The sequence below is a fragment of the Streptomyces fulvoviolaceus genome (assembly GCF_000718165.1).
Classification (GTDB): Bacteria; Actinomycetota; Actinomycetes; order Streptomycetales; family Streptomycetaceae; genus Streptomyces; species Streptomyces fulvoviolaceus.
Genome location: NZ_JOEY01000012.1, coordinates 1 through 56,335, shown reverse-complemented (window position 1 = coordinate 56,335; position 56,335 = coordinate 1). Strand labels below are relative to the sequence as shown.

At 71.0% G+C, this 56,335-nt stretch carries 52 protein-coding genes and 1 pseudogene (1 of these 53 cut by a window edge); 27 read left to right on the top strand and 26 right to left on the bottom strand.

All coding sequences use genetic code 11. From position 1 onward, the window contains the following. Positions 1–483: the final stretch of a citrate synthase gene (locus IG08_RS0114410; RefSeq protein WP_030600973.1), read on the top strand. 807 nt of this gene lie to the left of the window's left edge; only the last 483 of its 1,290 coding nucleotides appear in the window; the start codon falls outside the window, past its left edge; the stop codon is at positions 481–483. Positions 484–1,100: 617 nt separating this feature from the next. Here the strand turns inward: IG08_RS0114410 and IG08_RS0114405 are convergent. Both IG08_RS0114405 and IG08_RS0114400 read right to left on the bottom strand, forming a co-directional pair. Continuing rightward, positions 1,101–3,317, bottom strand: a complete 2,217-nt coding sequence (locus tag IG08_RS0114405; RefSeq protein ID WP_030600971.1) for a heavy metal translocating P-type ATPase — start codon at positions 3,315–3,317, stop codon at positions 1,101–1,103. A 138-nt stretch (positions 3,318–3,455) separates the two neighbouring features. Further along, positions 3,456–3,695 (bottom strand): heavy-metal-associated domain-containing protein, encoded by a 240-nt coding sequence (locus tag IG08_RS0114400; protein WP_030600969.1) that lies wholly within the window; start codon positions 3,693–3,695, stop codon positions 3,456–3,458. Between the two features lie 613 nt (positions 3,696–4,308). Between IG08_RS0114400 and IG08_RS57085 the strand changes: the two are divergent. Then, a pseudogene (locus IG08_RS57085) lies at positions 4,309–4,851 on the top strand (cation:proton antiporter domain-containing protein); the annotation flags it as partial. 105 nt (positions 4,852–4,956) lie between these two features. Here the strand turns inward: IG08_RS57085 and IG08_RS0114390 are convergent. Then, entirely contained in the window at positions 4,957–5,619 is a 663-nt protein-coding gene (locus IG08_RS0114390; protein WP_030600965.1) for a TetR/AcrR family transcriptional regulator, read from the bottom strand. 144 nt (positions 5,620–5,763) lie between these two features. Between IG08_RS0114390 and IG08_RS0114385 the strand changes: the two genes are divergently transcribed. Then, positions 5,764–8,043 carry an MMPL family transporter gene (locus IG08_RS0114385; protein ID WP_030600963.1) on the top strand — a complete coding sequence of 760 codons (2,280 nt, stop codon included), beginning with the start codon at positions 5,764–5,766 and terminating at the stop codon, positions 8,041–8,043. Beyond that, positions 8,012–9,055 (top strand): zinc-dependent alcohol dehydrogenase family protein, encoded by a 1,044-nt coding sequence (locus IG08_RS0114380; protein ID WP_030600961.1) that lies wholly within the window; start codon positions 8,012–8,014, stop codon positions 9,053–9,055. Before IG08_RS0114385 ends, IG08_RS0114380 begins: the two co-directional genes overlap by 32 nt. Here the strand turns inward: IG08_RS0114380 and IG08_RS0114375 are convergent. The 3 genes from IG08_RS0114375 to IG08_RS0114365 form a co-directional block, all read right to left on the bottom strand. Next, positions 9,036–9,602, bottom strand: coding sequence for a GNAT family N-acetyltransferase (locus IG08_RS0114375; protein WP_030600958.1), 567 nt, complete (start codon positions 9,600–9,602; stop codon positions 9,036–9,038). The genes IG08_RS0114380 and IG08_RS0114375 overlap by 20 nt on opposite strands. Positions 9,603–9,876: 274 nt before the next feature. Then, on the bottom strand, positions 9,877–10,077 hold the full coding sequence (locus IG08_RS0114370; protein WP_030600956.1) for a helix-turn-helix transcriptional regulator: 201 nt from the start codon (positions 10,075–10,077) through the stop codon (positions 9,877–9,879). Positions 10,078–10,493: 416 nt separating this feature from the next. Next, positions 10,494–11,411 carry a sugar phosphate isomerase/epimerase family protein gene (locus IG08_RS0114365; RefSeq protein WP_030600954.1) on the bottom strand — a complete coding sequence of 306 codons (918 nt, stop codon included), beginning with the start codon at positions 11,409–11,411 and terminating at the stop codon, positions 10,494–10,496. A 125-nt stretch (positions 11,412–11,536) separates the two neighbouring features. Between IG08_RS0114365 and iolC the strand changes: the two genes are divergently transcribed. Genes iolC through mmsA form a run of 5 tightly spaced genes read left to right on the top strand, consistent with a single transcriptional unit; the run spans position 11,537 to position 17,612 of the window. Beyond that, a complete protein-coding gene (iolC, locus tag IG08_RS0114360) occupies positions 11,537–12,487 on the top strand; it encodes a 5-dehydro-2-deoxygluconokinase (protein ID WP_030600948.1) in 951 nt (316 codons plus the stop codon). After that, positions 12,484–13,365 (top strand): Cgl0159 family (beta/alpha)8-fold protein, encoded by an 882-nt coding sequence (locus tag IG08_RS0114355; protein ID WP_030600945.1) that lies wholly within the window; start codon positions 12,484–12,486, stop codon positions 13,363–13,365. The genes iolC and IG08_RS0114355 overlap by 4 nt, the downstream gene beginning before the upstream one ends. Before the next feature lie 10 nt (positions 13,366–13,375). Then, positions 13,376–14,215: a 5-deoxy-glucuronate isomerase gene (iolB, locus tag IG08_RS0114350; protein WP_030600942.1), complete on the top strand. Its 840-nt coding sequence runs from the start codon at positions 13,376–13,378 to the stop codon at positions 14,213–14,215. After that, complete coding sequence (gene iolD, locus IG08_RS0114345; protein WP_030600941.1) at positions 14,212–16,095, top strand: 3D-(3,5/4)-trihydroxycyclohexane-1,2-dione acylhydrolase (decyclizing); 1,884 nt, start codon at positions 14,212–14,214, stop codon at positions 16,093–16,095. Before iolB ends, iolD begins: the two co-directional genes overlap by 4 nt. A gap of 14 nt (positions 16,096–16,109) precedes the next feature. After that, positions 16,110–17,612, top strand: a complete 1,503-nt coding sequence (gene mmsA, locus IG08_RS0114340) for a CoA-acylating methylmalonate-semialdehyde dehydrogenase (protein ID WP_030600938.1) — start codon at positions 16,110–16,112, stop codon at positions 17,610–17,612. 63 nt (positions 17,613–17,675) lie between these two features. Here the strand turns inward: mmsA and IG08_RS0114335 are convergent, their stop codons facing one another. Continuing rightward, positions 17,676–18,512: an SCO4651 family lipoprotein gene (locus IG08_RS0114335; RefSeq protein WP_030600936.1), complete on the bottom strand. Its 837-nt coding sequence runs from the start codon at positions 18,510–18,512 to the stop codon at positions 17,676–17,678. A 274-nt stretch (positions 18,513–18,786) separates the two neighbouring features. On the opposite strand from IG08_RS0114335, the gene IG08_RS0114330 reads away from it, so the two are divergent. The 5 genes from IG08_RS0114330 to IG08_RS0114310 all read left to right on the top strand — a co-directional run bounded on the left by IG08_RS0114330 (position 18,787) and on the right by IG08_RS0114310 (position 27,674). Beyond that, on the top strand, positions 18,787–20,178 hold the full coding sequence (locus IG08_RS0114330; protein WP_030600933.1) for an APC family permease: 1,392 nt from the start codon (positions 18,787–18,789) through the stop codon (positions 20,176–20,178). Positions 20,179–20,409: 231 nt separating this feature from the next. After that, positions 20,410–23,067, top strand: coding sequence for a CocE/NonD family hydrolase (locus IG08_RS0114325; RefSeq protein ID WP_030600930.1), 2,658 nt, complete (start codon positions 20,410–20,412; stop codon positions 23,065–23,067). Beyond that, positions 23,064–23,927 carry an ABC transporter permease gene (locus IG08_RS0114320; protein WP_030600927.1) on the top strand — a complete coding sequence of 288 codons (864 nt, stop codon included), beginning with the start codon at positions 23,064–23,066 and terminating at the stop codon, positions 23,925–23,927. Before IG08_RS0114325 ends, IG08_RS0114320 begins: the two co-directional genes overlap by 4 nt. A 147-nt stretch (positions 23,928–24,074) precedes the next feature. Beyond that, positions 24,075–25,601 carry a vWA domain-containing protein gene (locus IG08_RS0114315; protein ID WP_030600925.1) on the top strand — a complete coding sequence of 509 codons (1,527 nt, stop codon included), beginning with the start codon at positions 24,075–24,077 and terminating at the stop codon, positions 25,599–25,601. A gap of 150 nt (positions 25,602–25,751) precedes the next feature. Next, positions 25,752–27,674 carry an AMP-dependent synthetase/ligase gene (locus tag IG08_RS0114310; protein ID WP_030600922.1) on the top strand — a complete coding sequence of 641 codons (1,923 nt, stop codon included), beginning with the start codon at positions 25,752–25,754 and terminating at the stop codon, positions 27,672–27,674. Between the two features lie 58 nt (positions 27,675–27,732). On the opposite strand, the gene IG08_RS0114305 is transcribed toward IG08_RS0114310, so the two are convergent. The 3 genes from IG08_RS0114305 to IG08_RS0114295 form a co-directional block, all read right to left on the bottom strand. Further along, a complete protein-coding gene (locus tag IG08_RS0114305; RefSeq protein ID WP_030600919.1) occupies positions 27,733–28,143 on the bottom strand; it encodes a rodlin in 411 nt (136 codons plus the stop codon). 125 nt (positions 28,144–28,268) lie between these two features. Next, the gene (locus tag IG08_RS0114300; protein ID WP_234342874.1) at positions 28,269–29,252 is read right to left on the bottom strand and encodes an LCP family protein; all 984 of its coding nucleotides are present in this window, start codon (positions 29,250–29,252) and stop codon (positions 28,269–28,271) included. Positions 29,253–29,387: 135 nt separating this feature from the next. Beyond that, positions 29,388–29,789 carry a rodlin gene (locus IG08_RS0114295; protein ID WP_030600915.1) on the bottom strand — a complete coding sequence of 134 codons (402 nt, stop codon included), beginning with the start codon at positions 29,787–29,789 and terminating at the stop codon, positions 29,388–29,390. Positions 29,790–30,032: 243 nt separating this feature from the next. Here IG08_RS0114295 and IG08_RS0114290 point away from each other — a divergent pair, with 243 nt between their 5' ends. From IG08_RS0114290 to IG08_RS62730, 3 genes are all read left to right on the top strand, one after another. Further along, the gene (locus IG08_RS0114290; protein WP_030600912.1) at positions 30,033–30,437 is read left to right on the top strand and encodes a rodlin; all 405 of its coding nucleotides are present in this window, start codon (positions 30,033–30,035) and stop codon (positions 30,435–30,437) included. Positions 30,438–30,747: 310 nt separating this feature from the next. Further along, positions 30,748–30,975, top strand: a complete 228-nt coding sequence (gene chpD, locus IG08_RS0114285; RefSeq protein ID WP_030600908.1) for a chaplin ChpD — start codon at positions 30,748–30,750, stop codon at positions 30,973–30,975. Positions 30,976–31,080: 105 nt separating this feature from the next. Then, entirely contained in the window at positions 31,081–32,031 is a 951-nt protein-coding gene (locus tag IG08_RS62730) for a chaplin (RefSeq protein ID WP_106980936.1), read from the top strand. 43 nt (positions 32,032–32,074) lie between these two features. On the opposite strand, the gene IG08_RS0114275 is transcribed toward IG08_RS62730, so the two are convergent. Both IG08_RS0114275 and IG08_RS0114270 read right to left on the bottom strand, forming a co-directional pair. Further along, complete coding sequence (locus IG08_RS0114275; protein ID WP_030600902.1) at positions 32,075–33,340, bottom strand: FAD-dependent oxidoreductase; 1,266 nt, start codon at positions 33,338–33,340, stop codon at positions 32,075–32,077. Continuing rightward, positions 33,340–34,626: a carboxylate--amine ligase gene (locus IG08_RS0114270; RefSeq protein WP_030600899.1), complete on the bottom strand. Its 1,287-nt coding sequence runs from the start codon at positions 34,624–34,626 to the stop codon at positions 33,340–33,342. Before IG08_RS0114270 ends, IG08_RS0114275 begins: the two co-directional genes overlap by 1 nt. A 154-nt stretch (positions 34,627–34,780) precedes the next feature. Here IG08_RS0114270 and IG08_RS0114265 point away from each other — a divergent pair, with 154 nt between their 5' ends. Further along, on the top strand, positions 34,781–36,043 hold the full coding sequence (locus tag IG08_RS0114265; protein ID WP_030600896.1) for a glycoside hydrolase family 26 protein: 1,263 nt from the start codon (positions 34,781–34,783) through the stop codon (positions 36,041–36,043). Between the two features lie 28 nt (positions 36,044–36,071). Here the strand turns inward: IG08_RS0114265 and IG08_RS0114260 are convergent, their stop codons facing one another. The 9 genes from IG08_RS0114260 to IG08_RS0114220 are packed head-to-tail and all read right to left on the bottom strand — an operon-like array spanning position 36,072 to position 46,430. Continuing rightward, on the bottom strand, positions 36,072–37,193 hold the full coding sequence (locus tag IG08_RS0114260; protein WP_030600893.1) for a GNAT family N-acetyltransferase: 1,122 nt from the start codon (positions 37,191–37,193) through the stop codon (positions 36,072–36,074). After that, complete coding sequence (locus tag IG08_RS0114255; protein ID WP_106980935.1) at positions 37,190–37,852, bottom strand: YveK family protein; 663 nt, start codon at positions 37,850–37,852, stop codon at positions 37,190–37,192. Before IG08_RS0114255 ends, IG08_RS0114260 begins: the two co-directional genes overlap by 4 nt. Then, entirely contained in the window at positions 37,849–39,003 is a 1,155-nt protein-coding gene (locus IG08_RS0114250; protein WP_030600886.1) for a glycosyltransferase, read from the bottom strand. Before IG08_RS0114250 ends, IG08_RS0114255 begins: the two co-directional genes overlap by 4 nt. 1 nt (position 39,004) lies before the next feature. After that, a complete protein-coding gene (locus IG08_RS0114245) occupies positions 39,005–39,724 on the bottom strand; it encodes a polysaccharide deacetylase family protein (RefSeq protein WP_030600883.1) in 720 nt (239 codons plus the stop codon). Continuing rightward, entirely contained in the window at positions 39,708–41,360 is a 1,653-nt protein-coding gene (gene murJ, locus IG08_RS0114240) for a murein biosynthesis integral membrane protein MurJ (RefSeq protein WP_030600880.1), read from the bottom strand. Before murJ ends, IG08_RS0114245 begins: the two co-directional genes overlap by 17 nt. Continuing rightward, positions 41,357–42,691: an O-antigen ligase family protein gene (locus tag IG08_RS0114235; protein WP_030600877.1), complete on the bottom strand. Its 1,335-nt coding sequence runs from the start codon at positions 42,689–42,691 to the stop codon at positions 41,357–41,359. The genes murJ and IG08_RS0114235 overlap by 4 nt, the downstream gene beginning before the upstream one ends. 4 nt (positions 42,692–42,695) lie before the next feature. After that, complete coding sequence (locus IG08_RS0114230) at positions 42,696–44,123, bottom strand: exopolysaccharide biosynthesis polyprenyl glycosylphosphotransferase (protein WP_030600874.1); 1,428 nt, start codon at positions 44,121–44,123, stop codon at positions 42,696–42,698. Further along, positions 44,120–45,292 (bottom strand): glycosyltransferase family 4 protein, encoded by a 1,173-nt coding sequence (locus IG08_RS0114225; RefSeq protein ID WP_030600871.1) that lies wholly within the window; start codon positions 45,290–45,292, stop codon positions 44,120–44,122. The genes IG08_RS0114230 and IG08_RS0114225 overlap by 4 nt, the downstream gene beginning before the upstream one ends. Positions 45,293–45,341: 49 nt before the next feature. After that, positions 45,342–46,430: a DUF3344 domain-containing protein gene (locus tag IG08_RS0114220; protein ID WP_030600868.1), complete on the bottom strand. Its 1,089-nt coding sequence runs from the start codon at positions 46,428–46,430 to the stop codon at positions 45,342–45,344. Positions 46,431–46,682: 252 nt separating this feature from the next. On the opposite strand from IG08_RS0114220, the gene chpG reads away from it, so the two are divergent. The 8 genes from chpG to IG08_RS0114180 all read left to right on the top strand — a co-directional run bounded on the left by chpG (position 46,683) and on the right by IG08_RS0114180 (position 51,736). Next, complete coding sequence (gene chpG, locus IG08_RS0114215) at positions 46,683–46,922, top strand: chaplin ChpG (RefSeq protein ID WP_030600866.1); 240 nt, start codon at positions 46,683–46,685, stop codon at positions 46,920–46,922. 247 nt (positions 46,923–47,169) lie between these two features. Continuing rightward, a complete protein-coding gene (locus IG08_RS0114210; protein ID WP_030600865.1) occupies positions 47,170–47,925 on the top strand; it encodes a hypothetical protein in 756 nt (251 codons plus the stop codon). 164 nt (positions 47,926–48,089) lie between these two features. Then, positions 48,090–48,377, top strand: a complete 288-nt coding sequence (locus IG08_RS0114205; RefSeq protein WP_030600862.1) for a hypothetical protein — start codon at positions 48,090–48,092, stop codon at positions 48,375–48,377. A gap of 158 nt (positions 48,378–48,535) precedes the next feature. Next, a complete protein-coding gene (locus IG08_RS0114200; protein WP_030600859.1) occupies positions 48,536–49,033 on the top strand; it encodes a DUF5949 family protein in 498 nt (165 codons plus the stop codon). Next, complete coding sequence (locus tag IG08_RS0114195) at positions 49,033–49,617, top strand: vitamin K epoxide reductase family protein (protein ID WP_030600857.1); 585 nt, start codon at positions 49,033–49,035, stop codon at positions 49,615–49,617. Before IG08_RS0114200 ends, IG08_RS0114195 begins: the two co-directional genes overlap by 1 nt. 116 nt (positions 49,618–49,733) lie before the next feature. Beyond that, positions 49,734–50,246: a hypothetical protein gene (locus IG08_RS0114190; protein WP_030600854.1), complete on the top strand. Its 513-nt coding sequence runs from the start codon at positions 49,734–49,736 to the stop codon at positions 50,244–50,246. Between the two features lie 169 nt (positions 50,247–50,415). After that, positions 50,416–50,886 (top strand): tyrosinase cofactor, encoded by a 471-nt coding sequence (locus IG08_RS0114185; RefSeq protein ID WP_030600851.1) that lies wholly within the window; start codon positions 50,416–50,418, stop codon positions 50,884–50,886. Further along, on the top strand, positions 50,870–51,736 hold the full coding sequence (locus tag IG08_RS0114180; RefSeq protein WP_030600846.1) for a tyrosinase family protein: 867 nt from the start codon (positions 50,870–50,872) through the stop codon (positions 51,734–51,736). Before IG08_RS0114185 ends, IG08_RS0114180 begins: the two co-directional genes overlap by 17 nt. 66 nt (positions 51,737–51,802) lie before the next feature. Here the strand turns inward: IG08_RS0114180 and IG08_RS0114175 are convergent, their stop codons facing one another. Beyond that, entirely contained in the window at positions 51,803–52,078 is a 276-nt protein-coding gene (locus IG08_RS0114175; protein WP_030600843.1) for a chaplin, read from the bottom strand. A 196-nt stretch (positions 52,079–52,274) separates the two neighbouring features. Between IG08_RS0114175 and IG08_RS0114170 the strand changes: the two genes are divergently transcribed. Continuing rightward, positions 52,275–52,850, top strand: coding sequence for a DUF2087 domain-containing protein (locus tag IG08_RS0114170; RefSeq protein ID WP_030600841.1), 576 nt, complete (start codon positions 52,275–52,277; stop codon positions 52,848–52,850). 62 nt (positions 52,851–52,912) lie between these two features. Here the strand turns inward: IG08_RS0114170 and IG08_RS0114165 are convergent, their stop codons facing one another. The 4 genes from IG08_RS0114165 to IG08_RS0114150 all read right to left on the bottom strand — a co-directional run. Beyond that, on the bottom strand, positions 52,913–53,872 hold the full coding sequence (locus tag IG08_RS0114165) for a D-2-hydroxyacid dehydrogenase family protein (RefSeq protein WP_030600838.1): 960 nt from the start codon (positions 53,870–53,872) through the stop codon (positions 52,913–52,915). A 238-nt stretch (positions 53,873–54,110) separates the two neighbouring features. Beyond that, positions 54,111–55,121, bottom strand: coding sequence for a carbohydrate kinase family protein (locus IG08_RS0114160; protein ID WP_043454281.1), 1,011 nt, complete (start codon positions 55,119–55,121; stop codon positions 54,111–54,113). A gap of 79 nt (positions 55,122–55,200) precedes the next feature. Continuing rightward, entirely contained in the window at positions 55,201–55,413 is a 213-nt protein-coding gene (locus tag IG08_RS0114155; protein ID WP_030600832.1) for an acyl-CoA carboxylase subunit epsilon, read from the bottom strand. 27 nt (positions 55,414–55,440) lie between these two features. Next, positions 55,441–56,335, bottom strand: an 895-nt coding sequence (locus tag IG08_RS0114150) for an acyl-CoA carboxylase subunit beta (protein ID WP_030600828.1), incomplete at its 5' end; no start/stop codon positions are given.

Genomic DNA, 56,335 nt, shown 5'->3' with positions numbered 1-56,335 from the left:
CAGTCGGTCCTGGAGATGCTCGAGGGCATCCAGGCCAACGGCGGCGATGTCGACTCCTTCATCCGCAAGGTGAAGAACAAGGAGGACGGCGTCCGCCTGATGGGCTTCGGCCACCGGGTGTACAAGTCCTTCGACCCGCGCGCGAAGATCATCAAGGCGGCGGCGCACGACGTCCTCTCGGCCCTCGGCAAGTCCGACGAGCTGCTGGACATCGCGCTCAAGCTGGAGGAGCACGCGCTCTCGGACGACTACTTCGTCCAGCGCAACCTCTACCCGAACGTCGACTTCTACACCGGCCTGATCTACCGCGCCATGGGCTTCCCGACCGAGATGTTCACGGTCCTCTTCGCCCTCGGCCGGCTCCCGGGCTGGATCGCCCAGTGGCACGAAATGATCAAGGAGCCGGGCTCCCGCATCGGCCGCCCGCGCCAGATCTACACGGGTGTCGTGGAGCGCGATTTCGTTCCCGTCGAGGAGCGCTGAGCTCGTAGTCGCCGGGCGCGCTCTCGATGGGGGCGCGCCCTGGAAGCGAACTGAGCGGCAAGAAAACGCGGAAGGCGCCCTGCCGCCGGTCCCCCCACGGGCCGGCGTACAGGGCGCCTTCCCATGTCCCGGTGCGGATTCCCCCCACGGGATCCGGCCGGGCGTCTTGAGAAGACAGCGCCTGAATCGCTGTCTGTCTTTCTGTGCCGCTGTTTGAGCAGAACGAGCAAAACTCGCCGTACTACTCCTTGTGTGCGATCTGCCGGGACAGCGCACGCTCGAGAGGGCCGCTCAAAGCTTCCCGAAGTGCGTGCCCCGGCAACGCATCTCTGAGGAAGTCCCCCAAGACATCCTCAGATGCCAGTCAGCGCCCCCCAAGACGCTTCCTGACATCGTCAACTTAGACCTTCGAACCCCTTCGATGGTTACGTTCACATCACTGTGATCTGCGTCTCTTGCATATGTCCGTTAGGTACGCAAGAGCCCGGATACCGCGAACGAGACCCAAGCGTAAGGACGATGCGCGAGTCTTGTGAAGAGCTTATGTGAGTGCGGCGCCGGACTCCAGAGGTGCTCTGGCCTCGACTTCCCCTAACCGCGGGTAACCTCTGCTGACTTCAGCGGAACGTCCGCAATCGGAGGCTGTTCGTCACCACGAACACCGACGAGAAGGCCATCGCGGCCCCCGCGATCATCGGGTTCAGCAGTCCCGCGGCGGCCAGCGGCAGCGCGGCCACGTTGTATCCGAACGCCCATACGAGGTTCCCCTTGATCGTGGACAGCGTCCTGCGCGACAGCCGGATCGCGTCCGCGGCCACCCGCAGATCCCCGCGCACCAGCGTCAGATCGCCCGCCTCGATCGCCGCGTCGGTCCCGGTGCCCATCGCCAGGCCCAGGTCGGCGGCGGCGAGCGCGGCGGCGTCGTTGACCCCGTCGCCGACCATGGCGACCGTCCGCCCCTCGCCCTGCAGCCGCCGTACGACATCGACCTTGTCCTCGGGCAGCACCTCGGCGACCACCTGGTCGATGCCCACCTGACGGGCCACCGCCTCGGCCACCGCCCGGTTGTCCCCGGTCAGCAGCACCGGCGTGAGCCCCAGCGCCCGCAGCGCGCGCACCGCCTCGGCGCTGGTCTCCTTGACCGCGTCCGCGACGGCGAGGACACCGCGTGCCACTCCGTCCCAGCCGACCACGACGGCCGTACGACCGTCCTGTTCGGCCTCGTCCTTGGCGCGGGCCAGTTCCCCGGGCAGCTCGTCGAAGAGCCGTCCTACGGCCACCTCGTGGCCCTCCACCCGCCCGCGTACGCCCCGCCCGGGCACGTTCTCGAACCGCTCGGCCCCCGGCAGTGGTCCGACCCGCTCCTCGGCGCCCGTCGCGACCGCCCGGGCGACGGGGTGCTCGGAGGCGTGCTCCAGGGCGCCCGCGAGCCGCAGTACCTGTCGCTCGTCGGCGCCTTCGGCGACGTACACCTTCTGGAGGGTCATCCGGCCGGTGGTGACGGTGCCGGTCTTGTCGAGGACGACGGTGTCGACGCGGCGCGTGGACTCCAGCACCTCGGGACCCTTGATGAGGATGCCGAGTTGGGCGCCGCGCCCGGTGCCGACCATCAGCGCGGTCGGCGTGGCCAGGCCCAGCGCGCACGGGCAGGCGATGATCAGGACGGCGACGGCCGCGGTGAACGCGGCGACGGTGTCGCCGGTCGCGCCGAGCCAGCCGCCGAACGTGGCGACCGCGATGACGATGACGACCGGCACGAACACCGCGGAGATCCGGTCGGCCAGCCGCTGCACCTCCGCCTTGCCGTTCTGCGCCTCCTCCACCAGCCTCGCCATCCGCGCGAGCTGCGTGTCGGCGCCGACCCGGGTGGCCTCTACGACGAGCCGGCCGCCGGCGTTGACGGTGGCGCCGGTGACGGCGTCGCCGACGGTCACGTCCACCGGCACCGACTCGCCGGTCAGCATGGACACGTCCACCGCGGAGGCGCCCTCGACGACGGCGCCGTCGGTCGCGATCTTCTCCCCGGGCCGTACGACGAACCGGTCCCCGACGGCCAGCCGCGCCACCGGGATCCGCACTTCACGCCCGTCCCGCAGCACGGACACGTCCTTCGCGCCCAGCTCCATCAGCGCCCTGAGCGCCGACCCCGCGCGCCGCTTGGCCCGGGCCTCCAGATAGCGGCCCAGGAGGATGAACGCGACGACCCCGGACGCCACTTCGAGGTAGATGGTCGAGGCCCCGTCCATCCGCGAGACGGTGAACTCGAAGCGGTCCTTCATGCCCGGCATGCCCGCGTCACCGAAGAACAGCGCCCACAGCGACCAGCCGAACGCGGCCAGCGTGCCGAGCGAGACCAGGGTGTCCATGGTGGCGGCGCCGTGCCGGAGATTGGTGAAGGCGGCCCGGTGGAAGGGCAGCCCGCCCCAGACGACCACGGGCGCGGCGAGGGTGAGCGCCAGCCACTGCCAGTTGTCGAACTGGAAAGCCGGGACCATGGAGAGCAGGATCACCGGGACGGCGAGCAGGGCGGAGACGACGAGCCGCTGACGGAGGGCGGCGAGCTCCGGGTCCTGGACGGGGGTCTCTTCCTTCGGAGGCTGGGGCTCCTCGGCCGTGTACCCGGTCTTCACCACGGTCGAGATCAGATCGGCGACGTGGACGCCCTCGGCGTAGGTGACCTTCGCCTTCTCGGTGGCGTAGTTCACCGTGGCGGTGACCCCGTCCATCCGGTTGAGCTTCTTCTCGACCCGAGCCGCACACGAGGCACAGGTCATTCCACCGATGACCAGCTCGACTTCGGAGGCGGACGCTATCGGGGCGGTAGTGCTGGCCATGTTCCAAACTCCAGAAACTGCAACGCCGTCAGGGGCGCGGGGCAGTGCCGATGATGCGGCTCCGCCGCGTGGGCGCGACAAGCCACGACGGAGCCGCACACGCAAGACGGCCCATCGTGGCACTTCCCGTCGCGTTCCTCAGACGCGGCCGACGAGCTCGAACCCGGCCTCGTCCACAGCGGCCCGCACCGCCGCCTCGTCGAGCGCGACCTCGGACACGACGGTGACCTCACCCGTCGAGGCGACCGCCTTCACCGAGCTGACACCGGCGATCTCGGAGATCTCACCGGACACGGAGCCCTCACAGTGTCCACAGCTCATCCCGCTCACCTTGTAGACGGCGGTGACGGAACCCTGGGTGTCGGTCTGGGCGCTCATGTCGTTCTCCTCGTGGAGGCATGTGGGGCTGAGGGGACCCACGATGGGGTCCACACTTCTCAGAGTATACCCCTAGGGGGTATTTCTCCAAGAGGGGTCGCGCCGGACCGGCGACCGTGCCCATGTGACGCCGAACAGCGACACGAGCACCATGAGCCCGAGGGAGAACGGCGTGGAGTGGTTTTGCTGTCGGCCGGTCGCCTGAAGGAGGTACCTCTGGGCGAGAACAACTGCCGGTCCAGGTTCGTTCCGGCCAGGCGCGCCGCCAGCCGGAGCGCGATGCCGTGCGTCGAGTCCCACAGCGCGTGCGGGAGGGAGATGCCGAACGTGCCGATCACCGGCCCGGCGAAGGAGAAGCGCCCGTTCGGGCGGCGCTCTCCAGGGCCGCGAAGCCGAAGCCGACCGTCACGCCGAGCGCGAACCCGGCGCGGATCCCATGTAGCCGCGGCTGCCGACGCAGCACCGCCCTCGGCACGGTCCTGCCTGTCCTGCGCGACGCCGGGGACCTTCGCTCCCGCTTCGGCTCGGTGATGATGGCGGTCGGCGCGGTGGGGGAGTTCGGGCCGGTCATCGCCATGGCCCTGAGCGGGCGTTCGGCGGGGGAGTCGACGGTGTGCTCGCCGCGTTCGGGCTGCTGACGGCGGTAGCGGTGTGGTGGGCGATGCGGCCGCGCCCGCCGTGGTTCTCCCGGGTGATCGCCCGGACCCTGCACAGCAGCGGCCAGTTCGCCGTACGACTCGTCGTGCTGATGCTGGCCGTGATGCTCGGCATCTCCCAGGTCCTCGGCCTCGACACCCTGCTCGGTGCCTTCGCCGCGGGGCTGATCACGCGGCTGGTGCTGCACGGGTCGGCGCCGGAGAGCGCGGACCCGGTCCTGGAGAAGGTCGAGGCGATGGGCTTCGGCTTCCTGGTGCCGGTGTTCTTCGTCGTCACCGGCATCGAGTTCGACCTGGACGCCCTGCTGTCCGGCGGCCGGGCACTGCTGCTCCTGCCCGTCTTCCTCGTGCTGTTCCTGCTGGTCCGGGGCCTTCCGGTGGACGTCCTCGCCCCGCGCGACCTCGTACGACGCGACCGGCGCGCGCTCACCCTCTTCGCGTCCACCGCGCTGCCGTTGGTGGTGGCGATCACGATCGGCGTCGAGGACAAGGTCCTGAAGACGGACGACACCGCCGCCCTGGTGGGCGCCGGGATGCTGTCGGTGCTGCTGTTCCCGCTGGCGGGACTGCGGTGCGGGGCGAGCGGAGGGTGGTGGAGGAGCCGGTCAGCGGGGTGGAGTCCTGGTGAGACCCGGTCTGCCGAGCCGGTCGCCGACGAGCGGGTCGAGGTAGCGGATCAGGGCGTTCTTGATCTCCTGGACGTATGCGTCGCGTTCGGCGCCCTCGCGGGCGAGGACCAGTTCCAGGCCCGCCATGTAGATGCCGAGGGCCATCTGCGCGGTGCGGGTGATGTCGGCGGACGGCGCGTCGGGCAGGAACGAGGAGAGCAGGGCTTCGACCCGGCCGATGAGCGTCGCGTGCAGGGCGTCGTGCTCCTCGGTGAGCCGCCCCGGGACGTCGGGGCCGTGCATCAGCGCGAAGAACACCGGATGGTCGCAGTTGAAGGCGATGAACCGATCGACTGCGGCACCGACGGCCTGCTCCAGCGGGGTCGCGGGATCGACCGGGGCGAGCGCCTCGCCGTAGGCCTCCCGCATCTCGTGCACGAGCCGCTCGCCCAGCTCGATCGCGATCGCTTCCTTGTTCGGGAAGAACTGGTAGAGCGTGCCCGGCGAGACGCCCGCCTCACGGGCGATGGCGTTGGTGCTGGCGGCGGTGTAGCCCGTGGTGCAGAAGACGGAGGCGGCGGCCTCCAGCAGCTGGGCGACACGACGCTCGCCGCGGGCCTGACGGCGGCGCGGCTGTTCCTTCTGTGCGTTCTCGGGCACGCGTTATCCCCAGGTCTCCGAACGGTGTTGACAAACACGAGTGGTCGCTCGCATTCTGGAGAAACGCGAGCGATGTCTCGTGTTTTTCAGTCTATGGCAAGGCGATGGCAGATCCATGCTGCCCGGTGAAGGGGACACCGCACGATGACCGAAGTCAACAAGCCGCCGCGCGTCGGGGGATGGACCAGGTTCGTGACCGCGCGGCCTCGGCTGTCACTGCTGGCCGCCTTGGTTCTCACCGTCCTCGCCGTGCTGGCCGGCAGCGGGGTCGCCGACCGGCTGGGCGCCGGCGGCTGGGAGGACCCGGGCGCCGAGTCGACGTATGCGACCAAGGCGCTGGAGCGCGAGTTCCCCGACTCCCAGCCCAATCTCCTGCTGCTCGTCGACGCGGGCGGCGCCTCCGTGGACGACCCGGCAGTGGCTGCGCAGGCCGCCCGCATCACCGCGAGCCTGTCAGCGGAGAAGGGGGTGACGGGCGTCGGCTCCTACTGGGGCTCCAAGTCGCCCGCCCTGCGCGCGAAGGACGGCCACGAGGCACTGATAGCCGCCCGCCTCACGGGCGACGAGACGGAGATGGGCGAGACCCTCGACCGCATCGCGCCCTCCCTCCGGGGCCGGCACGGGCCGGTGGAGGTCGAGATCGGCGGCTTGGTCGCGGTGCGGCACGAGATGCAGACGATCATCAAGGAGGACCTGACCCGGGCCGAGATGATCGCCCTGCCGATCACCCTCCTGCTCCTGGTGATGGTCTTCGGCAGCGCGATCGCGGCCCTGCTGCCGCTCGGCATCGGCATCGTCGCGATCCTCGGCACGAACGCGGTGCTGCGCGGCCTGACCGAGTTCACCGACGTCTCCGTCTTCGCCATGAACCTCACTACGGCCCTGGGTCTCGGCCTGGCCATCGACTACGCGTTGTTCATCGTCCGCCGCTTCCGCGAGGAACTCTCCACCGGCGCCGACCCGTTGACGGCGGTCGGCACCACCCTGCGCACGGCCGGGCGCACGGTCCTCTTCTCGGCCCTCACGGTCGCGGTGTCCCTGGCGGCGATGCTGCTCTTCCCGCAGTACTTCCTGAGGTCCTTCGCCTACGCCGGGATCGCCGTGGTCCTGCTCGCGGCGGCGGCCGCGCTGATCCTGCTGCCGGCGGCACTGGTGCTGCTGGGCCATCGGGTCAACTCGCTGGATCTACGACGGCTGTTCAGGCGGAGCGGTCGGCCGGCGCCCTCCGAGGGCACCGGCTGGGCCCGCACGGCCACCCTCGTCATGCGCCGCGCCCCCTTCTTCGCCCTCGGCACCACGGCCGTCCTGGTCCTCCTCGGACTGCCCTTCCTGGGCGTGAAGTTCGGCACCGCGGACGACCGTCAGCTGCCCTCGTCGGCCGAGTCCCACGTCGTGCAGCAGCACATCCGGGACGGCTTCCCGGGCAACCCCGGCGGCGGCCTCGACGTGCTCGCCGAGGGCCGGGCGACCGAGACGCAGTACGCCACCTACAAGGAGCGGATCGCCGCACTGCCCGATGTGCTGCGGGTCGACGGGCCACTGGTGAAGGGCGACTCGGCGTACTTCACGGTGCAGCCCAAGGGTGAGGCGGTGGACGACAGCGCCCAGCGCCTGGTGGGCGAGCTGCGGGCCACGAAAGCCCCGTTCGACACCAAGGTGACCGGCACGGCCGCCGTCCTCGTCGACTCCAAGGACGCGATAGGCGAGCAACTGCCCTGGGCGGCGGCCTTCATCGCGATCGTCACCCTGCTCCTGGTCTTCCTGCTGACGGGCAGCGTGCTGATACCGATCCAGGCGGTCCTGCTCAACGCACTCAGCCTGACGGCGATGTTCGGCGCGGTGGTCTGGGTCTTCCAGGACGGCCACCTCTCCGGCCTGCTCGGCTTCACCAGCCCCGGCTCCATCGAGACGACCCTCCCGGTCCTGATGTTCTGCGTGGCCTTCGGACTGTCGATGGACTACGGCGTGTTCCTGCTGTCCCGCATCAAGGAGGAGTACGACAGGACGGGCGACCACGACGAGGCGGTGCGGCACGGGGTGCAGCGCACGGGCGGACTCATCACAGCGGCCGCGGTGATCCTCGCGGTGGTGATGATCGCGATCGGCACGTCCCGCGTGACCAACACCAAGATGCTGGGGCTCGGCATCGCGCTGGCGGTGCTGATGGACGCGATGGTGGTCCGCAGCCTCCTGGTTCCGGCGATCATGCGCCTCACGGGCAGGGCCACGTGGTGGGCGCCGGGACCGTTGCGGAGGTTCCACGAGCGGTTCGGTGTCAGCGAGGGAGGAGAGAACCCACCCAGGGGCGCGGGGCTGAATCGACAGGCGGCTCCGCCGCGGGGCGCGACCAGCCACGATGGACCCGCAGACGAAAACGGCGATGGGAGCGCACATGCGGGCAGTGGTGTTCGAGCAATACGGTGAGCCGGCCGAGGTACGTGAGCTGCCCACCCCCCAACCGGCCTCCCACGGAGTCGTCGTACGCGTAGAAGCCACCGGCCTCTGCCGAAGCGACTGGCACGGCTGGCAGGGCCACGACCCCGACATCACGCTCCCCCACGTGCCGGGGCACGAACTCGCCGGCGTCGTCGAGGAGGTCGGCGCCGGAGTGAAGAACTGGCGCCCCGGCGACAGAGTCACCGTCCCCTTCGTATGCGCCTGCGGCACCTGCGGAACCTGCGCGGCAGGCGACCACCAGATCTGCGAACGCCAGACACAGCCCGGCTTCACCCACTGGGGCTCGTTCGCCCAGTTCGTCGCGCTGGACCACGCCGACGTGAACCTGGTGTCGATCCCGGACGACCTTTCCTACGCCACAGCGGCAGCGCTGGGCTGCCGGTTCGCCACGGCGTTCCGGGCGGTGGTGCAGCAGGGCCGGGTCGCGGCGGGGGAGTGGGTCGCGGTGCACGGCTGCGGCGGGGTGGGCCTGTCCGCGGTGATGATCGCGGCGGCGTCGGGGGCGAGGGTGGTCGCGGTGGACGTGTCCCCGCACGCCCTGGACCTGGCGCGGAAGTTCGGGGCGGCGGAGTGCGTGGACGCGTCGAGGGTCGGGGACGCGGCGGAGACGATCCGTGATCTGACCGGCGGCGGCGCCCAACTGTCCCTGGACGCCCTCGGCTCGCCGGTCACCTGCGCGGCCTCGGTCAACTCCCTGCGCCGCCGCGGCCGTCACATCCAGGTCGGCCTGCTGCCCTCACCGGACGGCACGACACCGGTCCCCATGGCCCGCGCGATCGGCCTGGAGCTGGAGATCCTCGGCAGCCACGGCATGGCCGCGCACACCTACCCGCCGATGCTGGAGCTGGTCCGGGCGGGCGTACTGCGGCCGGATCTGCTGGTGACCAACACGATCGGCCTGGACGCGACGCCCGCCGCGCTGGCCGCGATGGGGACGGCGCCTGGGGCGGGGGTGACGGTCATCGAGCCGTGGAGCTGAGGGTCGCCCACTGATGGTCGAGGAGCGCCATGAGTATCTCGTCGACCCACTCGCCGTCCCTGAACTCGACCTCTCGCCGGATCCCCTCCACCACGAACCCGACCTTCTCGTACACCCGCAGGGCGCGGTGGTTGTACGCGTAGGCCTCCAACTGGATCCGGTGAAGCCCGAGTTGCTCGAAGCCATGGCCGACGATGAGCCGGGTCGCCTCCGTCCCGAGGCCCCGGCCACGACCGCGCGGGCCGATCAGCGTGCGGAAGGTGCAGCTGCGGGCGGCCGGATCCCACTCGTAGAGGACGACCTCGCCGACGAGTTCGCCGGTGGCGCGGTCGGTGACGGCGAGGTCGAGGCGGTCGGGCTGCTCGGCGCGGGAGCCGTACCAGGAACGGACCCGGTCCAAGGTGAGTTCGGTGGTGGGCTCGCCGGTGAACCGTAGAGCCTCCGGATCCTGGATGATCTCCCAGATCACGTCGGCATCGGCTTCCGCGAACGGCCGCAGCACGCTCTTCTCGCCGGTGAGAACGGGTTTGACGGAGAAGTCGCTCATGGGGCGACTGTGTCAGACACCGCCTCCGCCCGGCCCGGGATTTTCGCCGCCCCCGACCCCGCCACCGGCACCAGATGGTGGGCGATGCTGCGCAGCTTCTCGCAGGTCTCGGATCACCGGCGTCACCCTGCGCGTCGACGGCGGCAAGTCGGTCGCGGCCGCCACCCACGACCGCCCACACTCACACCCGGCCCCGGGCCGCCCGATCCACTGACGCCGGAGAAGAGGGTGCCCGCACACAAGCGCAGGCACCCGAGATCACCTTCTACGGAGGTCAGTCCTCTCTTCGGCCGCGGTTGCCCGGCCGGGACGCGACCCACGCGCGGACGGTGTCCGCGAACCAGAAGGGCTTGCCGCCCTCCACATGGTCGGGCGGCGGCAGCAGCCCGTGCTTGCGGTACGACCGCACGGTGTCCGGCTGCACACGGATGTGCGCCGCGATCTCCTTGTACGACCAGAGCCTTCGGTCGGTCATGTGGTGCACCTCCTCGCGCGCACCGCGGCGGCGGCCGGGAACGGCCGTCGGGGGTACCGGGCGCTGCGCTGGCGATCACAAAGCCTGCGCCCGGTGAACGACACGGAGTGAGCGCAGGTCAGGGCTTGTGCACCGGGTGTGACGCGAGACCCGCGTACACGTGACATGTGTGACACGAAGGGGGCGTTTGTGACAGAGGTGACGCAAAGGCGCACGCGGGCGCAAGGGCGCGGCGCGTTGACAGACGGCATCGGAGGCGTCCCCGAAGGCGCACCCATGCTGCAACGCCCTCAGGGGCGCGGGGCTGCGTCGATATGCGGCTCCGCCGCGTGGGCGCGACCAGCCACGAGCCACCCGCAGTCGCACACCCACAGAACCCGGCACCCCCATAGGCGCCCGGCCCCACCCCCGGAGGGCTACGCCCCGCAGGACCTCAAGAACGCCCGAGTCCGCTGAGCAATGGGCAACGGCTTGTCGGGCTCACACGGATACATGTCCTGCTCGACGATCGCGAACAGATCCACATCCAGCTTCTGCGCAGCCTCCAGCACAGGCCCCAGCGCGGGCACACCGGCCGGCGGCTCGCACATCACGCCCTGCGCCACGGCCGGCCCGAACGGCGTCCCCTTGGCCTTCACATCGGCAAGGATCTCGGGATCCACCTGCTTGAGGTGCAGATACCCGATCCGCGAACCGTACGTCTCGATCAGCTTCACGCTGTCGCCACCGCAGTACGCGTAGTGCCCGGTGTCCAGACACAGCGACACGAGCGAGGAATCCGTCCCGTCGAGGAACCGGACCACGTTCTCCTCGCTGTCGATGTGCGTGTCGGCATGCGGATGCACGACGATCTGCAGCCCGTACTCCTCCCGCACCCGCTCCCCGAGCCGCTCGGTCAGCGAGCTGAGGTTCCGCCACTGCTCGGGCGTCAGCGTGTCCGGCTCCAGTACCTCCCCGGTCTTGTCGTCCCGCCAGAACGACGGAATCACGACCAGGTGAGAAGCCCCCATCGCCTGCGCCAGCACCGCGTTGTCCGCGACATGCGCCCAGGTCTTCTCCCAGACGGCCTCGCCATGGTGCAGGCCGGTGAAGACGGTGCCGGCGGACACCTTCAGACCCCGCCGGTTCACCTCCTCGGAGAGGACCGCGGGATCGGTCGGCAGATACCCGTACGGACCCAGCTCGATCCACTCGTACCCGGAGCCGGCGACCTCGTCGAGGAAGCGCTGCCAGGGGACCTGCTGAGGGTCGTCGGGGAACCACACACCCCATGAGTCGGGAGCCGACCCGATCCGGATGCGGGACAGTGAGGGTTGAGGTGACAACGACGTCATGCCGGTCAGCTTCCGCGCGAGCGGTAAGCGCTGTCAAGGGCTGGTCCGAATGTCTGGACAAAACATTGACAGGGCTCGGTGTGCAGGACTAGAAAGCCGTGGAGAGCCGTTACGAAGGGAACTCGATGGCGTACGACCTGATCACCATGGGGCGGATCGGAGTGGACCTCTATCCGCTGCAGACGGGCGTCCCCCTGCCGCAGGTGGAGACCTTCGGCAAGTTCCTCGGCGGCTCGGCGACGAACGTCGCGGTGGCCGCGGCCCGCCTGGGACGGCGCACCGCGGTGATCACCCGTACCGGCGACGACCCCTTCGGCAGGTACCTCCACGAGGCCCTGCGGGGCTTCGGCGTGGACGACCGCTGGGTCACCCCGGTCCCCGGCCTGCCGACCCCGGTCACCTTCTGCGAGGTCTTCCCGCCGGACGACTTCCCGCTCTACTTCTACCGGCAGCCCAAGGCCCCCGACCTGGAGATCGACGCCCACGAGCTCGACCTGGACGCCATCCACGAGGCCGGCATCTTCTGGGTCACCGGCACCGGCCTGAGCGAGGAGCCCAGTCGTACGGCGACGCTCGCGGCCCTCGCCCACCGGGCCAAGTCCGGCACGACGGTGTTCGACCTCGACTGGCGCCCGATGTTCTGGCAGGACCCGGCCGCAGCCCGCCCCTTCTACCAAGAAGCCCTCCGCCACACCACCGTCGCGGTCGGCAACCTCGACGAGGTGGAGGTGGCGACGGGCGTACGAGAGCCCCGAAAAGCCGCCCAGGCCCTCCTCGACGCCGGCGTCGAGATCGCCGTGGTGAAGCAGGGCCCCAAGGGAGTCCTCGCCGTCAACAACAAGGGCGAGTCCGCCGAGGTCCCGCCCCTCCCCGTCAACGTCCTCAACGGCCTCGGCGCCGGTGACGCCTTCGGCGGCTCCCTCTGTCACGGCCTGCTCGAGGGCTGGGACCTGGAGAAGATCATGCGGCACGCCAACGCGGCCGGTGCCATCGTCGCCTCCCGACTGGAGTGCTCGTCCGCCATGCCCACACCCGACGAAGTGCAAGCAGCGCTCACCGCGGGAGCCGTCCTGTGACCGTCGACGTCTCCGAACTCGTCCGCCTGCGCACCCAGCGTCCCGAGGCCGTCGCGGAGGCCGCCGCCCGCCGCGTCCGCAGGCCTCTGCTCAACGACGACGGCCGCCTGATGATCGTCGCCGCCGACCACCCGGCCCGTGGCGCCCTCGGCGTCGGCGACCGCAAGTTCGCCATGGCCAACCGCGCGGATCTGCTGGAACGCCTCTGCCTGGCCCTGTCCCGCCCCGGCGTCGACGGCGTTCTCGCCACCGCCGACATCCTGGACGACCTGCTCCTCCTCGGCGCCCTCGACGGCAAGGTCGTCATGGGCTCGATGAACCGCGGCGGCCTCCAGGGCGCCAGCTTCGAACTCGACGACCGCTTCACCGGCCACCGCCCCGAGGACATCCAGCGCCTCGGCTTCGACGCCGGCAAGCTGCTCCTCCGTATCGACTACGACGACCCGGGCTCCCTCACCACGATGGAGTCCACGGCCCGCGCCATCGACGACATGGCCGCACGGCAACTCCCGGTGTTCGTCGAGCCGTTCATCAGCAGCCGCACCACCGAGGGCAAGGTCAGGAACGACCTGTCCGCCGAGGCCGTCACCAAGTCCATCGCCATCGCGTCCGGACTCGGCGGGAGTTCGGCGTACACCTGGCTGAAGGTGCCGGTCACCGACAACCCCGACGACATGGCCGAGGTCATGCAGACCTCCACGCTGCCCGCCGTCCTCCTCGGCGGCGAGGTCGGGGACGACCAGGACGGTGCGTACGAGAAGTGGCGGGGCGCCCTTCAACTGCCCACCGTGCAGGGCCTGGTGGTCGGCCGTTCGCTGCTGTATCCGGCGGACGGCGATGTGGCCGCCGCCGTGGACACCGCCGTAGGACTGCTGTGAGGGCCGCCGCATGACGCAGAACAACGAGCTGTACGTCCCCAAGGGCGCCACCGCCAACGGTCAGTACGCCGTCGACATCGACCCCAAGCTGGCCGGCTGGGGCCACAGTGCCCTGCGGATCGTGGAGCTGGAGCCGGGCGGCACCCACACCTTCACCGCCGGTGACAGTGAGTGGATCGTGCTCCCGCTGCAAGGCGGATGTACCGTACAAATAGGCACGGAAGAAAGTGCCGAAGAGTTCCAACTCCTGGGCCGGGAAAGCGTGTTCGCCGGAGTCACCGACTTCGCGTACGTACCCCGGGACGCCCAGGCAACGATCGCCTCCGGCGCGGGAGGCCGCTTCGCCCTGGCAGGAGCGAAGTGCGAGCGACGACTCCCCGCCCGCTACGGCCCCGCGCCGGAGGTTCCCATGGAGGAGCGTGGCAGCGGCAACCGCCTGCGCCACGTCCGCAACTTCGCCTCGGCCGACGCCTTCGACTGCGACAAGCTCATCGCCGTCGAGGTCATCACCCCCGGCGGCAACTGGTCCTCGTACCCGCCGCACAAGCACGACGAGAACCGGCCCGGCGAGGAAGCGGAGCTGGAGGAGATCTACTACTTCGAGATCGACGGCCCGAACGGTTTCGGCTATCAGCGCGTATCTCCCTCCCGTGAGGGCGGATCGGACGTCCTCGCCGAGGTCCGCTCCGGCGACGCCGTCCTCGTCCCCGACGGATGGCACGGCCCGTCGATCGCCCAGCCCGGCCACGACATGTACTACCTGAACGTCATGGCGGGCCCGGGCGAGACCCGGGAGTGGCGGATCTGCTTCCACCCGGCCCACGTAGAAAGCACAGGGGGTTACCGATGACCTCAACGACGAGGCTCACGGTCGCACAGGCACTCGTACGCTTCCTGTCCGCCCAGTACACGGAGCGCGACGGCGTACGGCAGCGGCTGATCGGCGCCACCTGGGGCATCTTCGGCCACGGCAACGTCGCCGGGCTCGGCCAGGCACTGATCGAGTACGCCGACGACATGCCGTACCACCAGGGCCGCAACGAGCAGTCCATGGTCCACGCGGCCGTCGGCTACGCACGCCAGTCCAACCGCCTGTCCACGCACGCCGTGACTACCTCGATCGGCCCGGGCGCGACCAACCTGGTCACCGGCGCCGCGCTCGCCACGATCAACCACCTCCCGGTCCTCCTCCTCCCCGGCGACACCTTCGCCACCCGCGTCGCCGACCCGGTCCTCCAGCAGCTCGAATTGCCGTACGCGGGAGACATCAGCGTCAACGACTGTCTGCGCCCGGTGTCGAGGTACTTCGACCGTGTCACGCGTCCGGAGGCGCTGATCCCGGCGGCCCTGCAGGCCATGCGCGTCCTGACGGACCCGGTGGAGACGGGCGCCGTAACCCTGGCCCTCCCGCAGGACGTGCAGGCCGAGGCGTACGACTGGCCCGACGAGTTCTTCGCCGAGCGCACCTGGGTCGTACGACGCCCGGGCGCCGACCCGACCGAACTCGCCGAGGCGGTCAACGCGATCAGGGCGGCCGAGCGCCCCCTGATCGTCGCGGGCGGCGGTGTCCACCACAGCCGTGCCGAGGAGGCCCTCGCCGAGTTCGCCGCGGCCACCGGCATCCCGGTCGCCTCCACCCAGGCCGGCAAGGGCTCCCTGCGCTACGACCACCCCCAGGACGTCGGCGGCGTCGGCCACACCGGCACCGCCACCGCGGACGAACTCGCCCGCCTGGCGGACCTGGTGATCGGTGTGGGTACCCGGTACACCGACTTCACGACGGCCTCCGGCACCCTCTTCACCGGCGAGAACGTCCGCTTCCTCAACCTCAACATCGCCCCGTACGACGGCCACAAGCTCGCCGGGATGCCGCTCGTCGCGGATGCCCGCAGCGGCCTGACGGAGCTGACCCAGTCCCTGGGCATGCACGAGCACCGGGTCCCGGACTCGTACGTCAGCGAGTACACGCTCGACAAGGAGCGCTGGGAACAGCGCGTCGACGCGTGCTACGAGGCCGACGAGATCGACGTACGCCCCACGCAGTCGCAGGTGCTCGGCGCCCTCGACGCCCTCGTCGACGAGTCGGACGTGATCATCAACGCGGCCGGCTCCCTCCCCGGCGACCTGCACAAGCTGTGGCGGGCGCGCTCCCGGGACCAGTACCACCTGGAGTACGGCTACTCCTGCATGGGCTACGAGATCCCGGCCGCGATCGGCGTGAAGATGGCCGCCCCCGAGCGCAACGTCTGGGCGCTGGTCGGCGACGGCACCTACCTGATGATGCCGACGGAGATCGTCACGGCCGTGCAGGAGGGCGTCGCGATCAAGATGCTCCTCGTGCAGAACCACGGCTACGCCTCCATCGGCGGCCTGTCCGAGTCGGTCGGCGGCGAGCGGTTCGGCACCGCCTACCGTTACCAGTCCGACGACGGCACGTACACGGGGGCGCCGCTGCCCGTGGACCTCGCCGCGAACGCGGCCAGCCTGGGCATGCGCGTGCTGCGGGCGAAGACCGTACGGGATCTGCGGGCCGCGCTCGCCGAGGCCCGTGCCGCCGACATCCCCACATGTGTCTACGTCGAGACCGAAACGGCCGACACTGTGTCGGGCCCGCCGCCCGCGCAGGCCTGGTGGGATGTACCTGTGGCCGAAACCGCGACCCGACCGTCCGCGGTGAAGGCACGTGAGCTGTACGAACGGCACGTCTCTACCCGACGCCGCCATCTGTGAAGGAGTACTCGGTCATGACGAAGATCGTCAACCACTGGATCGGCGGCAAGACCGTCGAAGGCGCGTCGGGCAACTACGGGCCGGTCACCGACCCGGCGACCGGCGCGGTCACCACGAAGGTCGCGTTCGCGTCGGTCGACGAGGTGGACTCCGCGGTCGCCGCCGCCAAGGACGCGTTCCAGACCTGGGGCACCTCCTCGCTCGCCAAGCGCACCACGATCCTGTTCCGCTTCCGGGCGCTGCTCGAGGCGAACCGGGACGCGATCGCCGAGCTGATCACCGCCGAGCACGGCAAGGTGCACAGCGACGCGCTGGGCGAGGTCGCGCGCGGCCTGGAGATCGTGGACCTGGCGTGCGGGATCACCGTGCAGCTGAAGGGTGAGCTGTCGACCGAGGTCGCCAGCCGCGTGGACGTCTCGTCCATCCGCCAGCCGCTCGGTGTCGTCGCCGGCATCACGCCGTTCAACTTCCCGGCGATGGTCCCGATGTGGATGTTCCCGATCGCCATCGCGACCGGCAACACCTTCGTGCTGAAGCCGTCCGAGAAGGACCCGTCGGCCTCCCTGAAGATCGCCGAGCTGCTCGCCGAGGCGGGTCTGCCCGACGGCGTCTTCAACGTCGTCCACGGTGACAAGGTGGCCGTCGACCGCCTCCTGGAGCACCCGGACGTCAAGGCCGTCTCCTTCGTCGGCTCGACCCCGATCGCCCGCTACATCCACACCACGGCCTCCGCGAACCACAAGCGGGTCCAGGCCCTGGGCGGCGCGAAGAACCACATGCTGGTCCTGCCGGACGCCGACCTGGACGCGGCGGCGGACGCCGCGGTCTCGGCCGCGTACGGCTCGGCGGGCGAGCGCTGCATGGCGATCTCCGCGGTCGTGGCCGTCGGTGCGATCGGCGACGAGCTGGTCGAGAAGATCCGCGAGCGCGCCGAGAAGATCAAGATCGGCCCCGGCAACGACCCGGCCTCCGAGATGGGCCCGCTCATCACGAAGGTCCACCGCGACAAGGTGGCGTCCTACGTCACCGGCGCCGCGGCCGAGGGCTGCGAGGTCGTCCTGGACGGCTCCGGCTTCACGGTCGAGGGCTTCGAGGACGGCCACTGGATCGGCATCTCGCTCCTCGACAAGGTGCCGACCACGGCGAAGGCGTACCAGGACGAGATCTTCGGCCCGGTGCTGACCGTGCTGCGCGTCGACAGCTACGACGAGGGCATCGCCCTCATCAACGCCTCGCCGTTCGGCAACGGCACCGCGATCTTCACCCGGGACGGCGGCGCCGCCCGCCGCTTCCAGCTGGAGGTCGAGGCCGGCATGGTCGGCGTGAACGTCCCGATCCCGGTCCCTGTCGGCTACCACAGCTTCGGTGGCTGGAAGGACTCGCTCTTCGGCGACCACCACATCTACGGCAACGACGGCACGCACTTCTACACCCGCGGCAAGGTCGTCACGACCCGCTGGCCGGACCCGGCCGACGGCCCGTCGGGCGTGGACCTGGGCTTCCCGCGCAACCACTGAGTCGGTCGTACGATGCCCCGCTGTCCCCGGTGAGGGGAGGGCGGGGCACCGTCGTGTCCGGGCTCAGCCCTGCTGTTCCTGGACCTTCTTTATCTCCTCGGTGAGGTCACCGGTCTGCGCGGCAGGCGGGGCCTTCACCGTGGCCGTCTTCCCGAACTTCTCGAAGTCCATGGTGACCGTCATGGTGCCGAACTTCTGCTTCATCCGGACCGGCAGGTCCTCGGCGCCGAGCCACACGTCCATGGTGATCGAGGTCGCCCCGCCGGTGACCGAGCCCAGGAGGCTGTCCTGGTCGCCGTAGGCCTCCTTGAACTTGCCCATCCCGGCCTGATCGATCACGGCCCGGTAGTGGGTCGTGCTCTGCCCGTTCAGGGTCTGCTTGCCGAGGTCCTCGACGTCGTCGGCGTACTTGAGGCCCTTCATGGACGCCGACGGGCTGCCGGAGCTGCCGCTGAGCGCCTGGGCGCCCGATTCGCCCAGGACGGCCGACGTGTCGATCTTCATCCACTCCTTGCCCTTCAGCGGGCCGGAGGGCTGCGGGTCCACGTCGTAGTAATAGGCGCCGTCCACGAGCAGGACGCGGATCGACGGGTCGTCCGTCAACGTCTGCATCTGCGCGGCCTTGGTGTCCATCTCGACGTCGTAGGCGTACCCGTCGCCCCAGGAGTACGTGCCGTCCATGGCGATCGGAGTGCCGGTGCCCACGTCGGTGGTCATCTTCACCTCGGCCGACCCGAGCTGCTCGGTCCGGTCGGTCGCCCGCGTGAGCGCCGCCATGATCGCGTCGGTCTTGTCGACCGCGTCGGCCGCCTGCTTCACGCTGTCCGCGCCGCACGCGGACGTCGCGACCATCGCCGCGGCCGTGAACCCCACCCAGGCCGCGGTGTACTTCAGCTTCATGTGCCCCACCCGTTGCTGTGATTCTGTTGTGAGTGACGACTCTAGCGGGACCCACTGACACGTTCGGATTCCGGACAGCCGTACGTTTTTTTGACGCCCGCGCTGCGGTTCTCGTATCGGCAGGATTCTCGTAATCCCCGGACCGGAGTGCTGTATCCGGGGTCAAATGCCCTTCTGATCTACGGATTCCGTAGGTAAACGTCTATTGACGCGCTGGTTTTCGTCGGGGTTCCATTCAGCGCAATCTGCTGGACGAGTCGATCGGAACCGCCGTATGACCGACACGCTTCACAAGACCGCGGTCGAGCCCGCCGCGGCCCACCCCCCGAAGCTCAAGCGCTCCATCGGGGTCGTCGGCGGCACCCTCCTCACCCTCTCGTGCGTGACCCCCGCGTCCACCCTCTTCGTGGTCGTCCCCGACCTGTTCGGCTCGCTCGGCACCGCGACCGCCCTGACGATCGCCATCGGCTCCCTGCTCTGTATCGCCGTGGCGTTCTGCTACTCGGAGCTGGGCACCCTCATCCCCAGCGCGGGCGGCGAGTACGCGATGGTGTCGACGATGGCCGGCCGCCTCGCGGGCTGGCTGGTCTTCGTGCTGTCCCTCCTGGTCGTCATGATCGTCCCGCCGGTCATCGCGATGGGCACGGCGGACTACCTGGCCCCGATCGTCCACCTGAACCCCTCGATGGCAGGCGCCGGCGTCATGCTCCTCGCCACCCTCGCCGGCCTGCTCGACCTGCGCGCCAACGCCTGGATCACCGGCGTCTTCCTGGTCCTGGAGGTCATCGCGGCGGCCGTGGTGGCGGTGCTGGGCTTCGCGCACAGCGAGCGAGGCGTGGACAGCCTGGCCTCGATGCAGGTGGCAGGCGCGGACGGCCATACGGACACGGTGACCGCCATGCTGGTGGTGTCGGGCCTGGCGATCGCCCTCTTCGTCACCCAGGGCTTCTCGACCGCCGTCTACCTCTCCGAGGAACTGGAGAACCCGCGCCGCAACGTCGCCCGCACGGTCCTGGCCACCCTCGCGATCTCGTCGGTGATCATCCTGGTCCCGGTCGTCGCGATCACCCTGGGCGCTTCCGACCTCTCGGAGCTCACCGGCGGCGACATCGGCAGCATGGTCACGGCCTGGTCGAACTCGGCCGTGGGCACCTTCGTCAGCCTCTGCGTGGCCCTCGCGATCATCAACGCGGGCATCGTCATGGTCATCCAGAACTCCCGCGTCCTGTTCGCCTCGGCCCGCGACAAGGCCTGGCCCGCCCCCGTCAACACCCTCTTCTCCAAGCTCGGCCGCTTCGGCAGCCCTTGGGTGGCGACCCTTGCGGTAGGTGTCCCCGGCGCGGCCCTGTGCTTCGTGAACCTCGACGCCTTGTACGGCGTCACCGGAGTCTCGGTAACCGGCATGTACCTCTTGGTTGCGATAGCCGCCCTACTGTCCCGCCGAGGCCACCACAAGCACACGCACGCCTGGCGGATGCCACTGTGGCCGGCAATGCCGCTCCTACTGATCGCGGTCCTGGCGTACATCTTGAGCCAGCAGGAGACGAGTCACCTGCTGTGGACAGGCGGCATAACGGCAGCAGCCACCCTGTACTGGGCCCTGTACCTGCGTCCGCGCCGCGACACCCGCTGGCTCGTCTCGATCCCGGAGGACGCACAGCCCTGATCGCCCCGCAGGGGCGCCCAGGGGCGCGGGGCTGTATCGATTTGCGGCTCCGCCGCGTGGGCGCGACCAGCCACAACGCACCCGCACTCGGCGAACGACAGAACGGACCGAGCTCCCATCCGCCGTACCACGAACGCGGTACACGAAGGCGGCCCCGTACCCCCGCGGGAGGGGCGCCCCTTCACCCCTGAGTCTGCTCCAACTGTCAGAGACACCCCGTACGGTTAACGCATGGATCTTCGACTGCCCCGGCTACGAGGCCTGCTCAGGCGGCCGCGACGACTGACCGCCGCCGCGGCCGCCGTCGTAGCGCTCGCCGGCGCCGGGACATGGACAGCCGTCGCCGACGACGACCCACCCCCGGTGCACAGCGAAACCAGGGTCATGTCGATGGGGAACGGCGTGCGCATAGACACCTCGTACTTCACGCCCTCCACCGACGGCAGGCACCCCGCCGTCCTCCTGGGCCACGGCTTCGGCGGCAGCAAGAACGACGTACGTCAACAGGCCGAGGACCTCGCCCGAGACGGATACGCCGTACTCACCTGGTCCGCCCGAGGCTTCGGCAAGTCCACCGGCAAGGTGGGCCTCAACGACCCCAAGGCCGAGGTCGCCGACGTCGAGAAGCTCATCGACTGGCTCGCCGAGCAGCCCCAGGTCCAGTTGGACAAGACCGGCGACCCCCGCGTAGGTGTGGCGGGCGCGTCGTACGGCGGCGCGATCTCCCTCCTCGCCGCCGGCTACGACGACCGCGTGGACGCCATCGCCCCGGCGGTCACCTACTGGAACCTCTCGGACGCCCTCTTCCCGAACGGCGTCTTCAAGAAGCTCTGGGCCGGCATCTTCGTCAACACGGCAGGCGGCTGCGACAAGTTCGAGACGCAGATCTGCCAGATGTACGAGCGGGTCGCCGAGTCCGGCACTCCCGACGCACAGGCCGAGAAGCTGCTGGAGGAGCGCTCCCCGGAGGCCGTGGCCGACCGCATCAAGGTCCCCACTCTCCTCATCCAGGGCCAGACCGACTCCCTCTTCCCCCTCGACCAGGCCGACGCGGCCGCGAAGGCGATCCGGGCCAACGGCGCCCCCGTCGACGTCGACTGGATCGCGGGCGGCCACGACGGCGGCGACATGGAGTCCAGCCGCGTCCAGGCCCGGGTCACCTCCTGGTTCGACCGCTACCTCAAGGACGACAAGAGCGCCGACACCGGCCCCGCCTTCCGCGTCACCCGCACCCTCGGCACCGGCACCAGCGACGGCGAGACCCGGCTGAGCGGTGTGAGCGCGGACAAGTACCCCGGCCTGGAGGGCGACGAGAAGACGTTTCCCCTCACCGGCCGCGAGCAGAGCTTCGCCAACCCGGCCGGCGCCAACCCGCCCGCCATCTCCGGCCTGCCCGGCCTCGGCAGCGCAGGCGGCGGCCTCGCCCAGCTGTCCTCGCTCGGCGTCAGCCTGTCCCTCGACTTCCCCGGCCAGTACGCCTCCTTCGAGTCGGCCCCCGTCCGGGACGACGTGCAGATCACCGGATCGCCGACGGTCACCGTCCACGTGAAGTCCACGAGCGACGACGCCGTCCTCTTCGCCAAGGTGTACGACGTGGGCCCGGGCGGCGGCCAGCAGGTCCTGCCCTCGCAGCTGGTCGACCCCGTCAGGGTCGAGGACGCGAAGGCCGGCAAGGACGTCACGCTCACGCTCCCGGCGATCGACCACGAGATCGAGGACGGCCACCGCCTGAAGCTGGTCCTCGCCTCCACGGACCTCGGCTACGCCTCTCCGACGGCTCCGGCGACGTACACCGTCTCGCTCAAGGGCGACCTGTCGGTCCCGACGGCGCTCAGCGACACGAACGCGAAGGCCCCGCTGCCCGCATGGGTCTGGTGGCTGCCGCTCGCCGGCGCGGTGCTCGCCCTGATCCTGCTGGCGACCGGTCGGCGGCGTACGGCGGCGCCCGCCAAACCCGATCCCGGCCTGTCCGAAGTCCCGTTGCAGATAAGGGACTTGAGCAAGCGGTACGCCAAGTCCGCCGACCGTTACGCGGTCAGGGACCTCTCCTTCCGCGTCGAGAAGGGCCAGGTCCTCGGCCTTCTCGGCCCGAACGGCGCGGGCAAGACCACCACCCTCCGCATGCTGATGGGCCTGATCAAGCCGGACGGCGGCGAGATCCGCGTCTTCGGCCACGCGATCGCGCCCGGCGCCCCCGTGCTGTCCCGCGTCGGCGCCTTCGTCGAGGGCGCGGGCTTCCTCCCGCACCTGTCCGGCCGCGAGAACCTGGAGCTGTACTGGCAGGCGACCGGCCGCCCGCCGGAGGACGCCCACCTGGACGAGGCGCTGGAGATCGCGGGCCTCGGCGACGCGCTGTCCCGCGCGGTCCGCACCTACTCCCAGGGCATGCGTCAACGCCTCGCCATCGCCCAGGCCATGCTCGGCATGCCGGACCTGCTGATACTGGACGAGCCGACCAACGGCCTCGACCCGCCGCAGATCCGCGAGATGCGCGAGGTGATGATCCGGTACGCGGCGGCCGGCCGCACGGTCATCGTCTCCAGCCACCTCCTGTCCGAGGTCGAGCAGTCCTGCACCCACCTCGTGGTCATGGACCACGGCAAGCTCGTCCAGGCGGGCCCGGTCGGCGAGATCGTCGGCTCCGGCGACACGCTGCTGGTGGGCACGGCCGCCCCCGTGGACGAGCCCGTCGTGGAGAAGATCGCCGCACTGCCGGGCGTGGCCTCGGCCGTCGTGGCCGAGGGTGGACTGCTGGTCCGCCTCGACGCCGATGGCAGCGCCTCGCGCCTGGTCGCCGAGCTCGTACGACTGGAAGTCCCGGTGGAGTCGGTGGGCCCCCACCGCCGCCTCGAGGACGCCTTCCTCACCCTGATCGGAGAGTCCGCATGAGCAGCACGCTGACCGACCGCGCGGAGGTGGCCGACGGCTACCGCGCGGGCCGTACGCTGCCCATCCGGGTCGAGCTGGGCCGGCAGTTGAAGCGGCGCCGCACGCTCGTCATGGGCGGCATCCTGTTCGCCCTGCCGTTCGTCCTGCTCATCGCCTTCCAGGTGGGCGGACCGGGCGAGGGCAACACCCGGGTCAACCTGATGGACACGGCCACCGTGTCCGGGGCCAACTTCGCCGCGGTGAACCTCTTCGCCTCCGCGGGCTTCCTGCTGGTCGTCCCCGTCGCGCTGTTCTGCGGGGACACGGTCGCCTCGGAGGCCAGCTGGTCCTCCCTGCGCTATCTGCTGGCGGCACCCGTGCCCCGGGCCCGCCTGCTGTGGTCCAAGCTCGTCGTCGCCCTGGGCCTCAGCCTGGCCGCGATGGTGCTGCTGCCGCTCGTCGCCCTCGCCGTCGGCACGGCGGCCTACGGCTGGGGACCACTGGAGCTCCCGACCGGGGGCTCGCTGGCCGCGGGCACGGCCGCCGAGCGCCTGCTGATCACGGTGGCGTACATCTTCGTGTCCCAACTCGTCACCGCCGCCCTCGCGTTCTGGCTCTCCACCAAGACCGACGCCCCGCTGGGCGCGGTCGGCGGCGCGGTCGGCCTGACCATCGTCGGCAGCGTCCTCGACGAGGTGACGGCCCTCGGCGACTGGCGCGAGTTCCTGCCCGCGCACTGGCAGTACGCCTGGCTCGACGCCGTACAGCCCCAACTCCAGTGGTCCGACATGATCCAGGGCACCTCCCTGTCGATAACGCTGGCTCTCGTGCTGTTCGCGCTGGCCTTCCGGGGTTTCGCCCGCAAGGACGTGGTGTCCTAGGTCACCGGAGGATCACCTACCGGTCTCAACAGCCGTCGCCCGTGCCCTCTTCGAGACTCATCCGCAACGCTCCGTAGCGCACGTTCCGGCCCCCTGGCCCGTCACAGTCACAGACGTCAGCGTCAACTGGCTTAGGGGGCACGGACAATGGAGCGACACCGAATACGACACCTGCTCGCCGTCACCGCGTTGGGCGGGCTGCTGCTCATGGGATGCGGCCAAGGCGCCACCGGGGACAACAGCAGCAGCAAGGACCGGTCGGGCTCGGGCGGGGCGACCGGCTTCCCGGCCCCCGCCTACAGCGGGGAAACCGACACGGACGAGGACGACGAGTCCCGCGACCTCGCCCCGTCCCCCGACCACCTCTCCACCTTCGCCCTCGACGTGGACACCGCCTCCTACGGCTACGCCCGCCGCACCCTCGCCGACGGACAGCGCCCCGACCCGTCGACGATCCGCCCCGAGGAGTTCGTCAACAGCTTCCGCCAGGACTACGAACGCCCCGACGGCAACGGCTTCTCGGTCACCGTCGACGCCGCCCGCACCGACGAGGAGGACTGGTCCCTCGTCCGCGTCGGCCTCGCCACCCGCGCCGCCGAACAGGCCGGCGAACGCCCGCCCGCCGCCCTCACCTTCGTCATCGACATCTCCGGCTCCATGAGCGAACCCGGCCGCCTCGACCTCGCCCAGCACTCCCTCGGCGTGATGACGGAACGCCTGCGCGACGACGACTCGGTCGCGATCGTCACCTTCAGCGACGAGGCCGAGACGGTCCTGCCGATGACCCGCCTGGGTGGCAACCGCGACGAGATCCACGACGCCATCGACGGCCTGGAACCCACCTACTCCACCAACCTCGCCGCCGGCGTCGAGACCGGCTACGACACCGCCGTGGACGGCCTGCGCGAGGGCGCGACGAACCGCGTCGTCCTCGTCTCCGACGCCCTCGCCAACGACGGCGACACCGACCCCGACTCCATCCTCGAACGCATCGACGGCGCCCGCCGCGAACACGGCATCACCCTCTTCGGCATCGGCGTCGGCAGCGACTACGGCGACGCCCTGATGGAACGCCTCGCCGACAAGGGAGACGGCCACACCGTGTACGTCTCCGGCGAGGACGACGCCGAGCAGGTCTTCTGCGAGCAACTCCCGCAGAACATCGACCTCACCGCCCGCGACGCCAAGGCCCAGGTCGCCTTCGACCCCGAGACGGTCGAACGGTTCCGCCTCGTCGGCTACGACAACCGCCGCGTCGCCGACGACGACTTCCGCGACGACCGCGTCGACGGCGGCGAGGTAGGACCCGGCCACACGGTCACCGCCCTCTACGCGGTCCGCACGAAGCCCGGTGCGGAGGGCCATCTCGCGACGGCGACGGTGCGCTGGCAGGACCCGGAGACCCGGGCCCCGCACGAGGAGTCCGGCCAACTGGACACGGACTCCCTTGACAACACCCTCTGGAACGCAACCCCCCACTTCCAAGTAACAGCAGTAGCCGCCTACTTCGCCGACGCCCTACGAAAGGGCGACGATCGCTGGGACTCCCTGCCGGGTGCCTGCGGTCTCACAGAACTCTCGGATCGAGCAGAGGAGTTGGCGAAGAGGACGGAGGACAAGGCCGTACGGCAGCTGGCGGAGACGATCGCCCAGGCGAAACACCTGGACTCCTGAGAGGGCTTGGTGAGGCGCCCCTTCAGGGGCGCGGGGAACTGCGCGACCAGCCCCCACCGGCCCGCAGCAAACGAACTACGCAACCCATTGACCATTCCTTACGCGCGAGTAAGTTAACGCCTCAGTCAACGCCGCCGACCGGGAGCCGCCATGGGCGTACGCAAAGACCTGAAGCGGGCAAAAAAACGACGCACCGACCTCGCGGCCCGCGCCAAGGTCGAGACCGTCAGGGACGAACACGGCGTCGTGCGCGAGGCCAGCTCACCGGCCCTCGCCCCGCCCGCGACGACCGGCAGCACCGCCGACCTCCCGTTCACGAACGCGGCAGAGGCTCCGGACGCCGTAGTCCTGCGCCGTAAGGAAAGTGACACCTGGCGGCCCGTCACCGCCGCCGCCTTCGCCGCCGAAGTCACCGCCGTGGCCAAGGGGTTGATCGCCGCCGGCCTCGAACCGGGCGGCCGGGTCGCCGTGATGTCCCGCACCCGCTACGAGTGGACGGTCCTCGACTTCGCGATCTGGGCGGCCGGCGGCCAGACCGTCCCCGTCTACGCGACCTCCTCCGCCGAGCAGGTGGAGTGGATCGTCCGCGACTCCGGCGCCCGGCACGTCGTCACCGAGACCGCCGAGAACACCGCCACGGTGACGACGGGCACGGCCCGCCACGAACAACCCCCGCACATATGGGAGTTGGAGGCGAACGCCCTCACGGAACTCGTCGCCCTCGGCCACGACATCCCCGACGAGGAGGTCACCAAGCGCCGTACGGCCCTGACCCCTGACACCATCGCGACCATCTGCTACACCTCCGGCACCACCGGCAAACCGAAAGGCTGCGTCCTCACCCACGCCAACCTGCACGCCGAGGCCGCCAACACGGTCGAGCTGCTCCACCCCATCTTCGAGGAGGTCACCGGCCAGGTCGCCTCGACCCTCCTCTTCCTCCCACTCGCCCACATCATGGGCCGCACGCTCCAGATCGCCTGTCTGATGGCCCGCATCGAGATCGGCCACTGCCCGAGCATCAAGCCCGACGAACTCCGCCCGGCGCTCAAGGAGTTCCGCCCGACCTTCCTCGTCGGCGTGCCGTACCTCTTCGAGAAGATCCACGCCACCGGCCGCGCCACCGCCGAGAAGATCGGCCGCGCCGCCTCCTTCGACCGCGCCGACCGCATCGGCGTCCGCTTCGGCCAGGAGTACCTGGACAAGTTCCTCGACAGGAGCAAGGGCCCGAGCCTCGGCCGCTACGCCGCCTGGGCCCTGTACGACCTCCTGGTCTACCGCCGTATCCGCAAGGAACTCGGCGGCCGCATGCGCTACGCCATCAGCGGCGGCTCCCCGCTGGACCGCAACCTCAGCCTCTTCTTCTACGCCGCCGGAATCATCGTCTACGAGGGCTACGGCCTGACGGAGACCACGGCGGCCGCCACGATCGTGCCCCCGCTCGACCCCCGCCCCGGTACGGTCGGCCAACCCGTCCCCGGCACCGCGATCCGCATCGCCGACGACGGTGAGGTCCTCGTCAAGGGCGGGGTCGTCTTCGCCGCGTACTGGAACAACCCGGCCGCCACCGACGCCGTACTCCAGGACGACTGGTTCGCCACGGGCGACCTCGGCGCGCTCGACGAGGACGGCTACCTCACCATCACCGGCCGCAAGAAGGACATCCTCGTCACCTCGGGCGGCAAGAACGTCTCCCCGGCCGTCCTGGAGGATCGCCTGCGCAGCCGCGCACCGGTCGGCCAATGCCTCGTCGTCGGCGACAACCGCCCCTTCGTCGCCGCCCTGATCACCCTCGACCCCGAGGCGATCGCTCACTGGCTGTCGGTCCGCAAGCTGCCGGCCGACACGCCGGTCACCGAGCTCGTACGGGATCCGCGGCTGCGCGCCGACGTTCAGAAGGCCGTCGACTACGCCAACGAAGCCGTCTCCCGCGCCGAGTCGATCCGGGCCTTCACCTTGGTCGAGGGCGAGTTCAACGAGGACAACGGCATGCTCACCCCGTCCCTGAAGGTGAAGCGGCACACGGTGATGTCGGCGTACGCGGAGGAGATCGAGGCGCTGTACCGCAAGTGACATGCGAAACGGCGGGCCACCGGAGAACCGGTGACCCGCCGTGGCGGAGATCCGAGGATCAGCCGTTGCCCGCGCCGTTGCCGGAGAGGGCCGAGATGTCGTCCAGGATGTGCGACAGCGGCTCGTCGCCCTTCGCCTGGGTGCTGTTCTCGACACACTGCTGGTTCTGCGGGGCCGACAGGATCGGCACGTCCTGCAGGACACCGACGGCGACGAGACCGACGATCCCCTGGGCGTTCAACTTCGCCGGCAGGCCGACGCAGGGCTTGTTCAGCGAACCCTGGACCAGCGAGAGCTGCGGGCTCATGTCGCCGAACGTGGCCGAGTTGCCGAACTCCGACGAAGCGCCGTTGCCGCTCGCGGAGGTCGTGCCGTTGTCGTCACCGATGGCAAGAGCCTGGGGGGCGGCCGCAGCCGAGACGCCGGCGACGGAAGCGGCGATAGCCGCGGTAGCCCACAGCTTCTTCATGTTCATTCCCTTCGAAAAGCGGACTCCGGGGAGGAGCTGCATGATCGAGAACGGCCCAACCCCGGCCGGGGTTGCGGTCTTTGCCCCGATTGGCCCAGCGCACTCACGGAGCCGGTGAGCGCCCCTCAGTGGCAGGCGTAGGAGCTCCCACGGACCGGGGCCGAGTTCGCCAGCCGGGGCGGGTCCTTGGGCCTGGGGTTCGCGCCGACCTTGATCAACGGACGGTCCGCGCGCAGCTTCGTGAACATCGCGTCCGCCTTCTTCCGGTCCCAGACCAGCGTCGAACCGATCTCCGGGTGCAGCTCGTTGAACCCGGAGATCGGCACGGTCGCGAACTCGGTCGACGTCGCCGGCACCTCGCTGAGCGCGGCCGCCAGCTCCACCAGTTCGCCGGCGCCGAAGCCCTGGTCGACCCGCGCGGACCCGAGCAGCGTCTTCACCAGCCGGGCCGACGCCACCGGCTCGGTCAGCAGCTGCCGTGCCTGGAGCTCGCGCAGGGCCCCGACCAGGAACCGCTGCTGACGCTGGACCCGCCCGAGGTCGGCACTGGCGTCCACATGCCGGGAGCGCACGTACTGCAGCGACTGCCCGCCGGTGAGCCGGTGCTTGCCCGGCTTCAGATTGAGCTTGGTGGCCGAGTCCCGCAATGTCCGCGGGGTGCACACCTCGACACCGCCGACATCGTTCACGGCGTCGATGAAGCGCCGGAAGTCCACCTGGAGGTAGTGGTCGAAGTCCATCCCGGTCATCGACTCCACCGTGGCGACGGCGAGCGGGGCGCCGCCCTCGGCATAAGCGCCGTTGATCTTCGAGGGATGCGACGGATGTTCCTCGCCGGTCTTCTCGTCGCGGTGCGGAGGGAGATCGGCGTAGGAGTCGCGCGGGAGGCTGACGACGCTCACGCGGTCCCTGCGGGCCGACACGTGCACCACCATCAGGACGTCGGTGCAGTCGCAGGCCTGGCCGCCGGCGTAGAACTCGCGCTTTTCCGCGGCGGAGATGGTGGCCCGGCTGTCCGTGCCCATCAGCAGGATGTTCATCGCCTTGGGGGCGGGGGCCTGGACGGGGTGGAAGGTGTTGCCGAGCAGGGCGGCTGTGGAAGCCAGCACGACCGAGAGGGAAGAAAAGGTTCTCTTCATCGTCACGGGCAGAAAGTAAGCCAGCGGGCCGCCGAGAGTACGGCGGCCCGCTGACGGGAGCTCAGAAACCAGCCCCTGGGCTCAGAGGCCCTTGGTGCGACTGGCTCAGTCGTTGCCGCCGCCGTTGCCGGAGAGGGCCGAGATGTCGTCCAGGATGTGCGACAGCGGCTCGTCGCCCTTGGCCTGGGTGGAGTTCTCGACGCACTGCTGGTTCTGCGGGGCCGACAGGATCGGCACGTCCTGCAGGACGCCGACGGCGGCGAGACCGACGATCCCCTGGAGGTTCGCCTTCGCCGGGAGGCCGATGCAGGGCTTGTTGAACGAGCCCTGGATGAGCGCCATCTGCGGGCTCATGTTGCCGTAGGTGGTCGAGTTGCCGAACGACTGGTGCGCACCGTTGCCGCTCGCCGACGTGGTGCCGTCGTCGTTGCCGATCGCCATGGCGGGGGAGGCGACACCCACGACGGAAGCGGCGACCGCGGCGGATGCCAGAACCTTCTTGATCACTTGCTAGTCCCTTCTGGAGAAACCCCGTCCACCGGAGCGCTCTGGTCAACTGTCCAGGGCCCGCTTGGTTGCTCCCTTTCACTCCGATGGCGCAGTGAAAAAACGACCGCGGCACCCGCGATTCGGTAAATGGCGCCGGGATACCGGCCCGATCGGGTGAAGTGGCGAAACCAAACACCGTGGAGCTGGTTGATGCGAGAGCAGGAACGTGCGTCGTGGTGATGCACCAGGAAAGGAACTGAAATGCTGAAGAAGGCAATGGCCGCCGCAGCGGTTGCTGCGTCCGTCGTCGGTGCCGCTTCCCCGGCCATGGCCATCGGGAACGACGAGGGCACGACGTCGGCGAGCGGCAACGACGCACACGAGGCGTTCGGCAACTCGGTGACCAAGGGCGACATGAGCCCGCAGGCCACGCTGGTCCAGAGCACGGCAAACAAGCTCTGCGTCGGCCTGCCGGTGAAGGCGAACGCCCAGGGCATCGTCGGTCTCATCGCCGCCGTGGGTGTGGCCCAGGACATCCCGGTCCTGTCGGCCGCGCAGAACCAGCAGTGCGCCGAGAACTCGACGCAGGCCAAGGGTGACGAGCCGGCGTCGCACATCCTGAGCGACATCTCGGCGCTGGCCGGCAATGGTGTGAAGAACGGCTGATCTGCCGTTACGAAATCACCCGGGCGCCCCGCTCTTTCGAGCGGGCCGTCCGGGTGTTTTTCGCTGATGTACCGTCAATTTCCTTCCGCCGCCCGGGTGAACCGTTTTCTCTCCTGCTCTACCTCGCAGTGGATCTTCGGCGTCAATTATGTGAAGGCGTTCGAGTGAAATACCCGGCGACACACGTTCCGTAGTTTCTTCGCGCGTCTATCCCTCGTTTTACAGCCTGCAGGTCATGGTGCGAGCCGTTCCGACTGTGCTCGCTCGGTTTCGACCGTCACAGGGCATGACCGCAGAGAAGGGAAATCTCATGAAGAAGACCGCTGCTGTCGTCGCGGGCGCGATCATGGCCCTCGGAATGGCCGCCCCGGCCTTCGCCGACGCCGGTGCCGAGGGCGCCGCCTTCGGCTCCCCGGGTGTCCTCTCCGGGAACGTGGTCCAGGTTCCCGTTCACGTTCCCGTCAACGTGTGCGGCAACTCGGTCAACGTCATCGCGCTGCTGAACCCGGCGTTCGGCAACGAGTGCGTCAACAAGTGACGACGTAACGCACCAGCCGCTCGGCTGTGTCATGGCCGGCCTTGGACGTCTTCCATTCGTTCAAGGCCGGCTTTTCCCACTTCTTCGAGCAGGAAGACAACGAGATTGCGACAGACCCTGAGCAGGGGAATGGTCGCGGCCGCCGCCGCGACGAGCATCCTGTCCCTGTGCGGCGGTTCCGCCCTCGCGGACACGGACGCGAACGCGACCGCCAAGGATTCGCCCGGCGTGCTGTCCGGCAACAGCGTGTCCGCGCCGGTCGACGTGCCGGTCAACGCCTGCGGCAACTCCGTGAACGTGATCGCCGCGCTGAACCCGGCGTTCGGCAACTCCTGCGCGAACGGCTCGTCTTCGCACAAGGACGGATCGCACCACGGCGGCCACGGCTCCGGTTACGGCTCGGACCACGGTTACGGTTCGGACCACGGGTACGACTACGGGTACGGCGACGACGAGGGCGCGTCCGGCTCCTCGGCGGGCGGGAAGACGCACGGTTCGCCCGGCGCAGGCTCCGGCAACAACGCGCAGGCGCCGGTCGACGTGCCGGTGAACGTGTGCGGGGACACCGCGGACGTGATCGCCGCGCTGAACCCGGCCTACGGCGACGACTGCGACAGCGGTGACACGTCGGGCGGTGGCGGATACGGGGACACGCCTCCGACGAAGCCGCCGCACACGCCGCCCACGAAGCCGCCGACCACACCGCCCACGAAGCCGCCGACCACACCGCCCACGAAGCCGCCGACCACACCGCCCACGACGCCGCCTCCCACGGGTGGGGACCAGACACCTCCGTCCACGACGCCCCCGCCCACAGGTGGGGACCAGACACCCCCGTCCACGACGCCGCCTCCCACGGGCGGCGACCAGACACCTCCGTCCACGACGCCCCCGCCCCCCGGTGGCGACCAGACCCCGCCGCCCACCGGTCCGCCGCCGCACCTGCCCGACACGGGCAGTGGCGAGGCCATGCTGGCAGCCTCGGGTGTCAGCGCCGCGATGATCGCGGGCGGGGCCGTCCTGTACCGACGAGGCCGAGCCGCGTCCCGTCGGTAGTGCGTCGGGTGCCGGGCGTCCAGGGCCCGGCACCCGCGCCCCGTCAGCGCCGTACCGCGTCCGTCGCCGCGCGCCGGTCCCGGCTTCCCGGCACCGGAATCGCACCACCGGGCTGCCCGGTCCGCAGCCTGCGCCGCACCCCGCGCACCAGCGCCCCCGCCGTGTAGGTCGCCCCGTGCACGAACCGCATCGCCGGGCCGAAGCCGGACGCCGTCACCAGGCCCGCCATGAACAGTCCGGGACAGGACGACTCGAAGTCGTGCCCGATCTCCGGTGAACCGTCGGTCACGGTGGCCAGGGTCCCGCGCAGGTCGTCCGAGAGCAGTCCGAGGCGTTCACAGGTCGCGGTGAACCCCGTCGCGGCGACGACGTGCTCGGTGTCGAGAGGCCGTACCTCGCCCGTACGGCTCACCACGTCCAGCCGTACGCCTGCACCCGTCTCACGGGCCGCGGTGACCTCCTGCCCCAGCAGCACCTCGACGCTCCCCTCCACCCGGTCGCGCACCCACCAGGCGCCCGCGGGGCCCAGGGCCGTGGCCGTGATGTGGGCGCGGGTGGACTCGGGGAGGCGGTGGAAGAGGCCGGGGCGCTCGGAGTAGAACCAGTTGCGCCAGCCGCAGCCGAGGCCGCTGTGCGGGGAGCGGGCCGACTGCCACCAGGGGCGCTCCCAGGGCGGCGGGACGTCGTTCCAGATCAGTCCGTCGGCGCGGACCAACACCCGTACCCGGGCGCCCTGTTCGGCGAGCAGGGCCGCCGTCTCCAGGGCCGCCTGGCCGCCGCCGATCACCGTGACGTCCCGGCCGCGGAAGCGGGCGAGGTTGCTGTGGTGGCTGCTGTGCGAGACGAGGGACGGGGGCAACTCGCGCAGGGCGGCCGGGATTTCGACGAAGGGCAGCACGCCCACGGCCAGGGCGACCGTGCGGGCATGCAGGATCTCCCCGTCCTCCGTCACCGCCTCGAAGCCGCCCGGAACGCCCGCGATCCGGACGATCGACCGCTCGTCCACCTCCGGCACGGCGTTGCGGGCGAACCACAGGCCGTACGAGGCGAACATCTCCACCGGGATCGGCTCCCCGTGCCGGGCCGCGACGCCCTGGCCCGCGCAGTACACGTCCAGCCGCCAACGCGCCCCGGGATCCGAGAGGTTGGAGGCCCACGGCTCCGACTTGAGGAACATGCCGCGGGGCATGTGGTCGCGCCAGGACGCCATGGGCCGGCCGAAGACGCGCAGTCTCAGACCGGCCGCCGCCGCGTGGGACGCGATGGACAGGCCGTACGGGCCCGCGCCCACCACCAGCAGGTCGTACATCAGCAGCTGCTCGCTTTCTCGTCGTCGGACAGATGTGTCGAAGAAGGGGCGGGCACGGCCGCCTGGCGCACGACACGCGCGCGTGCCTCGTGCCCGGGCCGTGCGCGCACTCCCCGCAGACGGTCGAGCAGGCGCCGGGACACATGGCGGCACCACAGGCCCCACATCGCCCAGCCGGGCGCCCGGTCGTCGCTCGCGTGCCAGGCCAGTTCGCGCCCGCCGGGGGCGGCCGGGCGCAGTGCGGTGAGCGGCGCGTAGTTCTCCACCACGAAGGCCCGCCCGGGCAGCGGCACCCCGTCCGGCAGCGGACGGTGGGTCAGGTCCAGGTGCAGCGCGCGTACGACGTCCAGGCCCGCGGAGTCGGTGAAGAGCCGGAACTGGGCGCCGGGGCGCGGGTTGAAGTCGAGCAGGTGATAGCCGCCCGTCGTGCCGCAGCGGCGGAAGTCGAGGTCGAGGATGCCGCGGTAGCCCAGCTCCCCGGCCAGCCGTTCGGCGAGCGCCTGCACCTGCGGGTTGGGCGCCCAGCGGCCCACCGCCGTCAGGCCCGCGCCGCGTGGCCAGGCCTGTTCCTTGACGCCGGGGCCGCCCGCGCGCACGGCGCCGGAGCGGTCGGCGTACCCGTGGAAGAACCAGTCGCCGTCGGGCCCCGGCGGCAGGTACTCCTGGAGCAGCAGCCGGCTGCCCGCCTCCTCGGAGCGGTCGTAGAGCTCGCGGGCCTCCTGGGGGGAGCGCACGACGACCGTGCTGCGCAGCCCGCTGCCCGTCGGCAGCAGCCATGGGCGGCTCCACTTCGCCACCACCGGCAGGCCCAGGCGCCAGGCCGCGGCGGCGGCCCGTTCGGGGCTGTCCGGGACCAGCGTCACCGGGTGCGGAACGCCCGCCGCCGCGCACACCTCGGCCAGTTCCGCCTTGTCGGCCACGCGTTCGGGCAGCGCGTCGGGCTGCTGCGGCAGCAGATAGGCGGGGGCCAGTTCCTCGCGCAGCCGGCCGACCGCGAGGGCACTCGCGTCGTCCATCGGGATCAGTACGGCGGGACGCGCGATCCGGGCGGCCACCCGGCGCAGCACGGCGGCGATGTCGCCCGGCGAGGCGCCCGGGGGCGGCGGGGGGTGCAGCTGCCGTACGAAGCGGGAGTTGCGGACCGGACTTCCCGTGCAGTCGGCGACCACGTGCACGTCCACGCCCGCTCTGCCGAGCGAACGGACGGCTCCCAGCGTGCCGTGGTGAAAGGGATTCCGGTCGATCCGCAGCAGCACGGCGGGAACTCGGGTGTCGAACAGCGACACGACATTTTCCTTCGGTCGTTTCACTCGTGCGGGCGATCGGAGCACTCGAAAGACGCAGGCACGGTGGCGGAATTCATATTGATATGACTGAGTGTCAGTTATCGGTGTCGGTAACTCGGCAGTGCGCAGCGCGAGAGTGGAGGAAGGAGCAGGCATGGACTCACAGCAGCGACGGGCCCGCACCGGACGGCTGGCGTTCATCGCGGCGACGGTCGCCGCGTCGGCCGCCCTGGCGTCGGGTCCGGGCGTCGCCGCGGGGGTGGTGCGGGTCGACGATCCTCCCGCTCCGACGACCGCGGCTACGCCCGTCCCGGCGACCCCCATGGCCCCGGCCGTCCCGGACCGGCCGACGACGCAGCCGACGACCAAGCCGGCGCCTGCCACGGACCCTGTGAAGCCCGCGCCGGAGGCCCCCGCCTTCGGCGCCTACCTCGACTACGGCGCCCGGGGCGTGTCCCGCATCGCCGACCTCAGCCGCTGGCTGGGCGGCGCCGAACTGCGCGTCGGCCACACCTATCTGCCCGGCGACCGCTGGAGCAACATCGAGGGCGCGCCCGGCTTCCTCGACATGTGGGCGGACTGGCGCAACGAGCGGGACGACCGGATGCTCGTCCTCAATGTCCCCATGCTGGAGCGCAACGAGGAGCGCCTCTCCGACGCCCAGGTGCGGCTGTTGCTGCGGCAGGGCGCGGCCGGCCAGTTCGATCAGCACTTCCGCCGCCTGGCCGAACGCCTGGTCGAGCTGAAGGCCCCGGACACGGTGATCGTGCTCGGCTGGGAGATGAACGGCATCACGTACACCCATCGCTGCGGCCCGGACCCGGAAGCCTGGAAGACGTACTGGAACAGGATCGTCACCACCATGCGTGCGGTGCCGGGCCAGAAATTCAAGTTCGACTTCACCCCGACCCGTGGCCGGGACGCCATTCCCTGGACCCAGTGCTATCCGGGGGACGACACCGTCGACATCATCGGCATGGATTCCTACGACCAGCCGACCGGGCGGACGTTCGACGAACAGATCAAAGAGCCCTATGGCCTTCAGGAACACGTGGACTTCGCCAAATCCCACGGCAAGCCCATTTCGTATCCCGAATGGGGGCTCTTCCGCAACGGCGACAACGCCGAGTACATGCGGCGCATGCTCGCCTGGATGGACGAGCACAAGCCGCTGTACAACACGCTGACCGACTACTGCCCGCACGGCGTGTGGCAGTGCGAGGACAACCCCAAGGCGTCCGAGGTCTACCGGTCCGTGCTCTTCGGCCGCACCGACGCCCCGACCCCGGAGCCGACGAAGCCCACGACCCCGACCACGCCGCCCAACTGCTCGCCGCTGGACCTGGGTGAGTGGGTGGAGTACTGGCTCGGCGGGAAGCTGTGCCTGCGCTTCGACTGGTTCTCGCGCAACCGCTAGTTCCCCCCGGTGGTGGCGGCAGGCCCCCTCAGGGCCTGCCGCCACTGTCGCGCTCCCTCCGGTCCCGCCACCCTTTCCAGTGGAGCAGGACTTCCTTGCCCCGCCGCCGGGCGGCCACGTCGCAGACGACCGCCGACAGCAGCGGGGCCGTGCGCCGCCGGGCCAGCAGCAGCCGCTGGTTGACGACCGGTTCGGGGCGCCAGTGCTGCTTGTACGGCTCGTTGCCGCGCAGCAGGCTCAGCGTGCCGCGCCCGCCCTCGCGGGTGTGCTCGGCGCAGGCGTCGAGCAGCATCACCGCCACGTCCGCCTTGCGTTCCCGCAGCCGTGGATGGGCGCCGTACAGGTAGCCGCCCGCCAGGCGCCGCGACAGCAGCGTCAGGTCCACGGCCACCACGTCGTCGTCCAGCCGGAACTCGGTGACGACCGCGTCCCCGGAGCGCACCATCGGGCCGACCGAGCGCACCAGGTGGTCGCAGAACCGCGGGCGCAGATGCTCGGACGTCACCTTCCGTCCCTGCCACTGCAGTTGGTGCAGCTCGATGAGCCGCCGCAGTGCCTTGTCCACCTCGTCCGGCTGTACGACCTGACGCTCGACCCCGAGTGAGGTCAGCTTGCGCAGCTTGGCGCGGACGCGCTGCTGGGCCTTCGTCGACGGGAGCCGGGCTACCAGTTCGTCCATGGGTACGGCGGGCAGCTCCAGGCACATCGAGTCGCCCACGCGGCGCCGGGGCCCGCGCCAGTGGTCGTAGACCCGCTCGGCCGCACCGCCGGGCCGCACCTCGCGGAAGTCGATCAGCGCGGTGCGGGCCGCCGAGGCGAGGCCCTCGGTGAGCGCGGCCACCGCCTCCTCGCCGCGTTCGTCGTCCAGCAGGACGTCCCCGTAGTCGGAGATCGCCCCGCCGAGCGGCACGAGCGAGGGCACCGGACTGCCCACGCGCATGAGCGGTGCGGCGGCGACGAGCTCGCCCTCGTGCCGGACCACCACCAGCCGCAGGCGGCCGCGTCTGCCGTACGAGAGCCACCAGGAGTGCAGCCAGGCATGGCTCTGGAACGGGGTTGCAGCCTCGCAGCGGCGGTACAACTGCCCCCATTCGGAGGCGAGTTCGGCGAACTCCCGCTCTTCTGTGACGAGGTGGGTCGTGTACGTCACAGCTGACCGTGCGCGTCGGCGGCGACGGCCGGACCCGGCACGGAGGCCGGGCGTCCCGGCTCCTCGGTGGTCCGGCGCGGTCGGGCCAGCAGGACAAGGCCGCCGAGCAGGCCGCCCGCGCTCGCCCCCACCAGACCCGTCACCGTCGACGAGGCCGAGGACGGCTCGGTGGGCTTGGTGGCGCGGGCGAACTGCTGGAGCTCGACGTGGGTGGCGTCCTTGGTGTCGTTGGCGTGCCGGGTCAGCGCGCGGGAGACGGCGTTGGCCATGTCGGCGGCGAGGTCGGGGCGCGATGAGGTGGCCGTGATCGAGACCATCGGCGCGTCCGGCGAAGTCGCCGCCTGCACACCGGACTTGAGCGTCTTGACCGGTACGCCCGTCCACACCTGCGCGTCCCCGAGCACCGCGAGCTGGGTGGCGACCCGGCCGTAGGCCTGCGCGAAGCCGAGCGCGGACGCCGGGTCGGACTTCTCGGTCGGTACGGCGACGACGTAGCTCGTGGCCGTGTAGGTCGGCGGCTTGGCGAGGCCGTACACACCGCCGAGCAGTCCGCCGGCCAGGGCGCCGGCCGCGATGAGGGACCAGGCCGGGAGGGCTCTGAGGCGGGCCGGGCGGCGTGGTCCGGTGGGGGTCTCGGCCATGGAGGTCACGGAGGTCATGAGGAAGGTGCTCCCTGGGGTGACGGGGACGCGGAACGGGCGGCCACCGCGGCCGCGTAGACGTCCATCAGCTGTGCGGCACTGCGGGTGATGCTGTAGTGGTGCGCGGCGTCGGGCGCGGTGCGTGGGGCCGGGCCTTGGCTTTTGAAGGCCGCAATGGCGTGGGCGAACGCCTCGGGGCCGCCCTGGACGCGGCGCGCGGCGGACGCGGCCTGCGGAGGCAGGTCCTCGATCGCCGGGCACGAGGCGTAGAGCACGGGCAGCCCGGCCGCCAGCGCCTCCACGGCCGCGAGGCCGAAGGCCTCCTCGGGGGACGGGGAGGCGAGCAGATCCATCGCGGAGGCGAGCGAGGGGAGGTCCGGTCCCGGGGAGCCGTCCGGCAGGTAGGGACGTTCGCCGGTGAACAGGACGCGGTCCGCGACACCGGCCTCGTGCGCGGTGCGGCGCAGGACGCTCTCCTGCGGGCCGCCGCCGACCAGCAACAGCCAGTAGTCCGAGGGGAGTTGGGCGAGAGCTTGGATCAGGACATCGAACCGCTTGCCCGCCGCGAGACGGCCGATGCCGCCGACGACGTACGCCGTCTCCGGCAGGCCCAGCCGCTGGCGGGTGCGCAGACGCTGCACCGGGTCGAAGCGGAAGCGGGACAGGTCGATGCCGTTCGGGACGACCTCGATGCGCGGGGCGGGCACGCCCCAGCGCTCCAGGCGGTCGGCGACCGTGGGGGAGACGGCGACCGTGGCGCGGCCCAGGCGCTCGCTCGCGAGGTAGAGCCCGCGGACCCCCCGGGTCAGCCTCCGGCCCTCCATCTGCGAGTCGCCCAGGGAGTGTTCGGTGGCGACGATCGCCCGGACCCCCGCGAGACGCGCGGCGAGCCGGCCGTAGACGCAGGCTCGGTAGAGGTGGGTGTGGACGAGGTCGTAGCCGCCGGAGCGGATGAGCCGGACCAGGCGGGGGAGCGCTGCCAGGTCGCGGTTGCCGGCCATGCCCAGGTGGACGACCCGGATGCCGTCGGCGACCAGCCCGTCGGCGACCGCGCCCGGGTTGGTGAGCGTCACGACGTCGCAGTCGACGGGCAAGTTCCGGAGCAGCAGCCGCAGTTGCTGCTCGGCGCCGCCGACGCCGAGGCCGGTGATGACGTGGAGGGCCTTCACCTCAGATCCCCTCGACGGGGCGCCGGCGCAGATGGTGCAGGCGGTACTTGAGGAAGAGGCGAACGGCGGTGTCGTTCTGGCCGATGTGGACGCGGGGGAGGGCAAGGGGGCTGTTGACCGGGCCGGGGTCGATGGCGCAGGCGTAGGTGTATCCGGCTTCGTCCACGGCGTCGACGGCGCGCTGGTCGATCGTGCCGTACGGGTAGCAGAAGCCGGTGACGGGAGTGCCGGTCAACTCTTCGAGCGCGGCTCGGCTTTCGACGACCTCGGTCTTCAGCAGGATGTCGTCCGCCTTCGTCAGATCGACGTGGGTGAGACCGTGCGAGCCGATCTCGACGCCCTCGGCGGCGGCCTGCCGGATGCCGTCGGCGGTGAGGAGTGGCTTGCGCGGGCCCAGCGGGTCCCAGGCGTTGTCGCCGCCGAGCCGGCCGGGCAGCACGAACAGGGTGGCCGTGCAGTCGTGGCGGCGCAGGACGGGCAGGGCGCTGGTGAGGAAGTCGGCGTAGCCGTCGTCGAAGGTGAGGCCGACGAGGCCCCTGCGGGTGGGTGCGGCCAGCAGCTCGGCCATGGAGACGCCACGCAGGCCCCTCCGGGTCAGCCAGGCCAGCTGCCGGTCCAGCCGCTCGGGAGTGACCGTGATGCGGTACGGGTCGTCGGAGCAGTCGCCCACGGAGTGGTACAACGCCACCCACGGAACCTTGGTGTCAGCGGGAACGCGCATACGGCAGCCTTCGGGTCGCGGAACGGACGGCGGATGCGAAGCCCTGGGCGTCCAGGGCCCAGCAGAGGAGGACGAAGACGGCGGCTACGGTCGTCGTGCCGGCCGCGAGACCCGGAACCGGAGCGGGGACACGGCTCGCGACGAACCCGCCCGCCACCGTCGCGACCGCCGCCGCCCGCAGCGGCCTGCTCAGCTCCAGCAGCACGCCCCGGGTGCGGATCGGGACGCTGCGCGGGCCCATCCCGGCCAGCAGCACCAGAGCGGTGACGGTGATGCCGGCCGCGTTGGCGGCGGCGATGCCGTACACCCCCCAGGGCGTGACGCTCAGCGCGCCGATCCAGGCGGTCACGACGATGCCGCAGGCCATCGCGCCGACCGGGTACCAGGAGGCACGGCCCGCCGAGAAGTACGACCGCACGAGCACGCCGGTCATGGTCTGGCCGAGCAGTCCGAGGGCGTACACCCGCATGACGCCCGCCGTCGCCGCCGTGTCCCGTGCGGTGAACGCGCCCCGCTGGAAGAGGAGTTCGACGAGCTGAGGGGCGCACGCGATCACCGTGGCCGCACCGAGCAGCAGCACGCAGGACGCCAGCGCGATGTCCCGCTCCACCCGGCTGCGGGCCCGCTCGACGTCGCCGTCGGCCAGGGCCCGCGCGACCACCGGGAAGGTGACCGTGCACAGCATCATCGAGAGCGTCATCGGGATCTGGGCGATCTTCTGTGCGTAGTTCAGGTGGGAGATGGCCCCCGCGTCGAGGGTGGAGGCGAGGAAGCGCTCGATGAGGGTCTGGGACTGCCGGCACAGGGCGAAGAGGAGGACGGTGGCGACGAGGGCCACGGTCACCGCGCGGTCGGTGCTGTCGCCCGGCTCCTTCTGTGTGACCGGCTTGCGGCGCAACTGCCGTACGACGGAGGGAAGTTGGACCAGCACCATCAGTCCGCCGCCCACCGCGACCCCGACCGCGGCCGAGCGCACGCCCCAGTGGCCGCCGAGGACGTACATCGCCGTGATGATGCCGGTGTTGTACGCCACGTAGATGGCGGCCGGGGCGAGGAACCTCCGGTGTGCCCGCAGTGCCGCGCTGCAGTACCCGGCGAGCCCGAAGCCCAGCACGCACAGCGCGGTGATCCGGGTGCAGTCGACGGCGAGGGCGGGGTCGGGCAGGCCCGGGGCCAGGGCCTCGACGACGTACGGCGCCGTGCCGGCGAGCAGCGCGGACACGGCGACGAAGGCCAGCGACAGACGGGGCAGAGTGCTCGCGACCAGCGCGCGGACCGGGTCGCCGGGGGCGCCCTGCGCACGGCGGGCCAGCGCCAGGCTGAACGCCGGGATCAGCGCGAAGGCCAGGCCGTCCTCGATGAGCAGCGTGGCCGCGAACTCCGGGACGGTCCAGGCGACCAGGAAGGCGTCCGTCTCGCTCCCGGCCCCGAAGAGACGGGCCAGCGCCTGGTCGCGCACCAGGCCGAGCACGGCTCCGGCGATGGAGAGCACGGCCGTGACGAGGGCGGCTTTGGCGAGGAAGTTGCGTGAGGCGGGGGCGAGTTCGGAGGTGTCGTCGGAGGCGGTCCGGGCCGCGGGGACGGTGACCGAACCTCCGGTGTCGGTCCGGGGTGTCCGTGAGGGCGTCACGGTCATCGCGCCGCGACCTTCTCGGCGGCCGGTTCAAGGGCCGGGCGCTCCGCCACGGCCTCATCGACGCCTCCCGCCAGTGCCCACCACGCCACCAGCCCGAAACAGACGGCCGTCAGTACGGTCGAGGGTCCGCCGATGTCGGCGTACGCGAAGTCGGTCAACTGCCACACCAGCAGGCCGCAGGCGACGAGGGCGCAGTCGAGGCCGGGGCCCTCACGCTGAACGCGGAACAGTCCCCGCAGGCCGCACACCAGCAGTGCCAGCCAGCTGCCCGCCAGCGCGAGGAGCCCGATCAGGCCCTGTTCGGCGAGGATCAGCAGGTACATGTTGTGCGGGGACAGCAGCGGCTGCTTGCGGTAGGCGGTGCCCGCGCCCTCCGTGTCGCTGCCCGCGGACAGCGCCAGCGAGGCGTGCGTGTCCCGGTGCTCGGGGAAGCCCTTCAACCCCACGCCGGCGAGGGGGTGTTCGCGCCACATCCCGACGGCCGAGGCCCACATGGTGTACCGGTCGGTCACGGACTGGTCGGGCGCGTCGGTGACCTGCGTGATGCTGCTGATCCGCTCCTGCAGCATCGCCGTACCGACACCGAAACCGCCGACCAGGACCACGGCGGCCGCGGCCACGACCGCCCCCACCTTCAACGCCCGCCGCATCCCGGCGAGCACGAGCTGGACCATGCACGTCACCGCGGTCGCGATCCACGCCCCGCGGCTGAAGGACAGCGCGAGCGGGAGCAGCAGCGCGAGGGCGCAAGCGGCGGCAACGGCCCTCTCGCGTACGGCGGTTCGGCCCAGCGCCAGCCCCACCGCGCACACCAGGCCGAAGGAGACGACGGTCGCCATCCCCATCACGTCCTGCGCCCCGAAGGTGCCGACCGCCCGGATCTCCTCGCCCTGGTACGAGGCGCCGGTCCCGGTGGCGTACTGGTGCACGCCGAGCGCCCCCTGCCACAGGGCGAGCCCCACGAACGACCAGGCCAGCAGCCGGAAGTCGCCCCGGTCGCGGATCAGGAGCAGCACGGCCGCGGGGACGAGCACGAAGATCTGCAGGTAGCGGCCCATGCCGGTCAGCCCGGCCCCCGGCGAGGAGGCTCCCATCGCCGCGACCGCCAGCCCGATCACCGGCAGGCCCAGCAACACGGCGGCGGTACGGGACAGGGGGCGCCGCCGGTCCCGTACGAGACGGATCGCGCAGTACAGCACCACCAGCGCGGAGAGCGCGTCGGCGGGACCGGCGCCGCCCTCGCCGCCGGGCCCGATCGGCAGGGCCAGCAGGGCGATCACGCCCATCACCGGGAGGACCGGGGGCAGTTGGTGGATGCGGTGCAGGGTCATGCGCTCAGCTCCCTGTCGGACGCATGAGCGCGGCCGCGGTGCGCAGCAGGATGCAGATGTCCTGCCACAGCGACCAGTTGTCGATGTAGGCGTTGTCGAAGCGGGCCCGGTCCTCGATGGAGGTGTCGCCGCGCAGGCCGTGGATCTGGGCGAGGCCGGTGATGCCGGTCTGCATACGGTGGCGGGCCGCATAACCGGGGTAGGTCTGGCTGAACTTGGCTACGAAATAAGGGCGTTCGGGTCTCGGGCCGACCAGGCTCATGTCGCACCGGAAGACGTTCCACAGCTGGAGCAGCTCGTCCAGCGAGGTGCGGCGCAGGAAGCGGCAGAACCAGGACATCCGGCGCTCGTTCGCCACGCTCCAGCGGGTCGCCGCTTCGTGCTCGTCGACGGGGCGGTGGGTGCGGAACTTCAGCAGCGTGAAGGGCTTGCCGTCCTTGCCGATGCGCTCCTGGCGGAACACCACGCCGGGCCCGTCGGTCAGCCGCAGCACCACCGCGCAGACCAGCAGCAGCGGGCCGGCCAGCAGGAGCAGGGTCCCGGACACCGACACGTCCAGCAGCCGCTTGCCGACGCTGCCCCGCCGCCGCGAGCCCATGTGCAGCCGCCGGCAGGAGAACCCGGCGAGCTGGTGCCGCGTCTCGAACGACGGCGAGTCCGCGTCGATCTCCCACACCGTGCAGCCGGACTCGGCCAGCGCTCGCAGCAGCGGCCCCTGTTCGGCCCGTACGGACGGATGGACGGCGAGCACGTCCCGTACGCCGTTCTGGATGAGGGCCCGCTCGACCTCCTCGCCCGTCGTCAGGACCGGCAGCCCGTCGCTGCCGTCCGGCTGCTCGGTGACGACCCCCACCGGCCGCACCCCGCACCGCGGATGACGCAGCACGGCGGCGGCCACGCGCTGCGCGGTCGCCGCCGGACCGATGACGAGGGCCGCGCGCGGCCGGGCGAGCCGGGCCGCGCGCCGCCGCCAGTGCACGGCGCCACGGCCCGCGCAGGCCGCCGCCGACTGGATCAGGAAGCCGCCGACGAGCGTGGTCGCGGACAGCGCCAGGTCCGGCTCGTGCGCCGCCACGAGCGCCGCGACCGTCAACCAGGCCGCCGCGATCCGGCCGCAGACGACCGGCAGTTCGTCGAGGATCCCCGGCACCGGCCGGGACGGTTGCGGGCGCAGCAGCATCGACGCGGCCACCAGCAGCGCCCCGAGGAGGGGATGACGTAGGACCTCGGCCATCGCGAAGGTGCCCAGCAGGGCGGCGACGGCGTCGGCGGCGAGCAGCGGGACCGGTGAGGCGGGCCGGGCCGGGGGCCGGCGGGCGGGGAACCGGAAACCGGCGCCGGCGCCGCGACGCGGCGGCATGACCGAGACGGGCGAGAATCCGAGATCCCGTGGCTGCCCGCCGGGCGAGGGGACGGTACTTTCCGCAGTCACGAGTGGATGGACTCCCTGTACTCGGTGGGCGCGACCGGCGCCCGCTTGCCGCCGAGGAGCTCGCGGTACACGCCGGCCACCGCCTCGGCCGTGTGCCGCACGTCGTGCGTGGACAGGACGTGGCGGCGCCCCTGGTGGCCGAGCGACTCGCGCAGCAGCGGGTCGAGGAGCAGCTCGGCGACGAATCCGGCGAGCACCGCCGGATTCCCCGGGGGCACGAGACAGCGCGGGGCGAGCCCCGGCGGCAGGCTCTCCCGGGCGCCGTTCACGTCCGTCACCACCACGGGCCGCCCGCACGCCATGGCCTCCAGCGGGGCGAGCGCCATGCCCTCCCAGCGCGAGGGCAGGACGACCAGGTCGGCGGCCTGGTACCAGGGGACGGTGTCGGTGACGGCGCCCGCGAACAGCACGGACTCGGGTGCCCGGGTCCTGAGCCTGGCGACGTCGGGCCCGTCCCCGACCAGCACGAGTCGCGCCTTGGGGACCCGCCTCAGGACGGTGTCCCAGGCCCGCAGCAGGATGTCCTGCCCCTTCTGCCGGCACAGTCGTCCCACGCACACCACGAGCGGTGCCGCGGGATCGACTTCGGGCAGGAGCGCGGCCCGTACGGTGTCGACGGCGGCGGGGTGGAAGCGCGCGGGCTCGATGCCGTTCGGGACCACGTGCCACCGCCCGGCGATCCCGGCGCGCACGCCGGTCGCACGCTCCGCCGCGCTCACACACACCACCCGGTGCGCCCAGCGCGCCCCTTCCCGTTCCCACCGCAGCGCGAGCGCCGACGTGACCCCGCCGACCGCCTCGAACGACCAGGCGTGCGGCTGGAACACGGTGGGAATCCGCCCCCGCACGGCCAGCCGGCCAGCGAGGCCGGCCTTCGCGCTGTGCGCGTGCACCAGATCGGGGCCGACGTCCTCGACCACACGAGCGAGCCGCCGTACCTCTGATACGAGTGTCGGGCCCGGCGACCGCGTCGCCTGCCACTGCCGTACGTCGGCGCCGAGCCCCCGGAGCGCGGGGGCGAGCGGGCCGTCCGGGCAGGCGACCGTGACGTGCAGACCGGCCGTCAGCTGGGCCCGCACCAGGTCCGTCACCACCCGGGCGACCCCGCCGTCCACGGGCTGGGTGAGGTGCAGGACCCGTGTCCGAGGGTCGGTCGATGACTGGTGCATGCGCGGTTTCCTCGCTCACGGACAGGGCTCGGGACGGGCGGGAACGCGCCTACTTCTTGGCGTCGACGGTGACGAAGAGCGCGCCGGCCCATGCCGCGTCCCGCTGGGAAACGAGCCGCAAGGCCAGCTGGTCACCGCCGGGGCGCAGTGCCATCCCGAGATCGAACACATCGGAGTCGTAGCCGAGGGTGTTCGGATAGGACGGCACACGCGCCGCGGCAACCGCGCCGGGCTCGCTGATCGTTGAATTCAGCACATCGGCACGGGGGTTGGCGGTGTCGGTGAGGACCGTGCTCGCCCTGCGCCCGGTCGAAAGGATGAGCGAGTCACCCGTGCGGCCGCGGTCACCGTCGTACGCGACGAGGCCCAGGCGGCCCGTGGCCTTCTTCGGGAAGGGCAGCCGGAGCTTCCGGCCGAGGCCGGCCTTCAGGGTGTCGAAGCCGTCCCACAGGGCCAGATGGCGCAACGGCTCCTTCGGGTTCTCGTACGCCGCCACGAGCGTCCAGCCGCCCCAGGCCCCGGCGACGGACTTGCCCATCGCGACGTTCACCTGCGCCACCGTGTACCGGCCCGAGCCGCTCGCCCGCACCAGCTTCGTGACGTCCGCCGAGGCCTGGAAGGCGTCCGCGCCCTGCGCCACCCGGTGGCCCACGACCGTGTCGGCGAGGACCGCCTTGTACGCGCCGCCGGGCTCGGCGACCAGCACCCGCCCGTTGTCCTTCGGCGGCTTCTGCTCGCCCACCCGGAGGTTGCCGCCCCAGTACAGGCGCGCGTACGTCACCCGGGCGCCCTCGGGCACGCGGAGCTCGGCGCGGGAGGAGTTGTAGGTGTTCGGGTCGCGGTCGACGTCGACGTAGAACATGTTGAAGTCGCCGTTCACCGCGGTCCTGCCGCCCGTCCTCGCGGCAGGGCAGGTGGGCGCGGCCAGTTCGCCGGTCGTACGGCAGCTGATGGAGGTGTTGGCCGCGCGGACGATGCCACCGTGCTGGAGTGCCTTGTAGCGCTGGGCGAACGCGAGCCGTTCGGCCTCGGGGGAGGGCGGTGCGGAGGCGAGGGCGTCGCCGGGAGCCCAGATCGTGGCGAGGGTGAGGACCCCCACCGTCGCACGGCGCAGCAGCGGACGCAGGGAATTGCGCATGACCGGCGTTGCCCTTTCGGGAGGGGTGTCATGAATGCGATGTGCTGGCTATAGGGGTGCGTTGAGAGGTCCGCAACTCTAGCCGCTATCCGTATTAATACGGCGAAAGCGGACAAGTGTGTCGGAATGGTGAAGTAGGGCCTCTCCGGAGATCACCCCATTGGCGGCACAACCCGCGTGCGTGCCGCGCGTTGACACAGCGCCGGGCATCCCCGCCCGGATGTTCGTGTCAACCCCAAGGAGCACCTCTCCATGTCGCGTATCGCGAAGGGCCTGGCCCTGACCACCGTTGCGGCCGCCGCCGTTGCGGGCACCGCCGGCATCGCCGCCGCCGACAGCGGCGCGCAGGGCGCTGCCGCCCACTCCCCGGGCGTGCTGTCGGGCAACGTCGTCCAGGTTCCGGTCCACGTGCCGGTCAACGTCTGCGGCAACACCGTCAACGTCATCGGTCTGCTGAACCCCGCGTTCGGCAACGAGTGCGTCAACGACTGACGTCGACTCGAGACTCTCGGCCGGCCGGCCTCCCGTGACTCCATCACGGGGGCCGGCCGGTTTGCGTTGCCCCGAATGGGGGGTCGGGGTGTCGGGGTGGTGAGTCGGGCTTGACATGGCCCCTCACCAGGGGTGACGCCACGGATGCGGGGGCGGGTCGGTCGCCTGCCGTGTTCGTTCGGTTGCAGAGAGCGCTTGCCGCTTTCACGGTGGGCACAAGATCCCCTGCATCTCGAAAGGAACACCCATGCGTGGTCTGCCCGTCCGACGTATCGCCTCCTCCGCACTCTGCGGCGCCCTCCTTCTCGGGTTCGCCGGACCAGCCGCGGTGGCGGCAGACGCCGACTCGGCGCGGGAACGTGTCCAGGTGGCGTCCAAGGCGCCGCTGCCCGACGTGGGCGCGCTCACCGGGCAGGTCAAGGCCCTGGGTGACCTCGGCGGCGTACTCAAGCCGGTCACCGATCTGCTGGGTGCCGTGCTCAAGGCCGACGACGGTCAGCTCACCCCCGAGCAGGCGACCCAGCTCGGCGACGCCGTGAAGACCGCCATCGCGGGGGTCACCGCCGCGGCTCCGGTAACCCCGCCGACGACCCTCCCCGCGGACCCGGCCGCCACGGCGCCGACCGCCACGGCGCCGACCGCCACGGCGCCGACCACCACCGCGCCGACCAGCACCCTGCCGACGCTGCCCTCGCGCACGACGAGCGACGACTCCAAGGCGGCGGCCGCGCAGGCCCCGGCCGACCTCCTGGGTGACGCGCTCGCCGCCCTGCAGAAGGCGGTCGACACGCTGCTCACCGCCGTCACCTCCGGCGACCCCACCAAGGTGGTCCCGGCGGTCACTGGCGTGGTGACCAGCCTCGTCGGGGTGCTCGCGGCCACGCTGCTGGGCGGCGGTCTGCCCGCGGCGAACCTGCCCGGCCTGCCGGCGCTGCCGAGCCTGCCGACGGGCGGGCTGCCGCTGCCGTCGACGGGTCTGCCGGTCCCGCTCCCGGCGGCCTGAGCCCGAATCACCCCGCTGTTGCGCCGGCCTTGCCCGAGGCCGGCGCAACGGCTTTTTCATGAAAGCCCAATTACTTCGACCGGGGTTTCCGCAGGGCAGGGACATCGTTAGGCATGGCGTCCGAATTCCCTCTGGTGACATGAGTTGCCGAAGAAAGGAACACGATGAAGTCCCTGAAGGCTGCCGCTGTAGTTGCCGGTTCCGTGGCCCTCGTCGGTGCTGCCGCGCCCGCGTTCGCCTACAACACCGCCGACATCACGCCCACCAGCCTCAACGGCGCCGTCAACACGCTCACCAGCGGACAGCTGCGGCCCGTCGACGTGATGCCGCTGCAGCACCAGTCGGACGCGCTCGACACCGAGAACAAGGACTCCGTGCTCAACACCGTGAAGGGCGCGACCAACACGCTGAACTCCAGCGGGCTGATCGGCGGGCTTCCGCTCGGGGGCTGAGATTCCTTCTTCGTGCAGGGCCGGTTCCGTGCCGTACGGAGTCGGTCCTTCGCGCTGTTCGAGACGCGTCCCTCGTTCGTGTGGCGCGGGCGTGCGCGCTCGCCCGGTCGGGTGAGAACGTGGCCGGCCGTGGTTCGGGTGCGTCATAAGGTCGCGCGGTGACCTCAACCCCAAGCGAAACCCGCCCCTTCCACGCCGCCGACCTGGGCACGCTCGTCGTGATGGCCTGGAGCGGCGAAGCCCCCGACGGCGACATGCCCTACCTCCTCGCCTACTCCCTCGGGGACGGTGCCGACGGCCCGGAAGGCTCCACGGCCGCCGTCGAGGCGCTGCTGGAGAACAACGGCCTGCCCGTCGGCGGCGACCTCGTCGACGGCAAGGCCAGGCCGAGCCTCCCGGTCAGCCTGCTCGTCGAGGCCGGTTCGGCCGTCGTCAGCATGCCGGGCTTCAACGCCCAGTGCTCCCCGCCGCCGGAGTGGCTCGCGGCGGTCGGCGAACGCGGCTTCGCCTACTTCGTGTTCACCACCCGCCCCTGGCCCGAGGCCGAGCCCGGCAAGCCCATCGAGCCGGAGGCCCTGGCCGCCTTCGCGGGCGCCGACGAGACCCTGAACGCGGCGGCGCACATCGTCCTCCCGGCCCGCAGCCTGCGCGGCTGATGGCACGCGCCGCGGGTGGCAGTCGCGCGTTCGCCGCACTGCTGGTGATCACGGGGGCCGCCGGGCTGCTGGCCTCCTGGGTCATCACCCTCGACAAGTTCAAGCTGCTCGAGGACCCGGACTTCACCCCGGGCTGCAGCCTGAACCCGGTGGTGTCCTGCGGCAGCGTCATGAAGAGCGACCAGGCCTCGGCCCTCGGGTTCCCCAACCCGATGCTGGGTCTGGTCGCCTACGGCATGGTGATCTGCGTCGGCATGAGCCTGCTGGCCGGCGCCCGCTTCCCCCGCTGGTACTGGCTGACCTTCGACGCCGGCTGCCTGTTCGGCGTCGGGTTCGTGTCCTGGCTGCAGTTCGAGTCGCTGTACCGGATCAACGCGCTGTGCCTGTGGTGCTGTCTGGCGTGGGTCGCCACGATCCTCATGTTCTGGTACGTGACGTCCTTCAACGTGCGGAATCAATTCCTGCCCGCGCCGGGCTGGTTGCGGTCTTTCCTCGATGAATTCACCTGGGTTCCACCGCTGTTGCACATCGGGATCATCGGAATGCTGATCCTGACCCGCTGGTGGGACTTCTGGACGAGCTGATTGCCGTACGTCCTATTACTGCGGCAGTCGGGGGAATCTTGAGCTGGTGTCCGGCTCAGGATCGTTACGCGGTACGGACGTTGAGCCCCCGATTCCTGAAAGGGACCGTACCTGAGATGAAGTCGACCACCCGAGGAACCATTGCCGCCGTGATCACGGGCGTAGCGGCCGCGGTGGGCGCCGCGACCCCCGCCGCCGCGGTGGACACGGTCCCGGTCCCCGTGCCGCTGGAGGGCGTCGAGAACTCCCTCAACATGGAGCTCCCCAAGCTCGGCGGGGAGATCCCCCTGCTGACGCCGGGGGCGCCCGAGGGGCCGCAGTACGTCGAGGGGCGCCTCATCCCGGAGCGGGTCATCCCGCAGCTGCCGGTCAGCGGCGCGCTGCCCGGCGCGGGCCTCAGGGCGCCGCTGCCGCACCTCCTCGGGGACGACTTCGACCACGTGGGCGTCGAGGCACCCGCCTCCGACCTGCGGACGCTGGCGCCGGGCCTGACCGTGGACGCCCCGCTCACCCAGCCGAACCCCGACAACTACGGTCTGCCGGAGGTGAAGCTCCCGCAGGTGGGCGTGCTCGCCCCCGTGCTGCAGACCGTGCCGGCCGCGGACCTGGGGCTGGGGTCCGGCCTGTAGGGGACTTCGGCGGTTCTGATGGGCCCGGGCCCGGGTGTGACGGCCCGGGCCCTTCGGCTTTCCGGGTGCGGACGTTCACCTCACCGGCCGTCGGACGGTGACCGTACGGGCCGCCGGGCGGTTACCGCTACGACAACCGAACCGCGGGCAACCGGACGAGGAGCACATCATGGTCGTTGGCGTCGGCGGAGTACCGGTGGGACGGGAGCCCTCGGCGAAGGGGAGGGCGAGACGTACGAGCAGGCGGGACCTGTTGCTCGGGCTGTTCGGGTCGGCCGCCGTCGCGGTGGCGCTCACACCGCTCGTGGCCGCCTCCCGCTCCCTGCGCGCGGCCGAACCGCCCGCGGACGTGGTGTTCGACGAGACCTACCGGGGCCGCCACATCCGCGGCATCCAGACGGCGGCGACCTCCGCGGGCCGCACCCTGGGCGACGGCCAGTGGCACGTCACCGTCGACGGGCGGCCGCTGCAGCTGATGCGCCGCGCCGACGGCACCTGGCTGAGCATGGTCGACCACTACCGGTCGTACGCGACACCTCTGGAAGCGGCCCGCGCGGCCGTCGACGAACTCGGGCCCGGGCAGCGGCTGCGGGACACGGGAGAAGAACACATGGGGGGAGACCATGGCGTACACGCGTAAGGACGTCAGCACGCTGACCCGCGCCGAGCGGCGGCGGTTCGTGAAGGCGATGCTGGAGGTCAAGCGGCGGGGCGAGTACGACGAGTTCGTGCGGATGCACATCGAGTTCTACGTCTCGGACGGCGAGGGCGGCCTGCGTACCGCCCATATGACGCCCTCCTTCCTGCCCTGGCACCGGCGGTTCCTGATCGAGCTGGAGCGGGCGCTGCGCCGGGTGGACTCGTCGGTGTCGATGCCGTACTGGGACTGGACGAATGACCGCAGCGCGACCTCCGCGCCCTGGACCAAGGACCTGCTCGGCGGCAACGGGCGACGGTCGGACCGCCAGGTGATGACCGGGCCGTTCGCCTACGCGGAGGGCAACTGGACGCTCAAGGAGGGCGTGACCGACGGCGAGTTCCTCACCCGGGACCTCGGGCGGGCCCGCGACCCGATCGCACTGCCGACGAAGAGCGAGCTGGCGGGGGCGCTGGCCGACCCCGTCTACGACGTCTCGCCCTGGGACTCCACGACCACCAAGGGGTTCCGCAACCGGCTGGAGGGGTGGGGGACCGGGCGGGGCCCTGTCGCCTGGCGCAACCACAACCGGGTGCACCGCTGGGTCGGCGGGGCCATGGTCGGCGGCGCGTCCGTGAACGACCCGGTGTTCTGGATGCACCACGCCTTCGTGGACCTGCAGTGGTCCCGCTGGCAGAGCCGGCACCGGGGGGCGCGCTACCTGCCGGCCAAGCCGCCCGGACCGGGCAGCAAGCAGCGGGGGCGGATCGTCGCGCGGCACGAGAAGCTGCCGCCGTGGGACGTGACGCCGGACTCGCTGGAGGACGTCAGCAGGATCTACCGGTACGCGTGAGGCGCAGAGCTCATGGAAAAGCCCCGGCGCTCGAGATGCCGGGGCTCTTCTGGTGCGTACGGGCGATCAGCCGCCGTAGCCGTAGTCACCGTTGTCGTGGTCGCTGACGTTGGCGCAGGTGTTGCCGAAGACCGGGTTCAGCAGGCCGATGACGCTGACGGTGTTGCCGCACACGTTGACCGGCACGTGGACCGGGACCTGGACGACGTTGCCGGACAGGACGCCGGGCGAGCCGACGGCCTTGCCATCGGCACCCGCGTCCGCCAGGGCCATACCGGCGCCGCCGAGCACCACGGCACCGGTGCCGAGAGCGACACCGGCCACCTTCGCGATGCGAGACATCACGTTCTCCTTTGGTTCGGTGAGCACGACGGCAGTTCTCGCCGCCGCACTCCCCTTCAACGCGGGTGTTCACTGCTGGTAACGGCGTTCATGTGGGGATCACCCTTATTGAACAAGGGCCAGGCGGGGCCGGAGCGGCGGTGGGCGGCGGGAAAATCGTTCGGAGCAGGGCGGAGGGCTCCACTAGCCTCCCGGCATGGCAACCGACACCGACCAACTGATTCGTCTGTTCGCCGAGGAGAGCCGGGTGCGGGCCTTCGCGGCCGTGGCGCTGGGTGCGGGGAGTCCGGTGGAGGTCGGCCGGGTGGCCGGGCTCTCCGTGAAGGAGACGGAGCTCGCGCTGCGGCGGCTGCGGGAGCAGGGCGTGGTGACCGCCGGGGACGACGCGGAACTGGGCGTGGCGTACGGGCTGTTCAAGGAGTACGCGCGGGAGGCCGCGCGGCGGGAGCGGGCCGACGAAGCCGCCGGGAGCCCCGGCTCCGGGGACGAGCGCGCCGACATGGTCCTGCGGACCTTCGTCCGGGACGGGCGGCTCGTGCGGCTGCCCGCGCAGTGGACCCGCAAGAAGCTGGTGCTGCGGCACATCGCCGAGCAGACCTTCGAGCCGGGCGTCGAGTACCCCGAGCGGACCGTCAACGAGAAGCTGCGGGCCTGGTGCGAGGACGGCGACGTCGACCATGTGACGCTCCGGCGCTATCTGGTGGACCTGCACCATCTGCGCCGGAACGAGGGGATCTACCGGCGGGTGGACGAGTCGGCGGGCGCGGCCTGATCCGGAGGGGGCACGGCAGCCGTCATATGGGAGCGGTCACGGCAGCCGCCGTAAGGGAAGGCTCACGGCAGCCGTCGTACCGGAGAACCCGCCAGGTACGCCTGGATGTTCTCGACCGCCTGGCCGTAGTACGTCGCGTAGTTGGCCCGCGAGACATAGCCGAGGTGCGGGGTGGCGAGCAGCCGGGGAGCCGTGCGCAGCGGGTGGTCGGCGGGGAGGGGCTCGGTGTCGAAGACGTCGACGCCCGCGCCGCCGATGCGGCCCTCGTGGAGGGCGGCGAGGAGTGCTTCCTGGTCGACGATCGCCGCGCGCGAGGTGTTGATCAGGTAGGCGGTGGGCTTGAGGAGGGCGAGTTCGGCGGGGCCCAGCAGGCCGCGGGTGCGGTCGCCGAGGGCGAGGTGGATGGAGACGAAGTCGCTGTCGGCGAGCAACTCGTCCTTGGAGGCTGCCAGTTCGACGCCGACCTCGTCCGCGCGTTCCTTGGTGAGGTTCTGGCTCCAGGCGGCGACCTCCATGCCGAAGGCGAGGCCGATCTGGGCCACCCGGCTGCCGATCTTCCCGAGGCCGAGCAGTCCGAGCCGGCTGCCGTGCAGGTCGGCGCCGACGGTGGACTGCCAGGGGCCGCCCTCGCGCAGGGCGTTGTTCTCGGTGACGATGCCGCGGGCGAGGCCGAGCAGCAGGGCCCAGGTGAGTTCGACGGGAGGGGTCGAGGAACTCGCCGTACCGCAGACGGTGACACCGTGCGCCTCGGCGGCCGCGTAGTCGATGACCGTGTTGCGCATGCCGGAGGCGATGAGCAGCTTCAGCCGGGGCAGGCGGGCGATGAGGGACCCCGGGAAGGGGACGCGCTCCCGCAGGGTGACCACGATGTCGACGTCGGCGAGGGCAGCGGCCAGGGCGTCCTCGTCGGTGAAGTGGGTGTCGAAGGTGACGACCTCCACCTTGGCCGCGAGCGGTGACCAGTCGGCGAGTCGGGTCGCAGCGTTCTGGTAGTCGTCGAGGACGGCACAGCGCAGCCGCACGTCGGGCCCCTTTCGGTTTCAGTGGTACTCGCGCATCATCTCGGTCGCCCGGTGGGGCCGGTTGGTGGGGGCCCTGCCGGCCGAACTCGGCCACGTAGGGCTTGAGGCTTGATGTCGAGGACGGGGTGCCGTCGACGGCGTCCCGGCGGCGGTCTCCTTGCCCCGGTCGTCGTCCCGGACCTGCTTCCGGCCGTCGACGATCCGACCCACCGGGACCGAGGCGACTTCGAGCCCGGGCTCACCGTATCGATCTCTGCCGGGGGCGGGGAGGCGGATGGCGGGCCAGTGCGGCGAGGAGCGGGGCGGCCTGGGTCCCGTACGCCGTCTTGACGCCGTCATGGAGCCGCCGTGCGCCGAGCCGGTAGGTCTGCGGGCCTACTGTCTCCAGGGCGAGTGCGGCGAGGGCACAGCCCAGTTGCGCCGCGGAGAGCTGCGGCAGGTCTTGGGCGACGGCCCACAGGAAGCCGGCCCGGAAGGCGTCGCCGGCACCGGTCGGGTCGGCGACGCGCGGGGCGGGCACGGCGGGCACCGTCAGCTCCGGGTGCCCGGACCGGTCGATGCGCACTCCCCGCGCACCACAGGTGGTGATCCAGGCGCCGACCCGTTCGAGTACGGCCTGCCGGGTCCAGCGCGTCCGTTCCAGCAGCAGCGCCGCCTCGTACTCGTTGGTGAACAGCCACCGGGCGCCGTCCACCAGACGCCTCAGCGCGGTGCCGTCGAGGCGGGCGATCTGCTGGGACGGGTCCGCGGCGAAGGCCAGACCGAGCGTGCGGCACTGCTCCGTGTGGCGCAGCATCGCCTCGGGGTCGCCGGGCGACACCAGTACCAGGTCGACGGTGCCGCAACGGGCGACGACGTCCCGCAGGTCGATGGTGCGGGACTCGGCCATGGCTCCCGTGTAGAACGCCGCGATCTGGTTGGCGTCCTGGTCGGTGACGCACAGGAACCGGGCGGTGCCCCGGTCCGCGGACACCCGGACGCCGCCGGTGTCGACGCCGTGGTCCTTGAGCCAGACCTCGTACTCCGCGAAGTCGCCGCCGACGGCGCCGACGAGGAGGGGGGTGAGACCGAGTCCGGCGAGTCCGAAGGCGATGTTCGCGGCGGCTCCGCCGCGGCGCACCTCCAGGGTGTCGACGAGGAACGAGAGGGAGATCCGGTCGAGCCGGTCGGGGAGCAGGTGATCGGTGAAGCGGCCCGGGAAGGCCATCAGGTGGTCCGTGGCGATGGAGCCGGTGACGGCGAGGCGCATGGGGTTTCCTAGGTCTCCTAGGCGTCCTGGGTGTTCTGGGTGTTCTGGGTGTCCTGGGTCTTCTGGGGATCGGCAGCGGTCAGCGCCAGCTCAGCGGGTTCCGGTAGCCATGGGCGGTGTCGGGGCGGTGCCAGTCGGCTCGTTGCCCGTCGCTTCGCGGTGAGGTGTCGGTGGGGGAGGTCGTACGGATCGTCAGAACGGCCAGGACCGCGGCGAGTTCCGTCGCGGAGGGTGTGCCCCTGACGATGCGGACCGCGGGCGACGGGGATGTCGTGGACGCGGGTGAGGTCATGGTGGGTGTCCTCCTTCAAGTGGCGCTCTACGTCGGCGGGTTGCCGTGCTTGCGGCTGGCGAGGTCGGCGTGTTTGGTCCGCAGCATCGCCAGGGATCTGATCAGGACCTCGCGGGTTTCCGCCGGGTCGATGACGTCGTCGACCAGGCCGCGCTCGGCCGCGTAGTACGGGTGCATCAGCTCCGACCGGTACTCCTTGATCTTCTGAGTACGTACGGCCTCGGGGTTCTCGGCGGCCGCGATCTCCCGTCGGAAGATCACGTTCGCGGCCCCCTCGGCGCCCATGACGGCGATCTCGTTCGTCGGCCAGGCGTACGACAGATCCGCGCCGATCGAGCGGGAGTCCATGACGATGTACGCGCCGCCGTAGGCCTTGCGCAGGATCAGGGAGATCCGCGGCACGGTCGCGTTGCAGTAGGCGTACAGCAGCTTCGCGCCGTGGCGGATGATCCCGCCGTGCTCCTGGTCGACGCCAGGAAGGAAGCCGGGCACGTCGAGCAGGGTGACGAGTGGGATGTTGAAGGCGTCGCACAGCTGCACGAAGCGGGCGGCCTTGTCGCTCGCGTCGATGTCCAGCACTCCGGCCAGCGACTGCGGTTGGTTGGCGACGATGCCGGTCACACGGCCCTCGATGCGGGCCAGGGCCACGATGACGTTGGTGGCCCAGTGCTCGTGGACCTCCAGGTACTCGCCGTCGTCCACGATCTCCTCGACGACCGCCCGCATGTCGTAGGGGCGGGTGCCGTCGAGGGGGACGAGGTCGAGCAACGGCTCGTTGCGGCGCTCGGCCGGATCCCCGCTGTCGAAGACCGGCGGTGTTTCGCGGTTGTTCTGCGGGAGCATCGACAGGAGGTAGCGGACCTCGGCGAGGCAGGTCTCCTCGTCGTCGTAGGCGAAGTGGCAGACACCGGAGGTCTCGGCG

Excerpts from the sequence above, each read along its gene's own strand:
- IG08_RS0114405 (WP_030600971.1), bottom strand. The coding sequence starts at position 3,317 with ATGGCCAGCACTACCGCCCCGATAGCGTCCGCCTCCGAAGTCGAGCTG.
- IG08_RS0114400 (WP_030600969.1), bottom strand. The coding sequence starts at position 3,695 with ATGAGCGCCCAGACCGACACCCAGGGTTCCGTCACCGCCGTCTACAAG.
- IG08_RS0114385 (WP_030600963.1), top strand. The coding sequence starts at position 5,764 with ATGACCGAAGTCAACAAGCCGCCGCGCGTCGGGGGATGGACCAGGTTC.
- IG08_RS0114380 (WP_030600961.1), top strand. The coding sequence starts at position 8,012 with ATGCGGGCAGTGGTGTTCGAGCAATACGGTGAGCCGGCCGAGGTACGT.
- IG08_RS0114375 (WP_030600958.1), bottom strand. The coding sequence starts at position 9,602 with ATGAGCGACTTCTCCGTCAAACCCGTTCTCACCGGCGAGAAGAGCGTG.
- IG08_RS0114370 (WP_030600956.1), bottom strand. The coding sequence starts at position 10,077 with ATGACCGACCGAAGGCTCTGGTCGTACAAGGAGATCGCGGCGCACATC.
- IG08_RS0114365 (WP_030600954.1), bottom strand. The coding sequence starts at position 11,411 with ATGACGTCGTTGTCACCTCAACCCTCACTGTCCCGCATCCGGATCGGG.
- iolC (WP_030600948.1), top strand. The coding sequence starts at position 11,537 with ATGGCGTACGACCTGATCACCATGGGGCGGATCGGAGTGGACCTCTAT.
- iolB (WP_030600942.1), top strand. The coding sequence starts at position 13,376 with ATGACGCAGAACAACGAGCTGTACGTCCCCAAGGGCGCCACCGCCAAC.
- iolD (WP_030600941.1), top strand. The coding sequence starts at position 14,212 with ATGACCTCAACGACGAGGCTCACGGTCGCACAGGCACTCGTACGCTTC.
- mmsA (WP_030600938.1), top strand. The coding sequence starts at position 16,110 with ATGACGAAGATCGTCAACCACTGGATCGGCGGCAAGACCGTCGAAGGC.
- IG08_RS0114335 (WP_030600936.1), bottom strand. The coding sequence starts at position 18,512 with ATGAAGCTGAAGTACACCGCGGCCTGGGTGGGGTTCACGGCCGCGGCG.
- IG08_RS0114330 (WP_030600933.1), top strand. The coding sequence starts at position 18,787 with ATGACCGACACGCTTCACAAGACCGCGGTCGAGCCCGCCGCGGCCCAC.
- IG08_RS0114325 (WP_030600930.1), top strand. The coding sequence starts at position 20,410 with ATGGATCTTCGACTGCCCCGGCTACGAGGCCTGCTCAGGCGGCCGCGA.
- IG08_RS0114320 (WP_030600927.1), top strand. The coding sequence starts at position 23,064 with ATGAGCAGCACGCTGACCGACCGCGCGGAGGTGGCCGACGGCTACCGC.
- IG08_RS0114315 (WP_030600925.1), top strand. The coding sequence starts at position 24,075 with ATGGAGCGACACCGAATACGACACCTGCTCGCCGTCACCGCGTTGGGC.
- IG08_RS0114310 (WP_030600922.1), top strand. The coding sequence starts at position 25,752 with ATGGGCGTACGCAAAGACCTGAAGCGGGCAAAAAAACGACGCACCGAC.
- IG08_RS0114305 (WP_030600919.1), bottom strand. The coding sequence starts at position 28,143 with ATGAAGAAGCTGTGGGCTACCGCGGCTATCGCCGCTTCCGTCGCCGGC.
- IG08_RS0114290 (WP_030600912.1), top strand. The coding sequence starts at position 30,033 with ATGCTGAAGAAGGCAATGGCCGCCGCAGCGGTTGCTGCGTCCGTCGTC.
- chpD (WP_030600908.1), top strand. The coding sequence starts at position 30,748 with ATGAAGAAGACCGCTGCTGTCGTCGCGGGCGCGATCATGGCCCTCGGA.
- IG08_RS0114275 (WP_030600902.1), bottom strand. The coding sequence starts at position 33,340 with ATGTACGACCTGCTGGTGGTGGGCGCGGGCCCGTACGGCCTGTCCATC.
- IG08_RS0114265 (WP_030600896.1), top strand. The coding sequence starts at position 34,781 with ATGGACTCACAGCAGCGACGGGCCCGCACCGGACGGCTGGCGTTCATC.
- IG08_RS0114255 (WP_106980935.1), bottom strand. The coding sequence starts at position 37,852 with ATGACCTCCGTGACCTCCATGGCCGAGACCCCCACCGGACCACGCCGC.
- IG08_RS0114245 (WP_030600883.1), bottom strand. The coding sequence starts at position 39,724 with ATGCGCGTTCCCGCTGACACCAAGGTTCCGTGGGTGGCGTTGTACCAC.
- murJ (WP_030600880.1), bottom strand. The coding sequence starts at position 41,360 with ATGACCGTGACGCCCTCACGGACACCCCGGACCGACACCGGAGGTTCG.
- IG08_RS0114235 (WP_030600877.1), bottom strand. The coding sequence starts at position 42,691 with ATGACCCTGCACCGCATCCACCAACTGCCCCCGGTCCTCCCGGTGATG.
- IG08_RS0114225 (WP_030600871.1), bottom strand. The coding sequence starts at position 45,292 with ATGCACCAGTCATCGACCGACCCTCGGACACGGGTCCTGCACCTCACC.
- IG08_RS0114220 (WP_030600868.1), bottom strand. The coding sequence starts at position 46,430 with ATGCGCAATTCCCTGCGTCCGCTGCTGCGCCGTGCGACGGTGGGGGTC.
- chpG (WP_030600866.1), top strand. The coding sequence starts at position 46,683 with ATGTCGCGTATCGCGAAGGGCCTGGCCCTGACCACCGTTGCGGCCGCC.
- IG08_RS0114210 (WP_030600865.1), top strand. The coding sequence starts at position 47,170 with ATGCGTGGTCTGCCCGTCCGACGTATCGCCTCCTCCGCACTCTGCGGC.
- IG08_RS0114205 (WP_030600862.1), top strand. The coding sequence starts at position 48,090 with ATGAAGTCCCTGAAGGCTGCCGCTGTAGTTGCCGGTTCCGTGGCCCTC.
- IG08_RS0114195 (WP_030600857.1), top strand. The coding sequence starts at position 49,033 with ATGGCACGCGCCGCGGGTGGCAGTCGCGCGTTCGCCGCACTGCTGGTG.
- IG08_RS0114190 (WP_030600854.1), top strand. The coding sequence starts at position 49,734 with ATGAAGTCGACCACCCGAGGAACCATTGCCGCCGTGATCACGGGCGTA.
- IG08_RS0114185 (WP_030600851.1), top strand. The coding sequence starts at position 50,416 with ATGGTCGTTGGCGTCGGCGGAGTACCGGTGGGACGGGAGCCCTCGGCG.
- IG08_RS0114180 (WP_030600846.1), top strand. The coding sequence starts at position 50,870 with ATGGCGTACACGCGTAAGGACGTCAGCACGCTGACCCGCGCCGAGCGG.
- IG08_RS0114175 (WP_030600843.1), bottom strand. The coding sequence starts at position 52,078 with ATGTCTCGCATCGCGAAGGTGGCCGGTGTCGCTCTCGGCACCGGTGCC.
- IG08_RS0114170 (WP_030600841.1), top strand. The coding sequence starts at position 52,275 with ATGGCAACCGACACCGACCAACTGATTCGTCTGTTCGCCGAGGAGAGC.
- IG08_RS0114160 (WP_043454281.1), bottom strand. The coding sequence starts at position 55,121 with ATGCGCCTCGCCGTCACCGGCTCCATCGCCACGGACCACCTGATGGCC.
- IG08_RS0114155 (WP_030600832.1), bottom strand. The coding sequence starts at position 55,413 with ATGACCTCACCCGCGTCCACGACATCCCCGTCGCCCGCGGTCCGCATC.